This window comes from Sagittula sp. (genome assembly GCF_052825245.1).
This window is the reverse complement of the sequence record NZ_JBRBWD010000046.1, coordinates 1-56,029: the sequence shown is the minus strand read 5'-3', so window position 1 is coordinate 56,029 and position 56,029 is coordinate 1. Positions and strand designations below refer to the sequence as shown.

The window sequence follows — 56,029 nt, the reverse complement described above, 5'->3', positions numbered from 1 at the left end:
TGTCCAATGCCGGCCATCTCAGAACCCGATGTGGAAGCCACCGTTCACGCTCAGGTGCTGGCCGGTGATATAGGATGCCGCGTTGGACAACAGGAAACAGACGGGCTGCGCGACTTCTTCAGGGGTGCTCATCCGTCCCATCGGAATCTGCGCCATATACCTGTCGGCGAATTTTTCAGAGCGGATGGTCTCAGTCATTGGTGTCTCGACCATTCCGAAACAGACTGAATTGACGTTGATGCGGTAACGGCCCCATTCACGCGCGGCGCTCATTGTCAGGCCCAGAACCCCGGATTTTGCCGCGCCATAATTGATCTGACCGATGGTGCCGCGACGCCCGGCATCGGATGAGATATTCACGATGGCACGGCGCGCGGCGCTTTCGGGGTCTTTTTCGACCCGGTCCTTGTAATAGGTCCCCACGGCCTGAAGGCAGGCGAAGACACCGGTGAGGTTCACGTCGATGACCTGTTGCCAGGTGGCCCGGTCCATCTTGTGGATCATCGCGGCGCGCACGATCCCGGCGTTGTTCACAAGCCCGTTGATGTCGCCGAATTCGTCGAAGGCGAATTTCACGAGCTTCCCGGGAAAGTCCGGGTCGGCCACATTCCCCACGATGGCGCGGGCATTGCCACCGATCTGTTCGGCGGTTTCCTTGACGCCGTCCTCGTTCAGATCGTTCACCACGACCTTGGCGCCCAGCTCTGCCGACAGCGCCGCCACACCGCGGCCGATACCCTGTCCGGCGCCTGTGACGATAACCACTTGATTGTCCAATGCCATCGGGTTGATCATTTCTGTCTCCTTTTGTCCTTCGTTTGTTTGGTCTCGCTCACCATCGGTTCACTCAGGTGGTCACGACGGTGGTGCGAGCCGCTTGATCACGGCATCGCCATGGGCCAGATGGTGCCCGTCCTGATTGAAGATCTCGCCCTGTACAAAAACCAGTTTGCGTCCGCCCCCGACAATGCGCGCGCGGGCCGTCAGCGTGTCTCCTTCGGTCGCCGGGGCGACGAAACTGGTGGTAAGCGAAAGCGTAAGGCAGCGATGACCTGGGCGGCCATCCCCCGCGTAGGCCGCGCAAAAGGTGACCGCGTTGTCCAGCATGGTCGCGTAGACACCGCCATGCACCGAAAAAGCGCCGTTCAGGTGATCGCGTCCGATGGCCAACCGCAGCTCGGCTTTGCCATCGGACCACGAGACGAAGCGCACGCCGAGCAATGCGTTGAACGGGGCGGGGATGTCCGGTCTGCCGTCTTGTGCGCTCATATTACGCTGTCTCCTGCTTGGCCGAGACCATCACCAAAGCGACAGCCACTGCCGCCATAGCGGCACCTGCGCCCACCGCGCCGAGGATCGGAACCGCCAGACCCGCGTTCGAGGGAAAGGCGAAGGCCAGACCGGCAATACCAAGAAGGACGCGGGCGATTGTTCCTGGCAGTCCGGTTTCGATCCGCCCGACGCCAAACAGATACCCCTGAATACCGGCGCAGATCAGCAGAATGCCGAGACCGGCGCGCAGAACCGTAAGCAGGCTTTCGAGTGGACCGGCTTGCAGGATGAACGCCGGATCAAGGACGAAGAAGAAGGGAATTATATAGACGATGCTTCCAAGCTTCATCGCTTCGAAGGCCGTCGCAAAGGGTTTGGCCTGGGCGATGGCCGCCGCGGCGAAAGCCGCGAGCGCGACGGGGGGGGTGATATAGCTCAGCATGCTCCAGTAAAGGATAAATAAATGGACGCCGATCGGATCGAGCCCGCCGGCGACCAGGGCGGGTGCCAGCGACACCGCCAGAATCACATAGGCGGCGGTCACGGTCATGCCCATTCCAAGAATGAAACTGGTCAAAGCCCCCAGCAGCAGAAGCAGAAAGATGTTGCCGCCCGCGATGAACAGCAGATCGTTCGAGATCGTCCCGGACATCCCGGTCACCGCCAGTCCGCCGACGATCAGCCCGACCGCCGCAAGAATGGCAACAAGTTCGACGAACAACTGTCCCGTGGCGATCAGAAAATTCATCAGCTCCTTTCGCCCCCAGCGTGATTTTGAGAGCAGCTGGTTCAGGACAAGAAGCAGCGCGGTCGCATAGAATGGAGCGATCGCCTCGCGCTTGAGGTAGAGCAACATCCAGATCAGCAGCCCGAAGACGGCGAGAAAGTACCAGCCTTCGCGCAGCACCTTGCCGATCCTGGGAAGGTCGGCGCGCGGAACGCCTTTCAGTCCGTTGCGCGCCGAGTATGCGTCGATTTGTGCGAACAGGCCGAAAAAGTAGAACAGCGAAGGAAGCACCGCCGCCACAACGATGTTGGTGTAGTCGGTCGCCAGGAATGTCGCCATGACAAAGGCCGTGGCGCCCATGATAGGGGGCATCAGCACCGCCCCCGTCGACGCCGCCGCTTCGATCCCCGCCGCATAAGTGGGCCTGAACCCCACCTTTTTCATCGCTGGAATGGTAATTGATCCGGTCGTCAGCACATTGGTGATCACGCTGCCGCTCATCGAACCGGTCAGCCCGCTGGTCAGAACTCCTACCTTGGCCGGCCCGCCCCGGACATTTCCGAGCGCGGCAAAGGCGATGTCGATAAAAAACGGACCTGCGCCGGTATGTTGCATCGCAACGCCGAAGATCATGAACCCCACGACAAGATTGACAAAGCTGCGCATCGGTATGCCCAGCACACTTTCGCCGCTCATCGCGTGGAAGATCGCCGTTTCGACGGGCGAGCGCTGGAAGCCCTGGATCGGGCCGGGCGCATAGTTGGCGATCATGGGGTAGATGGAAAATACCAGGATTACCGCGAACAGCGTCCAGCCGCCGGTGCGGCGCGCGGCCACGAGCAGCAGGAACCAGAAGGCGAAGCTGGCGATCACGGCATTAAGAGGAGCGGCGAAATCCCACCCTTTGTTCACCACGCTGCGCCCGTAGTAGGCAAAGAAGGCGCAGGTGATCAGGGCCAGCAGGGCCAGAAAGTAATCCCACCATCGCGTCGATCCGTAAGGATCTGACTTTGAACAGGGAAAGACAAGGAACACCAGTGGCAGCGTCAGCAGAAGCATCACGTAGAGGTAGTGAATTTCAAGCAACCGGACGTTCATGAAGAAGCCCAGATTGAACAGATGGTTGACCGACGCCGCGGTCAAAAGCAGCGCCGAGACGACGAGCGACCAGCGAACAAACGCGGGCAGGGTGCCCATACCGGTCGGTTGCGCCGGCGCTTCCTGTGTTTCCTGTGCCATGCCCGTATTCCAGTTTTGTGCTGCGTTGCTTTGTGCAAGGCGCCTGTGGGGCGCCGCGCTGTGTCGCATCAGCGGAAAAAGACTTCGTGGCCGGCCGCTTCCAGTGCGTCGGCACGGGCTTTCATCCATGCAGCGGCAAATTCTTCTTCACCCTCTGGAGCGTCCCCGACAAATGTGCCCCAGGCCCGCAAGAGCACCTCTTGCCGTTCCACCAATTTGTCCTGGTTTGCCTGGGCTTCCGGTGTCCACAGACCCTTTTCCTTGAAGTAGGCAACGCTGCCATCGCTCCATGGCATCACCCAAGACAGGATCTGGCGATCAATCGCATACGCATTGGCACCGGGGGCGGCATCCTTGTAATCGTCGAACCCTGCGTCAAGCGCGGCTACGATGTTGCGCACCTCGGTGGAATCCTGATCGGAGTTAGTGACCAGGATCGGATAGGGGTACTGCGCCATGGGCAGTGGGGAGGCAGGGTCGATGCCCGGCCCCACAGACACCATATGCGGTGTCACGAAGGGCGTTACGCTGGTGTAGCGTTCCCATGCTTCTGTCTGGTCCGCGGGTGTTTCAAGCCATTTCAGGCCGCGCGGGCTTGACTCGATCTGGTAGTTTACGGTGGTCGTCGTCAGTGCAAAGGCGGCATCCACACGGTCTTCGAGAATGCCCTGGAGCGTGTTCACATAGCCCGAGAATTCCACTGCCTCCACGTCGTCCCATGTCAGGTCCGCAAAGGCCAGCAGCCCCTCCATGTTGACATCGATCGCCGGCGAACTGACGGCGCGACCGACCCGTTTGCCCTTGAGGTCCGTAATCGTCTCGATGCCGGCATCGGCCGCGACGGCGACACCCAGACCGTAGTCGCCGACAGCCTGAAGCACCGCGCGGATCGGCTGCGGGCCCCATTCAGGCGCAGCAAAAAGGAAAACCCCTTCGGCAGCGAAATAGGAGGCGATGCCGCACAGGCAATAATCGACCGTCCCGTTTTTGAGCGGCGTCATCCGCGAGACGTCGTTTCGCCCCGGAAGCACGCGGACCGTCGATCCGTATTTGCTGCGCATCATGTTGCCGATGGCTATGGAATGCGCATGACCGGCCGATCCCGTGTCATAGGCCGACCAAGCGATCACGTCAGGCAGATCGATGTCTTGCGCGCCAGCCGAGGTGGCCATTGCCAGGCATGCGGCAGCGATCCCGGTTATCTTGAACTTCATGATATTCTCCTCCTTGTTGGTCGTTGGTCCCGGGTGGCGCCCATTCAGATCAAAGCTCTGAAAACGCGACATCCTTGTCGACGCGTATTTCAGGCGGCAGCCCGAGAATGCGTTCGCCAATGATCGTGCGCTGGATCTCGTCCGATCCCCCCGCGATCCGGTTGCCCGGCGCGGTCAGGTATTCGTTTCGCCAGCGCGCCACGTCATCCCCGACCTTGGCTGATATGCCCGCCGAAGTTCCCGCCAGATCCATCCCGAAAGCGCCCATTTCCTGCCGCAGCTTGCCCAGCAACAGCTTGCCGATCGAGCCCTCTTCACCCGGTGCCTGGCCGCGCGAAAGCGACGTCATGACCCGGTAAGAGGTGAATTCCAGTCCGCGTTGACGCGCGATGAAATCGGCAATGCGCGCGCGCACCTCGTCGTCCTCGATGGCCGGGCGACCGTTCCGTTCGACACGGGTAGCCAGATCAATCAATTCCTCGGCCCGCGCACCGCCACTGGCCCGGCCGACGGAAATACTGAACCGTTCGTTCATGAGTGTGGTCAGCGCCACTTTCCACCCTTCGGATACACCGCCCAAGCGGGCGCTGTCTGGCACGCGCAGGTTGTCGATGAACACTTCGTTGAAACTGGAGCTGCCCGAAATCTGGCGAATAGGACGGGTTTCGATGGCCGGGTCGGACATGTCCACAAGGAACATGGTCATTCCCTTGTGCTTGGGCACCTGTGGATCGGTGCGCGCCAGCAGGATGCCGTGAGTGGAATAATGCGCCCCCGAGGTCCAAACCTTCTGACCGGAGATCACCCATTCGTCGTCTTCGCGGCGTGCACGGGTGCGGATACCGGCCAAATCGGACCCGGCGGCGGGTTCGGAAAAAAGTTGGCACCAGATGTCTTCGCCCGTGAGAGCCCGGGGCAGGAATCTTGTTTTCTGGTCTTCGGTGCCGTGGATCATGACCGTAGGCCCGACCAGCCCGATCCCGATCAGAAAGACGTTGGGCGGGACGGCGTAGCGCCCTTCCTCTTGATTCCAGATCACTTGCTCGATCGGAGTGGCGTCACGCCCACCGAAAGCACGGGGCCATGTCAGCCCCGCCCAGCCTGCGTCGGCCTTTCGTGCCTGCCAGTCGCGCGCACGGGCAACTTCGTCGGCGTCGCGGGCCATGAAATGGTCCTGGGCCTTTTCGCTTCCATTGCGGCGGGTCGCGGTGGCATCAAGCCAGTCGCGCGCCTTGGCGCGGAACGCGGCTTCTTCCGGGCTGTCGCTGAAATCCATCTGCACTTTGTCCTTGTCAGTTCGCGGCCCTTTGGCCGTCCGCCAGATTGCAAAGCAGCCGCTCGCGCCACAAATCGGCCAGGCCGAGTTCGGCCTTCAACTGCCATCCTCGCCGCAGAAACAAATGCGGGTCGGCCGCCCAGGTGAACCCGATCCCACCGTGAAGCTGCACCGATTCCTCAGTGGTGAATTGCACTGCATCGAGAGCCGCGAGGCGTGCTACCGCCGCCGCTTCGGACAGCCGTTCATCCCCGCTCGCCAGCGCCCAGGCGCCGAAAAAAGCATTGGACCGTGCCAGCTCGATCTTGGCGAACATGTCCGCGAGCCGGTGCTTGACCGCCTGAAAACTGCCGATCTGGCGTCCGAACGCCTGCCGCTCGCAGGCATAGTCTCTGGTCAGGAAAAGCGCCCGCTCGGCCAGGCCGATCTGTTCGAAGGCGGCCAACACTGCGGCGCCGTCCAGAAGAGTCCGGATCGCTGCGGGATCGGACCCGGGAAGCAGTTCAACCGGCGTGTCGTGAAAGACGATCTCGGACGTCGGACGGGTGCGGTCGATCGCATCCAGCGCGCTGATCGACACCGAGGGGTCCGAAAGATCCGCCAGATAAAGGCGCGCGGTGCCGCCTTCGTCCAGGGCGGCGACGATCGCGAATGACGCATCGGATGCGAACGAAACTGGCGATTTCCGTCCCGAAAGGCGATCCTGCAGCACTTTTGCCGAGACCCGTTCCGGTGCAGACCCTCCATCCTCGGCAAGCGCGACGGTAACGATCATGCGGCCTTCGGCGATCCGGGGAAGCAGATTTTCCCTTTGGCTTTGCGTGCCCAAGTCCTGAATCGCGGGGATCGCCAGGCCAAGAACCGGGCCAAAAGGTATGGCGGCCAGGCTACGGCCGATCTCTTCGGCGACAATGGCCAGTTCGATCGCCCCCATCGCCGCCCCCCCGTAGTCTTCGGCAATTGCAAGGCCCAGCCATCCGCCGTCCGCCAAGGCGGTCCAGGTTGCGGAATCGAACCCGTCGGCAGCCTCAAGACAGTCATGCGCCACCGCGAGAGTGGCGTGATCGCTCAGCATTCGTGCCAGCGTGTCGCGTATGGCATCGTGTTCGTCGGAAAAGCCGAAATTCATGCTGGTCCTCTTCGGGTCATGGCATTTGGCGCCTGTTCACAAAAAGGTAAGGTACGCGTTCGGTATGTCCCAAACGCTATCCGGCACCAGCCGCGTAAAACCACATATGTGCTGTGGCGTGGAAAAAGGGGCCACTGGAGCGAAGAATGCGATTCATCAAGAATGTGCTCAATCGACGTGAAAGCCGCAAAAACGAGGCAGTCGATTGATTGCTGCGGAGCTTGCCGCCTAACGTGAAGGAACCGGGGCGTGTTCCGGGCGCAGGACAGATGTGGCCGAACCCTCTCAGAAAATGGAACTGATCAAGGGAATTGTGCGAAATGGAAACTGTAGGACTCGGGTTTTGTTATGAAGATTTGCCAGTGGGGCGCAGGTTTCGGACCATTGGCCGCACCGTCACCGAAACCGATATCACGAATTTTGTAAGTGTTACCGGCATGCTTGAGGTCTTGTTCATCAATCGTGACTTCCGAGAGAAGGAATCCAATATCCCCGGTTTCGCCGCGCCCGGTGCGCTGGTCTATACCTTTATGGAAGGGCTCTTGACCCAATCCACAATGCAACATACCGGCTTTGCCTTTCTGGACATGGAACTGAAGGTCATGGGGCCCACATTTGCCGGGGACACCATCCATTGTGAGGTCGAGGTAACAGAATCGCGCCGGTCGAAGAGCCGTCCGAACCGCGGATTGGTGCGGACGCGAAACAAGGTGTTCAAGCAAACCGGAGAACAGGTATTGGAGTATACGCCGTTGCGGATGATCAAGGCCCGCATGACGGATAAAGAGCCAGGAAAGGCATAGGCCTGTTCCGGATAGCGGCACTGGAGACATGACTATGAAAACCGCGCAATCTGGCCCAGCCGAAGCCGCCGGGCGCACATCGGAAGGGCCCCGGTCCTTGACGCGTATCCTTGCGTTGTTCGATCTTTTGGCGCGCTGCAAACGTCACATGTCTCTTTCGGAACTCAGCATCGCGATTGATTGCCCCAAGAGCAGTTTGCTGGTGCTGCTTCGGCCCCTCACCGAGAAGGGGTATCTGATGCGCGAGGAAGACAATTACTTTCTGGGTCCGAGGATTTTTCAGTTCGCCCAGTCAATTCTGACCAACCACCCGTTCGAATCGGTCCTGCGCGGGGTGATGAATGATGTGGTTAACCAGACCGGTGAAACCATCCTGTTTGCTGTCCGGGACGGCGAGAAAGTCATTTATTCGTCGGTCATCGAAAGCCCCCAGCCCGTTCGGTATGTCGCCCAACAGGGGATCAACCGGCCATTGTTCTGTTCGGCATCGGGGCTGGTCATGCTGGCCTTTGACACGCAGCAGGAACTGGACGATTATTTTCGGCGCACTGAATTAAAGCCGCTGACGCCTAATTCGATCACCGATGAAAATGAACTGCGCGGGTTAATTTCGGAGATTCGCAAAACCGGGTATTCCAGTACAGCTGGAACCGCGCATGTAGATGCAGCGGGGTTCGGGGTTCCGGTCTTTCGCGCCGACGGACACTTGGCAGGAGCATTGGTGATTGGTGCTCCTCTGGAGCGCGCCAAGCGTAACAAGAAGCGATATGTTGCCGCTGCCAAAACGGCCGCTGAACAGCTCTCCCGAGCACTCGGCTATCGTTCGGAGGTTGGGGAAACCGGCCGGCACTAGACGTGTGCCGCCCGCCGTTGTTGTCATTCCGCAGGCGGGATCATCTCAGTCCGAGTCCCCGCGCAATGATACCGCGAAGAATTTCGCGTGTGCCGCCGCGCAACGAAAACGACGGAACGGCGAGTTCGGTATACGCCAGAACAGCCGCATAGCTATCGCTCCCGCCAGGCACCGCCGGGCGCGACACAAGACTTCGGGCCAGGCGCGGAATGTCCTGTTCGAAAAGCGCTCCCAGATCCTTGACAATGGCAGCCTGAAGTGACGGGTTCTCTCCTTCGTTCAACATTCCGGCCACCGATCGTGACATCTGCCGCAGCACCATCAGATGCGCGGACAAACGGCCAATCTCGGCCTGCTGCGCTTCGGTTGCGTCGTCGCGCAGCAATCGGATCAGTTCCTCGATCAGGGCAAACGACGACAGGAACCGCTCGGGGCCGCTGCGCTCGAACGCCAGTTCGCTCATGACCTGCGACCAGCCCTCGCCCTTTTCGCCCAGCAGCGCATCGGAGGGCAAAAAGGTATCGTCGAATACCACCTGGTTGAAATGATGCTCACCGCCCAAGTCGATGATCGGGGTGATCTGAATGTTGTCGGTGGCCTTGAGATCGACCAGAAATTGGCTCATCCCGCCGTGGCGGTCGTCGCTCTTGCCGGTGCGGCAGAACAGGATCATGTAATCGGCGACATGCGCATAGGTCGTCCAGACCTTCGTGCCGTTGATCCGGAACCCCCCGTCGACCTCGGTGGCCATCGTGCGCGTCGCCGCCAGGTCCGAGCCGGAATCCGGCTCGCTCATCCCGATGCAGAAACACAGTTCGCCCGCGGCGATGCGCGGCACGATCCGGCGTTTCTGATCGTCGGTGCCCTTGGCAAGTATGAGCGGACCGCTCTGCCGATCTGCGATCCAGTGCGAAATCACCGGGGCACCGGCGGCCAGTAGCTCTTCGGACACGACATACCGCTCAAGCGCGCTGCGCGCGTGGCCGCCGTATTCCTTTGGGAAGGTCATGCCGACCCAGCCGCGCTGCGCCAGCTTTCGTGAAAAATCACGGCTGAACCCATTCCACGACTGCGCGCGTTTTATGGGCGGGAAATCGGCCAGTTCGTCGGCCAGGAACGCGCGGACCTCTTGCCGGAGGTCGTCATAGTCGGCGCCGGGCGGGGGGGGAGAAAAAGCGGTGAGGGTCATGCCTGGGTCCCTTTTGCAGCGCTGTCTGTGATGAAATGCCAGAAGGTGTCGTGGGGGCTCGACAGGGCGGCCCGCCCAAGTTCCCTGGTCCAGTCAAGCTCGGTGCCGAACTCGTCACGCCAGCCCCAAATCCGTTTGGTGAAATGGTGAAGCGCGTGTTCCTGGGTATAACCGATGGCCCCGTGAATCTGGTGGGCCAGGGCCCCGACCTTCTCGGCCGCTTCTCCGGCGCGGGCCTTGGCGGCGGCAACGGCCAGCGCAAAGGCCGGTGTGTCATAGCTGCCGGCCGCCATCTCGGCGGCCGTGCGCGAGGCTGCGGTTTCTCCGGCCATTGTCGCAAGATTGTGCTGGATCGCCTGGAACCTGCCGATTGGCCGTCCGAACTGCACCCGGTCGTTGGCGTATTGAACGCTCATCTTCAGGATGGTCTCCATCGCCCCGGTGGTGGCAAGACTGCGGATAAGTGCACCAAGCCCGCGCATCCCTCCCACGGGTCGTGGCAAGGGGGTGACATCGGTCTCTGTCAGGGTATAATCGAGTTCGATGTCGTCGCGTGGCATCCCGGCAAAATCCTGCGCCGGGTCAACGATCAGATCCTTCACCGGCAGGGACAGGACGTGATCGACACCGTCCAGGACGCCAATGGTCACGATCCGGTTCGCCCAGCGGGCAAAGGGCACCAGTGTCAGATGCCCGCTCGCATGGATCTTCTTGCCGCGCCGTTCCAACCGCAGCGCTTCGCCTTCGGCGATGGTCAGCCTGCCACCGGGAAGGGCCATATTCGCGGCCGCCAGAACGGCGTTTGCGATCAGGGTTTCAGCCAGAGGCAAGGGCAGGCCATGCGCCCCGACAATACGCACAAGACCGAGCGCCTCGGCCGGTGGCACGCCGAAACCGCCTGCGTCCTCTGGCACCAGCGCCATGGTTAACCCTGCCTCCTCGATCTGCGTCCAGAGCGCCTCGGGGCATTGTCCCGAGGCGGCGTCTTCGCGCATGCGGTGGGTGACATGGTCGCGGAACAGTCGCTCTGCCATGTCATGAATCATCGATTCCATCAGACGGTCCTTTCAGACGGTGTTTGATCGGCGCTGGACATTTCCTTCACGGGCTTGTCCTGCCGCGCATGGTTTTTTTGCCCGTCGGGGGCCGACGCCTCTCGCAGTGGCGGCAGATGCAGCCGCGTGCGCAGATCCCGGCGGAACGCACTGGCAGAGGGCGCCGCGCCCCCGTCCCTGCGATATTTTCCGAGGCAATCGGCGATTTTGTCGCCGATCGCGGCAGGGGTTGCCGGATCCGAGGGAGAGCCGGGGTGCGCCGCGACCGAGGTTTCGGCCAGGGTTACGTTCCCTTTGCGCAGGCGGACATGGACCGTCCCATGGTCCACGCCAGCGTGATCCCGCCCCGCTTCCGGCATGGTTTGGATATGCACCATGTCCATAAGCCGGCGCACCGCGGGGCGATGGGGGCTGTCCCCTTCGAAATCCACCAGCCCGACCTGGCCCTGCTGCAGGGCCACGGCGAGCGTATAGGCGGCACAGAACTTGGCCTGCATTCCATCTTTGGGGTCGGTGACATGCAACGGGACCATGACGCTTTCGGGCACTGTCATTTCAATCACCGATCCTTCGGGCACCGCCTCGCCGCCGCGTTCGGCGTGAAGGTGCCGCCCGGCGGCGATCATCCTGTGGGTGAGGTAGCAGCAGGGATACAGCTTGCGGGACACCGTGCCCAGATCGATCCGCGGTTCCACCGCTGCGGGGTCGGCCGCAATCCCGTCCGGGCCGGCATAAAGGTCGAAGAAGCCGCGCGCCGCGAAGATGTCCGGGGCGCCCGTGATGCCGGCCTCGGCCATCCGGGTGGCCCGCAATCCGACAAGGGCGGCGTTTCCGGCCTGGATCGGTTTCGCCATGGCGCCGAAATTGATCTGCATTCCCCCGGCCAGCGACGCGGCCAGGGACAGGGCGTTGCGGACTGCGTCGTCGTCGAGCCCAAGCTGATGCGCGACCGCTGCCGCCGATGCCAGAACCCCGATGGTCGACGTTGCGTGCCAGCCCTTGTTGTAGTGGCCAAAACCCAGGATCTGACCGAGCGCGACATTGACGGCTGTTCCGACCGCAAGCGCGGGGGCAATGCGGCCGGCCGTGTCCGGCCGGACATCCACGGTGGCCAGCAGCGCCGACACGATTACAACACTGGGATGGGTGACGCTGACCGTATGGACATCGTCGAAATCGAGCGCATGACCGGCAACCGCGTTCAGGAACGCGGCCTGTTCGGGACTGCCACCTTCAGCAGCTCCTGCCGGGACTGCCGGTCCGCCCGCGTCAAGCGCCGCCAGCCGGCGAACCACCGGTTCATGCCACCCGCCATAGATGGCGGCTATGGTATCCTCAACGCAAAGCGCGGCCTGCTCGGCGTCTGCAACGCTCAGCCGGTGCGGCGCGGCGACGAACCGCGACAAACGGATGGTGAAATCGCTGATCATCCACTTCTTTCTCTGACACTGCATATTGCCTCATCAAGGCGGGCGCTATCAACTCTCGGCCCCACTCTTTCGCACATATGTGTTGGAGCGGGATGCTTGCGTTGTGATCCTTGCTGCCGTTGGATATTCTGGGTGCTCATCCTTCCTCTGTTTCCGTGCAGGATCGGGCGTTGGACGTGACCGTAGAACTTCGGAAAGAAGAACAGACGTGGTTGAGGGTATCGGCGTGAAAAGTCGGGCAGACAAGCACGCATGTGCGGAGAGACATTTCGAGGCATCGTTGTGTCATTGACCGCCAGACGATGTATCCTCGGAGGCCCGGAACCAAGGCGGTCAGTGCCACCACAAATCCGGGCTAGTCCGCCCTGCGCCGACAAGATGAGCACCTTGTGTGTCCTTGCCTGTGAATGGGAAATTGTCGGCATCGCATTTCCGCCGTCGTGCCATGAAAGACCGCATCTGCCGTTGCGTCACAGACACAACGAGCGCCTTCGGAAAAGGGGGGGCAGATGTCGCCTGTCGAGCGCCTGAAACGTTCCGGCAAGCGCAACAGGTTTACGGCCATTTGTCTGCTGATTTGTCTTGGCGCTGCCATCATTCAGGGTGTCTTGCCCTCCGCCGTCGCGTCCATCGCTGCCGCGCCGTTTTTCTGCATCTATCTTGCCATTTCGTCCCGCTACATCGCCCGTGTCGGATGGGTGCTGCTTTTCTTCTCGCTCGCGATCGCCCTTCTGGCGCTGGCCAATGGAATCGACCCCGGCATCTTCGTCCAGGCGGCGGGGCGCGTCGTGTTCCTGTCCGCTCTGCTGACGGCTGTCGCCTTCCTGCGCATCGCGGCCACCCAAGACCCGATTGTCGAGGTTGCCGGTGAATTCCTGACACTGCAGCCGCCGACCCGTCGCTACGCCTCTCTGGGTGCGGGCGGGCATCTGTTCGGGGTGCTTCTAAATCTCGGCGGGCTTGGGGTGATGCTGGAGATCATAATGAAAGGGCTGGCGGCGCATCGGCACGAGATGGACGAATTCGTGTTCCAGGCTCGCAAGCGCAGGATGGTGAGCGCCTGTATGCGGGGGTTTTCCTCGATCGCGTTCTGGACGCCGTTCGGAATCGCTCTCAATCTGATGATTCTCACAATACCGGGGCTCGAATGGACGACCCTGGCGCCTTACGGGATTGCTCTGGCCGGGATTCTGTTTCTTCTGGGATGGCTGTTCGACACGGTGGAATGGTGGCGCCCGCCCTCGGCGCGCGGCCGGGCACCGGCCCTGAGCGGTGACTTGCCGGACTGGAGCCCCTGGGCCGTCCTGATCGTGTCCGGGCATGTGCTTTTTTTGGGCGCCGCCGTGGTCACGCTGGACCGGTTGACCCAGTACAGTTTCCAGACCGTCCTGATCACCATCGTGCCGATCTATGCGCTGCTCTGGTCGGTTATGCGCAGCGGCAGTGGCAGCCTTGCCGGTATATCGCGCCGGTTTGTGACCCAGGCACCGGGTTTCGCGACCGAAATGAGCGTCATCGCGTCGGCGGGGTTCATCGGCCTCGTCGCGCTGGAGGTCGTTCCGGTCGAATGGATTGCCGACCATCTTGGCTGGATCGCAACGCGGCCTGTGCTGACCGTCGTGCTGTTGATCATGACGGTGTTTCTGACGGGGCTGCTGGGCGTGCATCCGATGATCTCGGTGGTCCTGCTGGCAGAGGTGGTCAACCGCGTCGGCGTGGAAGGTTTGTCGCCGCTTGCTCTGGGCCTTGCACTGGCTGGTGGCTGGAGCAGCATCATCTGCATGGGACCGGCCATCACGGCGGTGGTCTACGCCTCCTCCATCGTGGGCGAGCGGCCGCTGACCATCGGCTTGCGGTGGAACGGGATCTTCGGTGTTGCGAGCATCCTCCTCATCACGCTCATCGTTGGCGGCGGTGTCGCGGCAGGGTGGTTCTGACCGGTCTCAATTGCCTGTCAGGAACCGGGCGCAAGCATTTCCACATATGTGTTCGATCAGGCTTTGCGCTAGTCGGAAGGTGATGGACCCCATAGCGTCAACTAGGATGGGTCAGCGCAATCACTATCGGAGTGGCACGCCCAACGATGGAAGGCCAAGCGAAACCCACACGTCGCAGCAAGGTCACAGGCCTGCAAGACGCAGCCCGGCTGGCACGAGGCGCTTTGGAAGAACGCCCCGAGCTTTGTCTCGGTGGTCTGTTCAAGCAAAGCCGCCCTGTCGCACTGGTGCGCGCGTTGCTGGCCGCGGGCGCAGATGGTCTGCATGTGTATTCCTCGCCGGGCGCGGGGTATGATGTCGACCTGATGATTGCGGCAGGCGCGGTCGCACAGGTCTTTATTCCCGGCGTTACGCTGGAAAACCGGCTTTGCCCCAATTTCCGCCGCGCGGTCGAGGCAGGGCAGGTGACCGCGCACGCGCTGGATGCGCTGACCGTGGTGGGCGGGCTGATGGCGTCGGCTCATGGCGTGCCGTTCCAGCCAATCGACGCGCTGCGCGGATCGGACGTTCTGAAGCACAACCCGCTTTTGCACGAAATCGACTGCCCGTTCTCCGGCCGCCGTATTCACGCCGTCGGGCCGATCCGCCCCAGAGTGACGTTCTTGCACGCGCAGGAAGCCGACCGTTGGGGAAACCTGCGCCATCTCAGCACGATGGTCTACGCCGATCAGCTGATGGCACGCGCGTCTGACATGGTCATTGCCAGCGTGGACCGGATCGTGCCGGACGAGGTCGTTCTGGACGATCCCTCGCGGGTTACCGTGCCGTCTTATTATGTCGATGCCGTGGTCGAGGTGCCCTATGGCGCGCACCCAACCGCGAGCTTTCCCAACTATGCGATGGACGAGGACCATATCGACGCCTACGCCGATCTGGGGGATGCCGCCCGGACCGGCGACAGCACGGGGCTGGACACCTATATCGCCCGCCATGTGACCGGACCGAAAAACCAGAGCGACTACATCGAAGCGGTCGGGGGAGCCGGGTATTTCGCCGTGCTCGAAGCCGAGGCACGGAACGAATGAGTGCAGCGGTTTCCCCAATTGAACAGATGGTCGTCGTGTTGGCCCGCGATCTGGCCGACGGAGAACTGGGTGCGGCGGGTGCAGCCGCGTTGGTGCCGATGGCGGCCATTGCGCTAGCCCGCGAGCTGCATGCACCGAACCTGACGGTCGGCGGCGAGATGTTCTTCAACCCCGAGCCGGGGCGTTTGTATCCGTCGATGCTGGACGATCGTGCGCTCGGCCGCTGCGAGGCCGCCGAGACCTTTATCGAGTTGTTCGGCCACAGCCATCACGGGCTGGATTTTTTCTTTCACAGTGGCTTGCAGCACGATGTGTACGGCAACATCAACCTGCACCACGTCGGCGGCACGCTGCACGCACCAAAGATGCGCGGGCCGGGGGCAGCAAACCTGTCATACTGCCACACCTCGTCGCGGTATTACATTTGCCCCACCGTGCATACGGCGCGAAACTTTGTGGAAACGGTCGATTTCATCACAATACCCGGACATCTGTCCGGGCCTGCCGCGAAACGCGACGCCGGGCTGGTCAATGAAGGACCGCGCCTGGTGGTGACACCGCGAGCGGTTATGGATTTCGACAAGACGACGCTGCGAATGCGACTGAAATCGGTGCATGCGGGAAATACGCCCGAAGAGGTCCAGCGTCATACGGGGTTCGATCTGGCGATCAGAGGCGAGGTGCCGCAAACGCGGCCACCAACGGAGGAAGAATTGCGCGTTCTGAGAGAGCGGATCGATACATCGGGGGCCCTGCGTGCTTAAGCGACCGGGCTGACGTTACTTTAAAGGCAAAAACGGGAGGATAAAATGATCCAACGCAAGTTGACCGGATACCGGGCGGCGGTGGGTGCTATCGCGGCCATGGGCGCGATAGCCCTTGGCGGCGCGGCATCTGCCAAGGATCTCACGATGGGCACGACCAGCCCGACGTCGAGCCATTTCACCATTTCGGTTGCGATGAGCAAGGCGATCGAGACCGGCATGGAAGGCACCAATGTCAGCGTGATCGAAACCGGGGCCAGCGTGGACAATGTGCTGCGGCTGGCGCGCGACGAGATCGACCTTGGGCTTGCCACCACCGACATTCTGATCTCCGCCAGAAACGGGACCGGCAAGTTCGAAGGTAACGCAATCCCAGATACGGTTGCGCTTTATCCTTACAGCGCCTCGATCCTGCTGATCGCGGTCACCGAAGAGTCTGGTGTGACGACGCTGGACGAACTGGACGGAAAGAAGTTCAATCCCGGCATCCGCGGATCGGCGGCCGAGACGTTGACGACCGGTGTCCTGTCCATGTTCGATATCAACGCGGACCTGGTGCATGGCGCCGTTGGCGACGCGGTGGAAGGCATCAAGAACCGCCAGATCATCGGTTATAGCAAATACGGGGCCGCAAACTCTGTCGATGCAACCCTGCAAGAGTTGATGACAAGCACCAAGATGCGGTTGATCGGCTTCACCGAAGAGCAGGAGAAAGCGGCGACAGAAGCCATGGAGGGCGTCGGTTTCACGACTCTTCCCGCAGGGCTTATTCCGGGATCCGAGGAAATGCGGGTACCCAAGCTCAACGTCTTCTTCCTGACCCGCACCGGCGTCATGGATGACCAGAGCGCCTATGACATCGCTCGCAGCATCCACCAGAACATGGACCTGCTGGTCGAAGCCTGGCCGCAGCTTGCGGATTACGACATCGCCGCCGATGCCGTCGCCACAATCGAGACCGGTATACCCTATCATCCAGGTGCGGAACGTTACTGGAGAGAGGCGGCCGGAAGCTGACCGGAATCGCGGGCCGTCACGACGGCGGCCATAGGCTGATCCAGACGGGGTGCTGCGGGCACCCCGCCGTTACCGCTCTCGGAGAGAACATGACGCAGACATCGACCGCAATACCCAATTGGGAACGGCGCGGAGGGCAGGCGCTTGGAGTATTGTTGGCGGCATTCGTCGCTCTGCATTTCTACAATGCCTTATTCGGGCAGTTCGAACCGCTGGTTCAGCGGCCGATCTTTATCGGTTTCGGTATCGGCGGCGCGTTCTTTCTTTATGCGGCACGCGCCTCGCGGACCGGTGCGCGAAGCGGGATTGAACGGGCTGTGGACATCATGCTGGGACTACTGGCGTTCGCGGTTTGCCTCTACGTGATCCTGAACCGGGATCGCTTTTCGGATATCATGGTGCGCTATGGGCCGATCGACAAGGCGGCAGGTCTGATAGCTGTTCTGCTGACCCTCGAGGCCGCGCGCCGGGTGATCGGATGGTTCCTGCCGCTGCTGGCCCTTTGCACCGTGATCTATTTCTATTTCGGCTATGACCTGATCGACGGCGCCTGGCGCCCGCCGCGCGTTTCGGCACGTACCGCTGTCGAGACATTTTACAGCTCGACCACCGGCCTGTTCGGCTACCTTGCGGATATCGGGGCACGGGTCATCGTGATCTATGTGCTTCTGGGGGCGCTCCTGCTGTCGACCGGGGCAACGGATGCTTTCATGAAAATGGCAACGTGGATCGCCGGTCGAACGTATGGCGGCCCGGCAAAGGTCTGTGCCCTGTCTTCGGCGATGTTCGGGACGGTGACCGGTTCGGCAGTGGCCAACGTCATGGCGACCGGCTCGATCACCATTCCCACGATGAAGCGGCTGCGCTATCCACCGGCCTTTGCCGGGGCGGTCGAGGCCGTTGCCTCCTCCGCCGGCCAGCTTACGCCGCCGGTGATGGGGGCAGCGGCCTTCATCATGGCTGAGTTCCTGAACATTCCCTATACCGACATTGTCGTTGCGGCGATCGGTCCGGCATTTCTCTACTACCTGGCGGTATGGCTCGGGGTGGATCTCTATGCGCGTCGCACAGGGTTGCAACCGACACCGAGGAGCGAAATGCCCGAACCGGCGGAATTCCTCGCACCGGACAAGTCAATTCCCTTGTTTCTTCCCATCGCGGCGATGGTCTACTTCCTGTTCAACGGCTACACGCCGAGCTTTGCAGGTGCCGGTGCTGTTATCATACTGGTTTTGGCCTGTGTGGTGGTGCGCCCGTTCGCGCGTGACGGAAGAGAGCAGGGCGTGCTGGCCTCTTGGGCCAAGCTGGCGCGCGACCTCTATGAGGGGATGATCGAAGCAGGGCGGGCGTTGGTGATGATCGCCGCGCTGCTAGCCTGCGCCGCCATCGTCGTCAAGGTTCTGACGGCGACGGGTGCCGGGGTCAAAGTCTCGAACCTGTTGTTCTCTGTGTCCGGTCAGGGGTTGATCGTGGCCCTGTTGCTGGCGGCGGTGCTGGCGATCTTGCTGGGTATGGACGTGCCGACGACGGCCTCCTATGTGCTGGCGGCGGCAATCGCCGCGCCCAGTCTCGTGCGGCTTGGCCTACCCGAACTGACGGCTCATCTTTTTGTCTTCTACTATGCGATCCTGTCGGCCATCACGCCACCGGTCTGCGCCAGTGTCTATGCCGCCGCCGCCCTGGCAGGGGCCAATTTCTGGCGGGTGGCGGGTCGCGCGCTGATGTTGGCCGGAGCGATCTATGTGGTGCCGTTTCTCTTTGTGTTCCGGCCGGGCATACTGGCCCAGGGCGGCACGGTGCAAATCCTACTGGATATGGGCGTGGCCTGCGCCGCGGTTTTTGCCGTCAGCGTCGGCACAAGCGGCTGGTTTCGTGGAAAGGTGCCGGTCATCGGCCGGTTGCTGTTCCTGTCGGCTGCCGGCTTGCTGTTTTACGCCGCGCCTGCGGCCGACATCGTTGGTGGGCTGGCGCTGGCCGGGCTCTTGGCGTGGCGGTTTTTGCGCGGAGCACCGCAGCCCGGCCGCGCCGGGTGACCTCCGAAAAGCGAAGAGCCACCGCAGACAACCTCTGCGACGGCTCTTCCACATTCGGCCCCGAAGTGGCGGTGCCTCTGGCCTCAGGTCATTTTGAAGTAGGGAAAAGTCACTTCGTCGGTTGCCTTGACGAACGTCACTTCCACCTTGGCCCCGATATGAACCTTCTCGGGGTCGCCGGTCTGGATCCGGCTCATCATCCGGGGGCCTTCCTCCAGCTCGATCAATGCCACGACATATGGCACGTCATCCGCGAAAGTCGGCCCTGCCGGACGGCGCGCGATGGTGAAGGTATGCACCTTGCCGCGTCCGCTCACGGTGTTGAAGCGCAGATTGTCGGAATGGCAATACGGGCAAATAGAGCGGGGATAGAAATGATGTTTGCCGCAATCGCCGCAAAGCGGGATGTCGAGGCGGCCCTCGCGCGTGGCCTCCCAATAGGGGGCACTGTCATGGTCGATCACCGGAAGCGGTTTTTCAATGCTCATCGTCTTAGCCCTTCTGCAAAATCACGGTCGCACCTGAGGAAAGCGTACCCCCGGTACCATGCACCAGAGCGGTCTCGGCGCCCTTGACCTGGCGCTCGCCGCCTTCGCCGCGAAGCTGCCGGACGGCCTCGATCAGCAGGAACATTCCGAACATGCCCGGATGCAGCGCCGAGAGGCCGCCGCCGCTGGTGTTCATTGGGAACGCCCCGCCTGGTGCCGTGCGCTGGCCCGACACGAAATCCCCGCCTTCGCCGATCTTGCAGAAGCCGAGAGCCTCGAGCGAGAGCAGCACGGTGATGGTAAAGCTGTCATAGATCTCGACCAGGTCGATATCCGAATGGCTCACCCCGGCCATTTTTATTGCGCGTTCCCCGGCCTTTTGCGCGGGAAGCAGGCGGGCGAGGTCCGGCATTTCGCCGATGGCCCAGTGGGTATGCGCCTCGCCATAGCCCTTGACCGCGACGGGACGGGTGTTGAGGTCCTTGGCCCGCTCGGCGGTGGTCATGACGAGGGCGCCGGCCCCGTCGGTGACGAGACAGCAATCGAGCAGATGCAGCGGCTCCGAGATCATCGTGCTGGACAGCACGTCGTCAATGGACAGCGGATCGCGACGCGTCGCCTCGGGGTTCAACTGTGCCCATTTCCGCGTCGCGACGGCGATTTCGGCCAGATTCTCGGACGTGGTGCCAAATTCATGCATATGGCGCTGTGCGGCCATCGCATAGCCGCCCACAGGCGTGGGCATTCCGTAAGGCGTTTCATGCTGCATGGACAGGACTGAAGGCCGACCCCCTAGATTGCGGCTGCGCAGGGATTTCTGGTCCGAGCTGTAGACAATCAGCGCAACCTCGCAATAGCCTTCGCGAAGAGCCATGGCGGCATGTGCGATATGGGCCTCGAATGCCGAACCGCCAATATTCGTGCCATCGACGAATGTCGGCATGATGCCCAGATATTCGCCCAGCGTCACCGTGGCCAGTTGGCCGGGGCCGGGGACCCCCCACATGCCGGCCGTCAGAAGACCGTCGACATCGCTCAACTTCAGTCCTGCTTCTTCGACGGCGGCTTTTGCCACAAATGCGGCATGACCAAGGACCGAAGCCTTGGTGACGAACTTGCCGTCCTTCAGCGGCGCGTCGGCGATGCCGACGACCACCGGTTCTCGTCCGTTCTTCATATGCTCTTTCTCCTTCTTGTCGGGCTGTCCCGGTGCGCCCCGAACTGTTAGCCCGGGCGCATGGTCTTGGCGATGAGCGTACGCTGAATCTGCGAGGTTCCGCCGCCGATGGTGCTTTGCATCCCTTCGCGGAAATACCGCTCCATATCTGCTTCGGGCAGCATCGAGTGGCCACCCAGGATCTGCATTCCGTTGCGCGTCACCGTCTGCAGCGTCTCGGAGGCATAGAGCTTTGCCATCGAGACCTCTCGCGTGCAGGGCGTCTTGGCTGCGGCCAGGCTGGCGGCGCGATAAACCAACAGCCGGGCGGCATCGACCTGGGTCTGCATGTCGGCCAGCATGTGGCGGATCACCTGAAAGTCGAAGATCGGCTTGTCGAACTGAATCCGTTCGTGGGCGTAGCGCAGAGCATCGTCTACGGCTGTCTGGGCATTGCCCACATAGGCGGCGGCCACGGCCACGCGTTCCAGTTCCAGATGGTCGGTGATGATCTTCCAGCCATCGTTTTCCGTGCCCAGCAGCGCATCGGCCGGCAGTTTCACGTCGTCCACGAAAATCTCGGTGGTGCCGGTTGCGCGGCGCGCCATGGTCGGCAGCTTGCGGATGTCCAGACCTTCGGTGTCATTGGGGATCAGGAAAACCGACAGCCCCTTGTGTTTGGGCGCGTCGGGGTCGGTCCGGGTCAGCATTGCAAGGATTGCGTTATCGGCCGCAGCGCCCGAGCACCACAGTTTCTGCCCGTTGACGACCCAGCCGTTGCCGTCGCGCCGCGCGCGGGTCTTTGTCGATGCCGCATCCGACCCCGCGCCCGGTTCGGAAATCGAGATCGAAAAGCGGATGTCGCCATTGAGGAAGGGCTGGATGTACCGCTCTTTTTGCTCGGGCGTGCCGAATTTCTCGACATTCATCGCGGTGAACGTCGCCACCATCAACCCGGTCGAGAAGTCAAAGCCGTATTTGGCCAACCCTTCGCACATCAGGGCATAATCCATGATGTCACCGCCAAGACCGCCGCTCTCTTCTGAAAACAGGATGCCGAGCCAGCCCTGCTTGGCCACTTTTTCATAGGCTTCGTAGGGGTATTTGCGCTCGCGGTCGCAATTGCGGATATAATCGCGGCCGATCTCTTCGTCGACGAAACGCTCGACGGTGGCGCGCCACATCTCTTGCTCGGGTGTCAGAAAGTTCATGCGCTCTGTCCTTGTGTCTTGTCGTGCGCCGCACGGATTTTGGCCGGTTCTCCGGGGCGATCCAGACGCGACTTGCGGATCAGCAGGCTGAACTCGCAGCGCAGGACCGTTTCGTCCCGCTGGTTGATGCCTTCCAGTTTGCTGGTCACGACGCCGTGCCTTTCGTCATGGTCCTTCAGGTCGATGATTTCGGTGCGGGCCCAAAGGGTGTCGTTGATAAAAGTGGGCCGCAAAAAGCGTAGCTTGTCACAGCCATAGAAAGCGGCCAGCACGGAACTGTCGAAGGGGATCATCGCATTGACGATCGAGAACACGAGGCTGCCCTGCACGAGGCGCTGGCCATACAGAGACGATTTGGCGTGCTCGACGTTGGAGTGAAGTTCCAGCCAGTTCCCGGTCAACATGCAGAAATTGACGACATCGGTTTCGGTCATCGTCCGACCGCTCGAAATGCCGGTCTGGCCAAGTGACAACTCTCCAAAAGGGTGACGTATCACGTTGATTTCTCCTGTCCGTCCGCCTTTGATGACAAAACGATCAAGGCATCGGCGGCGACCAATCCCTTCCCGTCGGCCCGAACCATCACAGGGTTGATTTCAATTTCCGAGATCAGATCGGCGTTCTCGGCAAAGAAAACAGATATGCGTGAAATCAGGTCTGCCAGGGCATCTTTGTCGGCCGGTTCTGCGCCGCGTAGTCCAGTCAGCAACCGCGCCCCCGGACCCGATCGCAGCATGGCCGCGGCAGTTTGCGGGGTGGCGGGCGCAAGCCTGATTTCGGCGGCATCAATCAGTTCTACAAGGATGCCGCCAGGACCGGCCAGAACGATCGGACCAAAGGTGTCGTCGCGTTTGCAGCCGATAATCCATTCGGCCACGGACCCTTCTTCCATTTCCTCGATCAGCGCCGTGCCGCCCGCAAAACGTTCCGCCATTTCCGCGGCGGCCTGTTTCGCCTCGTCGGGGGAAAGACCCAAACGGACGAGCCCGTGATCGGACTTATGCGGATAGTCATCGTGACACAGCTTGGCGACACAGCGCCCGTGGTCGGGGTCACGTCGGGGCACCGGGATTCCAATCCGTTGCAGCAGATCCTTCGCATCGGCCTCGTGGATAACCGTGCGCCCGGCACGCTGCCAGTTTTCCAGCGTTTCTCTTTGGGTCATGCCACTTCTCCTGTCGCGACCGCGAGTGCGGCGAGGCCCGATGCCGCCCGAGCGGGCGAATCATAGACAGGAACGGCTCGTTCGCGCAGCGCCTCGCCCGAGGCATTGCTGCGTGCCGAACCGGTCCAGACGATCAGAATCGGCTTGTCTGTGCTGTCGAACGCCTCGGCCAAGGCCTCGATGAACTGCTGATCTGGCACAAATGTGATAATTGCGATGGCAATATCCACGCCCGGATCGGCGGCAACGGCCTCCAGACAGCGTCCGACATATGTGGGATTCGCCAAAACCACACCGGTCAGATCGACCGGGTTTGTCACCGACCCATAAAAGGGCACATAGCGCGACAGCGCCGTCTGCGTCGTTTCATCCAGCACCGGAACCTCGAAGCCGGCGCTTTCGGCCAAGTCGGTCATTTCGACGCCAAGCCCGCCGGTGACAGAAATGATCCCGACCCTGTTTCCGGCAGGTCGTCGACCCGCGGCGAGCGCCGTCACGGCATCGACGGCGGCGACGGATTCACGGGCGCGGATGACACCGGTTTCGCGAAAGACCGCGCTGATCACCCGGTCGTCCCCGGCCATGGCGCCGGTATGCGACTGGACCGCGCGTGACCCGGCGCGGCTGCGCCCACCCTTGACCGCGACAATATGCTTCCCCGCCTGTGTCAGCCGCTGGGCCGCTTCGGAAAAACGGCGTCCGTCGCGCAGTTCCTCGACGTAGCAAAGAACCACCCGCGTCTGGGGGTCGTTGCCCAGATAATCCAGCAGGTCCGCTGCGGTCAGGTCGGTTTCGTTGCCGCTGGAAACGATGGCGTTGATGCCCACGCCGCGTTCGCCCAGGCGCAACGCCATAAGGCCCGCAAGCGCGCCGGACTGGGAAATCATGGCCACGGGACCAGGCCGAAGATCGTTGAACATCGGGCTGAAGGTCAGTTGCAGGTCCGCCGCGGGGCGCACCACGCCTTCGCAGTTCGGTCCGACCAGTCTGAAGGGCGCGTCTTGCATGATCCGGCGCAAGCGCTCTTCGTTGTCATGCCCTTCTTCCCCGGCTTCGGAAAAGCCCGAGGTGACCCCGACCACGACCTTTACATCGAGCCTGGTGCAGGTCTCCAGAGCGTCCAGCGCGACCCCGACCGGCGTTGCCAGCACAACCACGTCGATCGGGCTGTCAATCTCGTCCAGACTGCGCACAGCCGGAAGGCCTTCGATCTCGCCGCCCGAAGGGTTCACGGGGATAATCGTGCCGCTGTAACCGTTGCTCTTCAGCAGGGCCATGACGGCCTGCCCCAACTTGCCCTTGGTGCGGGACGCGCCGACCACCGCAATGGTGCGAGGGTCGAACAACCCGTCCAGTGCGTCGGCTACCGTGGGCCGGCATGCCGTCATTCGATTCGTGTTTGGCTCTGCCATTCTTTCCTCCGTCAAGTGAAAAAACATCGGCTCGTTTCGGCGATCTAACGGTTGTTCGATTGTTCTCGCAATGGATTCTAGTTCCGAGCAGAATGAGGCTTTCAGAGCCGCAAACTAGGGCTTGACGTCGGAAAATTCGCAGAACGAGGCAGACACGTGAAAATGGAAAATGGGCCACTGAGCGATGTCAGGGTGATTGAACTGGGGCATGTGATCGCAGCACCGATGTGCGGCGCATTGCTGTCCGATTTTGGCGCCGACGTGGTCAAGATCGAGCGTCCGGGGCAGGGTGACATGCTGCGGGTACTGAGCGCGCGGGCCAGTGATGGCGTTGGCGCCTGGTGGAAGACCCTGGCACGAAACAAGCGTCTGATGGCGCTGGATTGGAAGAGTGAAGACGGCCGCGCCATTCTGCGCCGGCTGGTCGAAAACGCCCATGTGCTTATCGAGAACTTTCGACCCGGTGTTCTGGAACGGGCAGGGTTGGCCCCAGAGGTCCTGCATGAGTGGAACCCCGATCTGGTGATCGTGCGGATCTCGGGCTATGGCCAGACGGGGCCGCGCGCCTCGTGGCCGGGTTTCGGTCGGGCCGGCGAGGCCATGAGCGGACTGGCGCACATCACCGGCTTTGCCGACAACGCGCCGATGCACCCCGGCTTTCCCGCTGCGGATTCGACCACAGGCCTGATGGCGGCCTACGGCGCGATGATGGCGCTGCATGCGGTGCAGAACGGCCGCGCCCGGGGGCAAGTGGTGGACCTGGCTATTTTCGAGCCGCTGTTGCGCCTGATCGACTATCACGTTCCGACGCGAACCGGCGCGGGGCTGCCGGTTGACCGAAACGGGCTCCAGGCGCCCAATTCCTACGCCCCGGCGGGGGTGTTTCGCGCCCGCGACGGGAAATGGGTCACAATCAGCGCAGGCAGTGCCGCGACCGGGCGGCGGCTTCTGGAAGCCGCGGGCGGAAAGGAATGGGCGGAACAGCCGCAATTCCAAAGCCTCGATGGCTTCGCGGAGCACATGGACGAGATTGTGGACCGTCTCGGCGCATTTGTGGCACAGCATGACGCGCAGAAGGCGATTGACATCTTCCAGGCCCACGATGCCGTGGCTGCGATGGTCTATGACGTCGATGACATCCTGGCCGATCCGCAGATCGCCGCGCGAAGGGACATTGTTGGGGTGGAGGGCGACGACACCAAGGTCGTCGGACCCGTGCCAAAGCTGGACAAGACGCCGGGACGGCTGCGCTGGCTTGGGCGCCGCGAACTGGGTGCTGACACCCGGGCGATTTTACAAGAGCTCGCGTACGACACCGGGCAAATCGACACCCTAATCGAACAAGGCACTGTGGCCGAACCGGGCCGCTGAGCCGGGTCTGCAAGACGTGAGGAGAAAATCATGACCTATCAGATGACATCCGAACAGCAGGGAATCCGCGATGCGATCCTGCGGATCTGCGAAGAATTCGACGACGAATTCTGGCTGACACGCGATCGCGTAGGCGGTTTCCCGCGAGAGCTGCATCAAAAGCTGGCCCGCGATGGCTGGCTGGGGATTGCAATCCCCGAAGAGTACGGAGGTGCCGGTCTTGGCATCGTCGATGCCGCGATCATGATGCAGGCCATTGCGGAATCCGGCGGCGGCAACAGCGCCGCATCGGCGATTCACATGAATATCTTCGGTCTGAACCCAGTCGTGAAATTCGGCACCGATGACCAGAAAAAGAAATACCTTCCGCCTTTGGTGGCAGGCGATGAACGTGCGTGTTTCGGGGTGACCGAGCCGACAACCGGTCTGGACACCACCAAACTGAAAACACGCGCCGTGCGACAGGGTGACCGATATGTGGTGCACGGCCAGAAGGTCTGGATTTCAACCGCCCAGGAGGCCGACAAGATCCTGTTGCTGGCGCGCACGACCCCGCTTGAGGACGTCAAGAAACCGACAGAAGGATTAAGCCTTTTTTACACCGATCTGGACCGATCTTTCGTCACCGTGCGCGAGATCGAAAAGATGGGCCGCAAATGTGTCGACTCGAACGAACTGTTCATCGACGGGCTTCCGATCCCCGCCGGGGATCTGATCGGCGAAGAAGGCCAGGGCTTTCGTCAGATCCTGCACGGGCTGAACCCCGAACGGGTTCTAATTGCCGCTGAAGCAGTCGGAATCGGGCGGAATGCGCTTCGGCGCGCCGCGGATTACGCCAATGAGCGCGTCGTTTTTGGCAGACCAATCGGTCAGAATCAGGGTGTACAGCACCCCCTGGCCGCCAGCTGGGCGGAACTGGAGGCGGCCAACCTGATGGCGATGCACGCCGGCGCGCTCTACGACGCGGGCAAGCCCTGCGGAAATGAAGCCAACGCAGGAAAATATCTGGCCGCCGAAGCGGCGGTGAAGGCGACACAGACCGCGCAGCTGACCTTCGGGGGGTTCGGATACGCCAAGGAATACCATGTCGAGCGTCTTGTTCGCGAGGCCATCCTGTTCCGCATCGCGCCGGTCACCCCGCAGCTGGTGCTTTCGTTTATCGCGGAACATGCCCTCGGCCTGCCAAAATCCTACTAGTTACGAACATCAAAGGAAGTCCCATGCGAATTCATGGAATGGATGCCATTTTCAACCCTCGCTCGGTAGCGGTGATTGGCGCCTCAAGCGATCCCAAGCGCATCGGCGGAAGGCCGGTGGATTTTCTCAAGCGGCACGGTTTCGACGGCCCGATCCTGCCTATCAACCCGAAATCGCCAGAGGTGCAGGGCCTGACGGCGTATCCGTCGATCTCGGAGGCACCCACGACACCGGACCTGGCCGTGATCGCGCTGCCCGCGCCGCTGGCCGTTCAGGCGGTCGAACAGTGCGCGGCCCAAGGTGTGCGGGGGGCGGTGATCTTCAGTTCGGGGTTCTCGGAGGTCGATGCCGACGGGGCCGCCCTTCAGGCGCGCATGGTCGACATCGCGCGCGAGGGCGGCATGCGGCTTGTGGGGCCGAACTGCCTTGGCATCGCGAATGTGCGCCACAACCTCTATGCGACATTCACGCCCGGGGTCGAAAAACACCTGCCAAAACCCGGCGGCGTGTCGATCGTCAGTCAAAGCGGCGCGTTCGGCTCGTATTGCATGACGCTCGTTCGAATGCGCGGACTTGGGGTCAATATCTGGGCGACGACGGGCAATTCCTGCGATGTCGATTTTGCCGATGCCGTGGCCTATTGCGCGCAGGATGACGATACCCGCGTCATCATGGGATATCTCGAAGGGGCAACCGATCGCGACAGGCTGGTCGAGGCACTTGAGCTGGCGCGGGCCCGGGGAAAGCCGGTGGTCATGATGAAGGTCGGGCGCAGCGCGGTCGGAGCAGAGGCCGCGCAGTCGCATACCGCCTCATTGGCTGGGGCAGACGCGGTTTATGACGCGGCGTTCCGGCAGTACGGCGTTTACCGGGCGCAATCGGTCGATGAAATGTTCGATGTGACTTATGCCTGTGCCGAATCCGCGTCGATGATGCAGGGCGACCGGCTGGGCCTTGTGACAGTCTCGGGCGGGGTCGGGGTGCTGATGGCCGACGAAGCCGAAAAGCTGAAACTGGACGTGCCTGCGCTTCCCGATCATGCACAGAAAAAGCTGAAAGAGGTGCTGCCATTTGCCGGTGTCCGAAACCCGGTCGATGTGACGGCGCAGCTGGTCAACCAGATCGATCTTCTGGAAACCAACATGGATGTGTTGTTTGGTGACGGCGAGATCGATGGGGCCATCATCTTCATGTCGACGGTCGGACTTGTCGCCGACCTGAACGAAGCCATTCGGCGCGGACTGGAGCGCATTCGCGAGAAATATCCCGATCGGCCAATGCTGTTCTGTTCGCTGACAGAGCCAGAGGGGCGCGCCGCGTACGAAAAGTCGGGGTTCATCGTGTTCGAGGAACCGACCCGTGCAGTCCGGGCGATGGCCGCATTGCGCTATTTTGCCCGTTCCTTCGCGCGGGCAGGCGAAAAGGACCCGATACCCGAACTCTCCAACCTGTCGCCGTTGCCGGACGGAATTGTGAACGAGATCGAGGCCAAGGCCCTGCTTGCAGAGGCCGGAATCGGGATCGTGCGCGAAACCCTGGCCACCACCCCCGAAGCGGCAGCTCAGGCAGCGCAAGAAATGGGATTCCCGGTCGTGCTGAAGATTGCCTCGCCCGACATCTTGCACAAATCCGACATCGGGGGCGTCGCGCTTGATCTGCGTTCGGCCGAAGATGTCCGCTCTGCCGGGGCACGAATCTTGGAATTGGCGTCCGAGAAGATGCCCGGTGCGCGGATCGACGGGCTGGTCGTGGCGGAACAGGCAGCACCTGGACTGGAGGCTATACTCGGCGTGACCCAGGACCCGGCTTTCGGCCCGGTGGTCATGTTCGGTCTGGGCGGGGTGTTTGTCGAGGCCCTCGAAGACGTGTCTTTCCGCGTCGCACCATTCGGACCTGTCGAAGCGCGCCGTATGATTGACGAAATCCGCAGCCGCAAACTGCTGGACGCATTCCGGGGCGCGCCCGAACGCGACATCGACGCCCTCGCCGGCGCCCTTGCCCGACTGTCTGCTTTTGCCGCCCATCACGGGGCCGCGCTTGAGACCATTGATGTCAATCCATTGATCGTCGGAGCAAGCGGGCAGGGAGCCGTCGCCGCTGACGGTGTGATCATACCCGCCAATCGAGGAGGCCACTGACAACCGAACCCGAAATCTTTCCTGATCCCCAAGCCGCTTGCGGCGTGCCCCCGGCAGTTTTCTAACAGTTGACAGAATTTACAAGCGCGGCCATCCTTCCGTATGGAACGCTGTGCATATAACTGCACACGAAGGGAGGAGATCATGGAAACCGCGCATCAGACTTCAGCAAGAACAGGCGGCGATCAAATTGTGAAATCGGTGGCGCGCACCTGTCAGACTTTGGTGTATTTCGATGAAGTTCAGCGACCGCTTTCGGTCGTGGAAGTGTCCAAGGAACTGGGGTACCCGCAGTCAAGTACCTCGGCGCTGCTCAAAAGCTTGGTGAAGCTTGGATTTCTGACCCACGATGCCCGAAAGAAGAGTTATTTTCCCACCGAGCGCGTTCCGCTTTTAGGGTCGTGGATGAATCCAGATCTGTTCGGCGAAGGCACCATCCACCGGCTGCTCAAGGCAATTTCGGAACGCACACGGCATGTGGTGGTTCTGGCAACCAAGAATGGGGACGAAGCCGAGTACGTGCAAGTTGTCCGCCCGAAAGATTCGCCGATCCACCACATATCGCTCGGGACACGTCGTCCGCTGGGTAACTCAGGTGTCGGGCGCGTTCTGATGAGTCGTTTCAGTGACGACGAAGTGCGCAGTCTGTTCCGCAGGATCAACGCCTATCGCGCGCCCGACAAACCGGCAGTGGATGTGAAAGCTTTCGTGGCCTCGTTGGCAGAAACCCGTGCCAAGGGCTATTACCTCTCAACCGATCAGGTGGTTCAAGGGAGCGGCTTGATTTCCATGCCGTTTCCTAACCATCTGAACTCGCGGCTTTTCGCTGTCGGGGTTGGCGCTCCAACTGATGTTATCTTGAGATCCGAAAAAGAGATCGTAGGGATCATGCACGAAGAAATCGTTCGAAATCTGAAGAAGATGGGTCAACAGTCCCTGACCGCCTGACCGCCTGGATCAGCCAGCGCCGTAAAAAATGGCCCGGCTTGACGAAGACGGGACTTGGGGGGCGCGGACGAAACGCGCCACTTGCCAATGTCAGGGTCCGTTTTCAGGCGGCGGAAATAGCCTCTTCGCGTCAGGCTCAAGGTTGAGCCTGACCGGCGGGGCGTCGTTAGCACCGGCATCCCCGAAGGCCGGGCGGTGTAGGATGCGCTGCCCAGAGCAGTGCGACCACGGTTTCGGCCCGCCCCAAGAATACCGGCTTGAAGAGAGGCGCCGCGAAAGAGGCCGACCATCATCGTGTTGATCGTAAGCGGCGTCTACGCCCCACCGGAGTTCAGCTCGACGGCTTGAAGTTCCAGGGTAGCAACTCGTCGATCCGGTTCGCGGGATGCCCTGCCGCGATCGCCTCGAGCGTCGCCTTGAGATAGACAAAGGGTACGATTTCGTTGATCTTTGCTGTGGCGATGAGCGAGGCGATGCGGCCCCAGGTCCGACCACCTTCGTCGTGGCCGGCGAAGAGTGCGTTCTTCCGCGTCAGGGCGATCGGCCTGATGAGATTCTCCACGGCATTGGAGTCGATCTCGACGCGTCCGTCCTGCAGGAAGGTCTGTAGCCCGTCCCACTGCCGGTGGATATAGGCGAGTTTCTCTCCGAGGCGGGACTTGGCGGAGATCCGGCGGCGCTGGCTCTGCAACCATTCGCCGAACTGGGCCACCAGCGGCGCGGTGCGTGTCTGTCTCGCCGACAGGCGCTGTCCCGGTCCCATGCCGCGGATCTCGGTTTCGATCCGGTAGAACTCGGCGATCCGGCGCAGCCCCTCGGCGGCGATCTCCGATCCATCACGGTCGAAGACTTCCTTCAGCTTCCGGCGGGCATGTGCCCAGCAGTGCGCAACCGTGATCGGCGCGCCGCCCTTGCGCGAGGGGCGCGTCAGCCGATCGTAGCCGGGATAGCCGTCCAGCTGCAGGATGCCGTCGAAGCCCTGCAGGATCTGCTCCGCGTTCACGCCGGCGCGGCTCGGGCGGTAAGTGAAGACCACGCCGGGCGGGTCATCGCCGCCCCAGCCCCGATCATCTCGGGCCAGCGCCCAGAGGAAGCCAGTCTTCGTCCTGCCTCGCCCGGGCTCCAGAACCGGCGCCGTCGTTTCGTCCATGAAGAGTTTGCCCGAGCCCTTCAGGTGCTCGGCGAGCCGGTCGACCACCGGGGCAAGGTGGAAGGCCGCGGTGCCGACCCAATCGGCGGGCGTGCTGCGCCGAAGGTCGATCCCGGAACGCGCGAGGATCTGGCTCTGGCGATAGAGAGGCAAATGGTCGGCGAACTTGGCGACGAGCACATACGCAATGGCGCCCTCGGTCGGCAGCCCGCCCTCGATCAGGAAGGCAGGGGCTGGCGCCTGGGTGACCCCTTCGGCGTAGGCACGGCAGGCATACTTGGGTCGAACCGTCACGATGACGCGGAGCTGGGCCGGCACGATGTCCAGCCGCTCGCTGCGGTCCTCGCCGATCCGGTGCATCGTGCCGCAGCCGCAGGGACACTCCAGGCTGGCCGGCTCGATCATCTGCTCGATCCGGGGGAGGCTCTCAGGCAGATTGCCCCGATTGCGGCGGGCGACCTTGGATCGCCGCGGACCGGACGAGGCCGTGGCGTCTTCATCCTGCTGGGCCTCTGCCTCGACGACGGCAGTTTCCAGATCTTCGAAGGCCAGCTGCCGCTCGTCCTCACTCAGTTTCTCGGACCTTTTGCCATGCACGACCTGGTTCAGTTCGGCGACGAGGTGCTCGAGGCGCTTGTTGGCTTCCCTGAGTGCATCACGCTCGCGCAGGACGGCCAGAACAGCGTCACGCTGGTCTTCCGGAATGGCCGACAGGTCGAGGGATAGGGCGCTGGACTTGGCGGCATCATATCCCGCTCCTGCGTTTGTCAGGCCGGCTTTCCCCGCCCTGAGTCACTCTGCCACAGCGGGGGCGCGCGTCTCCAGAGACCGCACCCGCCGCCAGTCCAGCCCGGCGAACAGCGCCTCGAACTGGGCGCGATTCAGGGTCATCGCACCATCCCGGATCGCGGGCCAGGTGAAGGTGCTCTCCTCCAGCCGTTTGTAGGCCATGACGAGACCGCTGCCGTCCCAGAACAGGATCTTCATCCGGTCTGCGCGCTTCGCCCGAAAGATAAAGACCGTCCCGGTGAACGGATCTTCGGTCAAGGTCGACTGCACCAAGGCTGCCAGTCCATCATGCCCCTTGCGGAAGTCTACCGGCTTCGTCGCCACCAGGATGCGGACCCCTTGAGACGGCATCAGCATGCAGGCGCTTCCAGAGTGCGCACGATCGCGGCGATCTGACCTGCCGACGTGTCAGAAGACAGCTCGATCCGGGTTGTTCCCTTGACGATCCGGATCACCTGCTGGGGCTTCGCGTCGGAAAGCTCGGGCGTCTCAGTCGGATCGCAAATGACCAGAGGCGCGAAGACCGGCTCTCCGAGTTCCGCCGGAGGAAGAACCAGCTGGCCCTGCTTTGCCAGACGCCGCCAAGCCGAGAGCTGGTTTGGGCGGATGTCATATCGCTCGGCAATCGCATTCACGGTCGCTCCCGGCTCCAAAGTCTCTGCCACAGCGCGAGCCTTCACGTCGTCCGGCCAGCGCCGATGACCTGACCCGTAGATCTCGACGCCCAGAGATCTGAGAAACGAATTTGTCGCGCACATTGCGAAACACACTCCCCATCATGAGATGGATATCACCTCGCAGTGCCGGAGCTCATCTACAACGTGGGGCGCAGCCGCCGCTTACTGTTGATCGGCAGGCCACGGAATCCTTTCTTTCGGCCGTGAAAGCGCTGGAGATTCCCACCCACGATTGGCGTTCGATCTTCTCTGTTGCGTCGCCGCGGATTCAGTTCGCGTATTCGCATATATGTGTGATCTCGCGACAGTTGCGCTCCCGGCCACCCATAAACATTGACCGGTTCACCGCACCATGGTGCGCTGATCGACAACGCCACAGGGAGGAAGACTGCCATGACAAGAAACACAAAACTCGATCGGTTTGCCGCAGGGGCGGCGCTGGTGATCGCGGTCGGAACGATGCCGCAAATTGCGGCGGCCGAAGTGACACTCAAGGTTGCAGATACCTTTCCGCCCGGCCACTACATCGTCGAGACCGGCACCACCTACTGGATGGACCGCGTAACCGAGCTGACCGATGGCGAGGTCAAGTTTCAGTATTTCGGTGCCGGTCAGTTGGGTTCGCTGCGCGATATGTTCTCGATGGTGCAGACAGGCGTGGTGGACATCGGCTATGTTCCGCCGGCCTATAACGGGGGCACGATGCCGCTGGCGGGCGTGCACACGCTTCCTGGCCTTTTCTCGCAGAGCGTTGTCGGGACGCCCGCTTTTTTTGAAACGGTGACGTCGGATCCGATCCTGCAAAACGACTTCCTGGCCAACGGGATGCGCCCAGTCTGGGGTGTAATGACCTCGACCTACAACCTGTTCACCCGCGACCAGGATGTTAGCGGCATTGATGACATCAAAGGGCTGAAACTGAAAACCATTGCCGGGAACATGGCGGAGTCGGTCAAGGCCCTAGGGGGCGCGCCGGTTGATATTCCCAGCCCGGAAACCTATCAGGCCATCCGCACCGGCACCGTCGACGGCACGATCTTTCCCACCACCAGCATCTATTCCTACAAGCTGGACGAGGTAATCGATACCGCCGTTCTGGGTCTGGATGTTTTTGTGTATTGGGCGCCCTACGCGATCCGCGAGGAGGTCTGGCAGGATCTGTCGCCAGAGCATCAACAGGCCATTCAACAGGCGTCGCAGGAGGCGATGCAGCGAGTTGCCGAAGAAACCGACCGATCGGCCGCCGAGCTTGAGGACAAGATGCGGGACAGCGGTATCGAGGTCATCGTTCTGGATGAAGCGCAGCGCGAAAAGGTCAAATCGGCCACAGCGCCGGTGTTCGATGCCTGGGTCTCTGGTCTGCAAGAGCGCGGACTGCCTGCGGGCGAAGTGCTGGAGATGTTTCGTGCGAACATCGAAAAGCACCAGACGCAGTAAGGCGCGCAACCGTGTCCCGTCACGATCTTGATCCCCGAGAGGACGCCGTGCCGTCGCCGAGAGTTGGATTGCACGGTCCTCTGGGCCGAGCGATGGACCGGGTGGATACCGGGATGAACTGGCTGTCGCGCGCTGCGATGATGGTCATGCTGGTGCTGATCCTCATACAGGTCTTTACGCGCTATATCCTGAATGACCCGATCGAAGGGGTCATTGGCGCTACAGAGCTATATCTGATGCCCATCATCGTGTTCGGAAGCCTGAGCTATCTGGAAATGTATGATGGCCACGTGCGAGTGGGGATAGTGTTTGATGCTCTGCCCGAAGGGCTGCGGGCCGGTTTCAATGTCGTCTTGCGATTGGCAGCGGCCGCGTTTTTTGCGCTGATCTGTTACGGTGCCTCGCGCGAGGCGCTTAAGGCGTGGGACTTCGGATATCGCACATCCGGCGACATCGACGCGCCTCTCGTCACCACGCTTGTGATTGCGCCGATTGGCTGCGTGCTGATCGTTCTGCGCCTTCTCGTAAATGCGGCGGGTGACGTTCAGCACCTTCGCGGCGCTTCGGATCGGATTGGCTGAGTATGGAATTTCTTGCACCTGTGTCGCTATTGCTGGCGGGGCTTCTCGTCGTCGGGATGCCGATAGGCTTCGCGATGGGCATCGCCGGCACCGTCGGCCTGTATCTGATCGGCGGGCTCAATCTGGCGCTCGGCATCCTGTCGGTGGCCCCGTATCGCAACACCGCCTCTTGGCTGTTGACCGCCATTCCCTTGTTCATCTTGATGGCCGAGATCCTGTCGGCCAGTCGGATTTCGTCGGACATGTTCCGCGCCGCCAACAGGTGGGTGGGCCATTTGCCCGGCGGACTGGCCGTGGCCACGGTCTTTACCAGCGCAGGCTTCGGGGCGGTTTCGGGCTCGTCCACCGCGGCGACGGCCACGATGGCGCGCACCGTCGCGCCCGAGGCTGAGAAATATGGCTATGACCGCGGCATGATCGTAGGCACGGTTGCGGCCGCCGGGACGTTGTCGATCATGATCCCGCCTTCGGTTGTGCTGATGGTTTACGGTATCATCACCGAAACCTCGATCGGCGGGCTGTTCATTGCCGGCATTCTGCCGGGTCTCATTACCGCGCTCAGCTTTGCCGGGATCACGATGGTCTGGGCGACGCTGAACCGCGATCTGGCGCCACCAGTGCAAAGCCATGGGTGGCGTGAGCGCTTCGCGTCACTGCGCGACATCTGGCCGGTGGTTCTGCTGTTCGTCTTTGTCGTGGCCGGGATTTATTCTGGCGCTGTCACCGTGACCGAAGCCGCCGCGGTCGGCTGCTTTGGCGCGATCATGATTGCCGCCGTGTTGCTCAGACGTATGGGCTGGCGCGAATTCATGGGGGCGCTCGAACGTACAACGCGCCCGACTGCAATGATCTTCACCATTATTATCGGGGCGCACATTTTCGGCTATTTTGTCACCCTGACCATGGCACCGCAGGCGCTGGTTTCGTACGTGCAAGGGCTTGAGATCGGGCCGGGCGTGGTGATTTTAATCCTGATCCTGATCTACATCCTGCTGGGCTGCGTGATGGATCAGCTGGCGATCCTGATCCTGACCATGCCGATCGTCTTTCCAATGGTCATGGAGCTTGGCTATTCGCCGATCTGGTTCGGCATCCTGGTGACCAAAACGGTCGAAATCGGGCTGATTACCCCCCCAATCGGAATGAACGTTTTCGTCGCCAGCTCGATCACCGGCGTACCTCTTAAACGGGTCTTTGTCGGGGTGCTGCCTTTCGTGCTGGCCGAGTTCGCGGTCTTGGCCCTGATCGCATTCTTTCCCGAGATCGTAACCGTGTTCTCGGGCGAATACTGACAACCTGAAGGAGCGTAACTTGGAACTGGGACTAAAGGACAAGGTGGCTATCGTCACCGGATCGGGTCGCGGGATCGGCGCAGTGACCGCCCGCGCGCTGGCCGAAGAGGGGGCGAAGGTGGTGATCACCGATATCGACCCCGAAACCACAGAAGCCACCCGCGCCGCTCTTGAGGCCGACGGATACGACGCGATCGGCGTGGTCTGCGATGTCACGAACGAGGCACAGGTCGAAGCCCTCGTCTCGCGCACGATCGAAGCATTTGGCGCCGTCCACATCCTGGTCAACAATGCCGGATTTCCGCGCGACAACTACATCACCAAGATGCCCGAACAGGACTGGGACGCTGTTGTGGGCGTGATCCTGAAGGGTGCCTATACCTGCTCGCGCGCCGTGGTGCCGTACTTCATGGAACAGAAGTGGGGCCGGGTGATCAACATCTCCTCTCGCGCCTATCTCGGCAATCCGGGACAGACCAACTATGCCGCCGCCAAGGCCGGCATCATCGGCTTCACCCGGGCGCTGGGGATGGAACAGGGGCGCTTCAATGTCACCGTAAATGCCATCGCGCCGGGGTTCATCGCCACCGAGATGATCGAGGCGCTTCCAAACTACGACCGGATAAAGTCGCGCGCTCTGGCAATGAATACCGTGCAGCGCCTTGGCAACGAACGCGACATCGCCAACGGCGTGGTGTTCCTCGCCTCGGATGCGGCGGAATACATCTCGGGCGAGACGCTTCACATCACCGGGGGGCGATATGGCTAAACATGTCCCGGCCTCCGCCTGTGTCGAGGATCAAGAGACGCGGATGCTGCGAGACAGCATCCGGGGCTTCATGGCGCGCGAGCTGACCGAAGAGCGCATCTCGCAATGCGAGGCGACGGGCGATCTGCCCTGGGCGATAATGGGCGAGCTACGCCAGTTCGGCTATCTTGGCGGGCTTCTCTCGGAAGAGGCCGGTGGCTACGGCCTCAGCTATCGCACCTGGGCGATGATGATGGAGGAAGCAGGATACCGCTGGCTTTCACTCCGGGTTCTGCTCAACACCGTGAACATCGTGATCGCACTGTTCCACCACCTGGGCGATGCGCGCCAGAAGGAAAAGTGGCTGAAACCCGTCATGGCTGGCCAGATGCCGGTCTGGGTGGGGATCACCGAACCCGACCACGGCTCTGATGTTGCCTCGGTGCAGACCCGCGCCGAGGACAAGGGCGACCACTGGCTGATCAATGGCGGCAAGCTGTGGACGACGAACGGCGTCAACGGCCGGGTCGGAATCCTGGTGGCACGGACATTCACGGAAGGCTGTGATGGCGATCTGAGTCTGTTCATCGTGGACCTCGAGGAGACCGATTTCGAAGCTTCGCGGGTGGGCACGATGTTCATCAAGGCCACCGCGACATCGCAGCTGGCCTTTCAAGACGCAAAGGTGCCAAAGGAAAACCTGTTGGGTCCTGCGGGAAAGGGCCTCAAGGCGATCCTTACGGGGTTGAATTATGGCCGGCTCAACGTGGCGGCGGGCGCGGTGGGCGCGGCGCAGCGGTCGTTGGACCTGTCCACCGATTACGTCAAGACGCGCAAGCAGTTCGGCAACGTGATCGGAAGCTATCAGCTGGTGCAGAAGCTGATCGTCGACATGACCATCCGCACCGAAGCGGCGCGCGCGTTGACTGACCGTGCCGCCCAAGCGCTGGACGCGGGTCTGCCTGGGCGCAAGGAATGCTCGATTGCCAAGCTCTATGCCAGCGAGGCGGCGCATGAGGTGGCCTCGATGGCGCTGCAGGCGCACGGCGGGCTGGGCTATTCGACCGACTACCCCGTCGAACGGTTGTTCCGCGACACGCGCGGCGGGCTGATCCCCGAAGGCACATCGGAAATCCAGACATTGATCATAGGGCGCGAGGTTCTCGGGATCTCGGCCTTCACCTGAGGAGGCGGCCATGCCGATGACCTTTCTCCAGGCCCTGAGGTTGAACGCGCGGCGGTTCCCCACGAAACCCTCGGTGGTGTTCGAGGGGAGGAGCCAGACCTATACGGATTTCCTTGACCGGGTGGAACGGATGATGACGGTGCTGGCGCGGCGCGGCATCGGACCGGGCGACAAGGTGGCGGTGATCTCGGAAAATCATCCCGATTTCCTTGCCGCCTATGTGGCGGTGACGGGGCTAGGCGCAATTCCCGCACCGATCAACTATCGCATCGCGCCCGAAGTCATGGCCGATGTGGTTGCCCGCTCGGACAGCAAAACCCTGCTGCTGGGCGATGCGGCGCTGGATCATGCCGATCTGTTCCGGACCGTGGTGGACGACATCGTCACCATCGGCGACGGGGCCCCGCAAGGACTGCCGCGCCTGTCGGACCTTCTGGCAGACACACCGCCCGATCCGCCGCAAGGGCAGGACGGCACCACGATCATGCTGCACACGTCGGGGACCACCGGCAAGCCCAAGGGCGCGCTGCGCAGTCTCTTCGGCATGGAGGAACGCGCCATCGAGCAGCGTTTCCGCCCCGACGACCGGGCGCTGTCGGCGCTGCCGATCTGCCTGTCGGCCGGCTGCACCTATACGCTGCTGCCGCTTTATCTGGGTGCCAGCGTCTATCTGATGCGCCGCTTCGACGGGGCCGCCGCGCTACGGCTGATCGAAGACGAGCGGCTGACCGCCACCATGCTGCTGCCCGCCATGCTCCAGCGGATGGTCGAGGCCGAGGGGTTCGCGAGCGCCGATCTGTCGTCGCTGGGGACTTTGCAATCTGGCGGCGGCGAGATGTATCTCGACCTCAAGCGTGCCGCGCTCGACAAGTTCGGCGATGCGCTGATGATCTATGCCGCCTCCAGCGAAGCAGGACCCTATGCCAACCTGACCGCTCGGGATCTGCGCCGCAACCTTGCGGGCAACTGCGTCGGCCGCCCCTTCTTCGGGGTGGAACTCAAACTGCTGGACGACGATGGAAACGAGGTGCCGCAGGGCGAGGTCGGCGAGATCTGCACCCGCAGCGAAAGCCGCTACGACGGGTATTACAAGGATGAGGCGCTGACCGCTGAAACCCGGCGCGGCGACTATCTGACCGTGGGCGATCTGGGCCGGATCGACGACGAAGGGCTGCTCTGGTTCACGGGTCGCAAGCGCGACATCATCAAGAGCGGCGGCATCAATGTCTACGCCCCCGAGATCGAGGAGGCGCTGGCCGGCCACCCGGCGATTGCCGAGGCGCATTGCATCGGCCTGCCCGATCCGCACTGGACCGAGGCGATCTGCGCAGTGATCGTGCCCGCGCCGGGCGCGCAGCTGACAGCGGCCGATGTGATCGCCCATGCCGAAACCCGGCTTGACCGATACAAGCGCCCGCGGCGCGTGGTCTTTATGACGGCGGTGCCGCGCAACCTGACCGGCCGCGTTCTCAAGGCTGAACTGAAAGAGGCAGTGCTAGCGCTGCCAGAGGAGGAAACCCAATGACACGGCCCGATCTTTCGGCCCTCAAGGGCCAGCAACTCTACTGGGAGGACCTGAACGAAGGCGACCAGTTCGATAGCCCCACCCGTACCATCACCGAGGCCGACGTGGCTAATTTCGCCTGCCTGTCAGGCGACTTCAACCGGCTGCACGTCGATGCCGAATATGCCGCCGATTCGGCCTTTGGCCAGCGTATCGCGCACGGGCTTCTGGTGGTGTCGGTGATGTCCGGGCTGACCACGCGGATGCTGATGAACACGTTCCTGGAACCCTCGCTTCTGGGGTTGCTCGACATGCAGTGCAGCTTTCCCAACCCCACCTTCATCGGCGACACGATTGGCGTGCGCGTTACCGTAGCCGAGAAGCGCGAGACTTCGAAACCCGAACGCGGCATCCTGTCGTTCCGGCGCGAGGTCATCAACCAGCGTGGCGAAACCGTGGTGGAAGGGGTCTGGAAACTGCTCGTCCGGCGGGCGCCGCAAGGTGGCTGAGCCGGTGGTCGCCCGCGACTTTCCCGATCTTTCGCGGCTCTTGTCGCCACGCAGCGTGGCGATCCTGGGCGCCAGTGAAAGGCCCCGTAGCGTGGGCAGCGACACCTTGCTGAACCTTGCCGAGCATTCCGACTTCGATGGGCAGATCTTTCCGGTCAACCCCGGGCGTGAAAGGGTGCATGGTTTGCGCGCCTATTCTGCAATGTCGGCCTTGCCTGGCCCCGTCGATGTGGCGGTGGTGTGCCTTCCAGCCGATGCGGTGGTGGGTGCCTTGCGCGATTGCGCGGCAGCAGGAACGGGGTTTGCGGTGGTCTTCACCTCTGGCTTTGGCGAAACCGGGGATGAGGGCCGTGCCGTCGAAGCCGAGATGGCTGAAATCGCCCGGCAAAGCGGGATGCGCATCTACGGGCCGAACTCGCCAGGGCTGAGCAACATCAACCGCCGCCTTGGGCTGACCTTTTCACCGGTATTCAAGAACGACACGCTGGGCGGCGGCATTGGGCTTGTCACCCAGGGCGGCGGACTTGGCCGCGCCTTCATCCAGGCAAGCGAACGGGGTATCGGCGTTGGCCTGTGGTGCTCTACCGGCAACGAAGCCGACCTGACCATGGCCGATGTCGTGTACCACATGGTGGGCGATCCCGACATAAAGGTAATCGCCCTTCTCGCCGAAGGCTTCCGCGACGGGCCGCGCTTTCTGGCAGCTGCCCGCGCCGCTGCTCGCGCCGGCAAGCCGGTGGTGGCGATGAAGGTGGGCAAGTCGGACTATGGCGTTGCTGCCACCCGTTCGCACACCGCCGCGCTTGCCGGATCGGCGGCGGTCACCTCGGCACTGTTTCGCCAGCATGGCATCGTCGAGGTGGAGGATCTGGACGAATTGATCGATACGGTGGCGCTGTTCGAGCGCGTCGGCATCGCCCCGCGGCGGGGGATCTGCGTCTATTCCTTCTCGGGTGGCACAGCGGCGCTGGCCGCCGATATGGTGGGCAGCGCCGGGCTGATCCTGTCCGAACTGGCCCCCGGCACCCGCGCGGGGTTGCGTGCGCTGGCCCCGTCTTATGCGGCGGTCGATAACCCGGTGGACCTGACCACCCAGGTCTTCACCCAAGACAAGCTCAACCGCGATTGCCTGTCGCTGGTGGCGCGGGACCCGGCCACCGATGTTGTGCTTCTGCCGATTCCCGCCGACTACGGCCCGATCACCGACCGGTCCGCCGACGACATGGTCGCGCTGGCGCCGGACAGCCCGGCTCTGCTCCTGCCGGTCTGGATGAGCGGGCATCGCGCCGCTGGCTATGCCACGCTGAACGCGGCAGGGCTGGCGCCTTTTCGCAGCCTCGGCAAGGCAGTGACGGCGTTGAAGCGGCTGATCTGGCGCGGCGACTGGAGCCCCTCGGGGACCTCCACGCTTGCTCTACCCGCATTTCCGCCCGGCGAGCTTGACGAGGCTGCCGCCAAGGCGGTGCTGGCCGACCTGGGTCTGACCGTGCCCGAAGGACGGGTCGTGACCAGTGCCAGACAGGCAGGCGAGGCGGCGCGCGGGATCGGCTTTCCGGTGGTGCTCAAGGCGCTGGTGCCCGGTCTTCTGCACAAGACCGAAGCCGGGGCCGTGGCCGTCGGGCTGATGGATGAGCAGGCGCTGGCGGCGGCCTGGGGCGCGATGATGACATCGCTTTCAGCACAGGGGCACAGGCTGGAGCGCGCTCTGGTTGAGCGCATGGAACAGGGGCCGGGCGTCGAGGTGATGGCGGGACTGCACCGCGATCCGGTGTTCGGCCCGGTGGTGAGCTTCGGCCTCGGCGGCGTGATGGTCGAGGCGCTTTCTGACGTCACGCACCGCGCCGCGCCCTTTGGGCGGGACGAGGCGCTGGCGATGATCGACGAGATCCGCGGACGCGCACTGCTGGGTCCGCTGCGCGGCCGCCCCGGCGCCGATCTGGGCGCGCTGGCCGATCTTCTCGTGATCCTGGCCGCCCTGGGTGCGCGCGGCGACATCGCGGAGATGGATCTCAATCCGGTGCGCGCCGGTCCGGCGGGTGCGACGGTGCTTGACGCGGTGATCCTGCGCGCTCCGACCGAGATAGAAGGAAAGGCAAGGCAATGACGGTAAAGACGGACATCGGTTTCACCACCCGCGACCGCATCTATGTGCGCGGGCGCGATCTGGCCGATGAGATCCTGGGCAAGATGGATTTCGTCGACATGATCTATTTCACCGCCACGGGGAAAGAGCCGGATGCCCGCACCCGCGCGATGACCAACGCGATCATCGTCACCGCCACCGATCACGGCCTTACCCCCAGCGCCATCGCCGCGCGGATGACCATTCTCGGCGCGCCGGAATCGCTTCAGGGTGCGGTGGCCGCGGGCTTGCTGGGCGCGGGGAACCATTTTCTCGGCACCATGCAGAACGCCGCGGCCTTTACCCGCGACGAGATCGGCGAGCTGTCCGACAGCGACGACGACGCAGCCTATGCCGCCCGCGCGCAAGAGGCCGTGCGCGCCTTTCGCGCGGCGCGCCGGATCGTGCCAGGCCTCGGTCATCCGATCCATGTCGACGGCGACCCCCGCACGCCGGTCCTGCGCCGGATCGCCGGCGAGAATGGGTTCGACGGGCGGCACTGGCGCTTCATGGCGGCCGTCGAGGCCGCCGCCCGCGAGGAATATGGACGTCTGCTGCCCATCAACGCCGCCGGCGCGGTCGGGGCCACCGTTTCGGACATGGGGCTTGCCCCGATCTGGGCGCGGGCCTTCGCCCTGATTGGCCGATCCGCCGGGCTTCTGGCGCATCTGATGGAAGAGCTCGAAAATCCGCAGGGTCAGAAGATCTGGGACATGATCCTGGAACAGGACGACTCGGCGGAATGCGCCGGGATTGCCGACCCGGACCGCGCAGACAGCACAGGAGAGCAAAAATGACCGGCACTGCACCGCTTTCGGGGCTTCGCGTTCTCGATCTGACCGAGCTTCTGCCTGGGCCCTATGCAACGCAGCAACTGGCCGAGATGGGGGCCGAGGTCATCAAGGTCGAACGTCCTGCGGGCGACGCCGCGCGCGCCATGTTCCCCGGCCTCTTTGCCGCCGTGAACCGCGGCAAGAAAAGCATCGCCCTGAACCTAAAGGATGACACAGACCGCGCGGCTTTCCTGCGGCTGGCCAAACGGGCGGACGTCGTGATCGAGGGTTATCGCCCGGGCGTGACCGCGCGGCTGGGCATCGACTATGAGACGCTTTCGGCGCTCAATCCCGGCCTCGTCTACTGTTCGGTCAGCGGCTATGGTCAGACCGGGCCGGCGCGCGACTGGCCGGGGCATGATCTGAACTACGCGGCGATGGCGGGCGCGGTGGCGATCTCGGGCGCGCCCGACGGACCGCCTGAATACACGACGGGCGTGCCGATCGGGGATCTCTCGGCAGCCATGTATGCCATCATCACCATTCTTGCTGCGTTGCACGGACGCGACGCCACGGGGCGGGGCCAGTATCTGGACGTGGCGATCACCGACGCGCTGGCCAGCTGGGTCGCCCCGCGCTACGGTGTGTGGGACGCCGGACGCCAGGCCGGGCGCGAGATCACAAAGGCCGATATCCTGCGCCGCGCCGCCTATGGTATCTTCGCGACCGCCGACGGTAAATACATCACCATCGGCGCGATCGAGACGCATTTCTTCCGCCGCCTGATCCGTGCCACCGGGATGACGGGCTTCGACGATCCTGCGCTTGACGACTTCGCCGCACGCACCGACCGCACGGATGATATCCGCGCCGCCCTGACCCCGCTGATCGCCGCGCGTCCCTATGCGCATTGGGCGGAGATCTTCGAGGCCGAGGATGTTCCCTTCGCCCCGGTCAACGGGCTGGAGGATCTGGCCCGGGACCCGCAGCTCAAGGCGCGCGGGATGGTGCGCTCAGCCGGCGCGGCCCAGGTGATGGCCTTCCCGGTGCCGATGGCTGGGATGAGTGATCCGGCGGGCCACGTCCCGGCAGTGGGCGAGCATCAGGCCGAAATTCTGGACCAAGCCGAAAAGCTGGAGTGAGGACCGATGCAGTTTGAGCTGGACGACTGGCAGGAAACGGCGCGGCGCAGCTTCCGCAAATACCTTGACGCCGAGGTGGCGCCCCTGGTCGAGGCGCACGAGGATGCCCACCGTCCGCCGCCGCCCGAAGTGTTGCAGAAGATGGGCGAGTTCGGCCTGCTGGGCGGTCTTTTGCCAGAGGCGCAAGGCGGTGCCGGGCTTGATTATCTGACATATTGCGCGCTGCTGTGCGAGCTGTCTCAGGTATGGCCGTCGCTGCGCAGCATCGTCAGCACGTCGAACCTTGTCCTGATGATCGTCGCGCAGCATGGAACGCCGGAGCAACAGGCAAGGTGGCTGGGCGATCTGGTTTCGGGTCGCAAGACAGCCTTTTTTGCGCTGACCGAGCCGAACGTCGGCTCGGACGCCAGCAACGTGGAAACACGGGCCCGGCGCGACGGTGATGGCTGGCGGCTGAACGGACGCAAACTGTATATCTCCAACGGGACCGGGGCCGATCTCGGGGTGGTTTTCGCGCGGTCGGGCGACGGCGAACGCGCGGAGGTATCGGCCTTCGTGGTCGAGGCGGGAACAGCAGGGTTTTCAACCCGAGAGGTCCGCAGCATGGGCATGAATTCATGCCCGCTAGGCGAGCTGCTGTTTGAGGACGTATTGCTGCCCGCAGACCACCTGATCGGCGCCGAGGGCGAGGCGTTCGCCATCGCCAAGCATTATCTGAACGTGGGGCGCTGTTTCGTTTCTTTCACCTGCCTGGGCCTGTCAATTGCCGCCTATGAGGCGGCGCTGCGATATGCGGGCGCGCGAGAACAGTTCGGACGCAAGATCGGCGGGTTTCAACTGGTCCAGCAGATGATCGCAGATATGTTGACTGGCGTGGAAACCTCGCGGTTGCTGGCGTGCCGGGCCGCTGACGCGCTGGATCGCGGGGCACCGGATCGCGGCCGGGCCTGTTCCATGGCCAAGCGTCACAACTCCGATACGGCTCTGCGGGTTTGCGAGACTGCCCTGCAAGTGCACGGCGGGGCCGGATACACCCGTGATTTCCCCGTCGAGCGCTATTATCGCGATGTGCGACATCTCACGATCGCTGAAGGCACCAACCAGCTTCAGGCGCTGCTTCTGGCACAGGGGGCCCTGGGCATCTCGGCGCTACGGGGCTGATCGGTCCGCAGTTTGCGCACGGTCTGTCGCCGCTGCCGGTCTGAATGGCAGGCGGAATGCGGGCACAGGGCGGGTCAGATTCCCAAATACGAACGGCGCACGTGATCGTCGTGGCGCAAGACGTCAGAGGCTGCGGCGAGGGCGATTGTCCCGTTTTCCAGAACATAGGCGCGGCTGGCGAAATCCAGCGCCATGTAGACATCCTGTTCCACCAGAAGAATGCTCAGGCCGGTGCGGCGCCGACCGTCGAGGGCCTCGTACATCTGCTCGACCATCAGAGGCGCGGGGCCGAGCGACGGCTCGTCGAGCATGATCATGCTGGGCCGGGCCATAAGCGCGCCCGATCGCCAGCATCTGCTGCTGACCGCCTGAGAGCCCTCCGGCAAGTTCGCGGGCCTTCTGGCTCAGCATCGGAAAGGGCGTCCTTTCGGTCTTTCGCGTCGAGTGCGGCGCTCGCACCCACGATCAGATTTTGCTCGACCGTGAGTGACCCGAAGACGTGCCGCGCCTCAGGAACATGGACGAGGCCGAGGCGCGGAATCTCGCTGGCGGCAAAACCGCCGATTTCCTTGCCATCGTGGCGGATCGCTCTGGAACGGGCGGCCACAAGGCCCGAAATCGTGCGCAGAAGGGTGGATTTGCCCGCGCCGTTCGGTCCGATCACAGCCACGACCTCGCCCTCGGCCGATCTCGATGCTGACGCCGTGGAGCGCGTCGAGCAGACCGTAACCGGAGACGAGAGACTCGATCGACAGCTTCATCTTGGGCCCCGGTTATAGTTTTCGCATCAGTTCAGAGGATTGGGCTCTTCCACAGCCACCTCTGGCGGCCAGATCGTGACCTTTTTCGTGCCGCCGTTCTTCCATTGCGCGATCAGGTTCTGCGATCCGACGTTCCTGCCGTGTTCGTCGAATTTGATCCGCGAGAACGGCGAGATCAGCTGATCGCCGGGGATGTCGATCTTAAGGATGGCGGCGCGAAGGTTCTCGGTCGTCAGTTTCTGGCCGGACTCAAGCGTCTTCTCCAGCACGGCCTTCAGCGTGTAGACACCGCGGTTGCACATCGACGCATAGCTTGACGGCACGATGCCGTGCCGTTACTCGTAAGCCTTCACAAAACGCTGGGCGCGGTCCATGTCGGGATTTAAGTAGTCCACCGTGCTGAGATTGACGTCCTCGACGAAGCCCCTGTCCACCAGTTGCGGGGTGCGCACATCAACCGGACCGCCACTGATTCCGACAATGTAGGGCTTGAAGTCATGCTGCTGCATTGCCTGGAGCTTGGTCACCACATCTTCGGTGTAGCCGGCCCAGATCACCATGTTGGCACTCGATGTCTGCACCCGCTTGACCGGCGGCAGAAGGTTGCGATCGCTGCGCGAATACGGCGCGCTGGCGGCGATCTCGATGCCCCGCTCCTCCAGCAGAACTTCGATCCGCTCGATGGTTCCGGCGCCGCGCGGGCTGTCTTCATAAAGCAACGCCGGGACGACGTCGCCTTGCGTCATCAGGTGTTCGAAGAATTCCACGACCGTGGCCGCCTCGGTATCGGCTGTGATCTGATCGGAGAAATACCATTTGTAACCGCGCTCGAGGAGCTCGGCCGACACCGCCGGCGAGTTCAGGTGAGGAACCCGCGCCTGCTCGGCGAACTGCGCCGCAGCCGATGTGCCTGCGCTGATCTCGCAGCCAAGGATGACCGGAGCCCGCTCGAGGCGGGTCAACCGCTCCATCACCTGGCGCACCACCCCGGGATTGCCCTGTGTGTCGTAAAGTTGGATCTTCAGCGGCCGACCGGCGACGCCGCCATCGGCGTTGATGTGCTCAAGGGCAACTGCGATCCCCTTTTGCGCATCCTGTCCGGTCACGGCGATCGCTCCCGACATGGCGACGATCGCCGGCATCACGATTTCTTCGGCTTAGGTGTTTGATCCCACGGTTTAATGGTGTGATCCTTTCGCAGGAATGGAAGGAGGCCCTATGGGACAAGTTCGTCACGGAAGCGCCACGACCACGCACGCCGTCAGAACAGCAATACAGCGATCGCAAGCTTCGCTCGCGGCGCTGCGCCCTTGGGTCGCGGGTCGACTGACCGCCAGACTACGGCGCGCATTGCTGACTCGAAGGGTGCGATACCGCAAAGGGAAAAGAAAATGGACAGTCAGCCGCAGCAGCCAGCCGAGGGGGACGGACCGCTTGCGGGTTACAGGGTGCTTGATCTTTCGGTCAACGTGCTTGGACCGGTGGCGATCCAGATCCTCGGCGACATGGGGGCCGACGTCATCAAGATCGAGTCACCCGACGGCAACTACACACGCCAGGTGGGACCGTCGCGCAACCCGAAGATGGGGGCACTGTTCCTCAATACAAACCGCAACAAACGCTCGGTCGTGCTCGACCTGAAGAAACCCGACGCGCGGGCCGCGCTCCTTGATCTGGTGCGTTCCGCGGACGTGCTGGTGCATTCGATACGCCCCGGCGCCGCCGAACGGCTGGGCGTCGACTACGAGGCGATCCGCGCGGTCAATTCCCGCATCATTCATGCCTCGTCTTCTGGCTTCCGGCTGGATGGTGAGCGCCGCGACTGGCTTGCTTTCGACGATGTGATCCAGGGCGCCAGCGGCGTAGCCGGGATGATGGCCCGGGCCACCGATGAGCCGCGCTATTACCCACGGTAATCGCCGACAACTATGCGGTTACATCCAGGCATCGTCCATCGCGATGGCCTTCGTCTGGCGCGAGCGCACCGGCCACGGGCAGCAGGTAAACGTGCCGATGATGGATGCGATGGTCAACTTCAATCTGATCGAGCATCTCTGGGGCGCAACGCTCGACCGGCCCGATCTGGGCATGGGTTACAGCCGGGTATTCTCGCCCCATCATCGGCCTTATCCAACGCAGGACGGGCACATCTGTGTGATGGCGGCGATGGACAACCAGTGGCTGCGTCTCTTCGACGCCATAGGCCGGCCCGAGCTGCGCGACGATCCACGATTTGCCACAGCAGAGTTGCGCACCGATCACATTGACTAGTTATATTGGTTCCTCGCCGAGGCAATCGCGGGGAATACAACCGCCGAGTGGCGCCGCCGGTTCGACGCGGCCGACGTGCCGAATGGACCGGCCAACAGCCTGGAGGATCTGCTGGTTGATCCCTATCTGGTTCAAACCGGGTATTTCGAGCGCCACGAGCACCCGACAGAGGGCGCCGTCGTGACGCTCCGGATACCGGTCCAGTTCTCGGACAGCCCCGGCCGGGTGCGCCGGCTGCCACCGCGGCTGGGCGAGCACACGGAGGAGGTTCTGTCCGAAATCCGCCTTCCGCGCGCCGACGCCTGACGGAACCAGGCCAGGCGGGCAGCCGGTGCCCGGCTGGCCAGGATCGGTTCGCGGCCAACCGGACCCGCCTGTCCCAAGCTTCCGGCTCCGCCCATTTTACTGCGCGGTATAGCCGCCATCGACCACCATTTCGGATCCGGTCATATAGGATGCCTCGTCGGACGCCAGAAACGGCACCGCCCCGGCTACTTCTTCCGGTTGGGCCGGGCGCTGCATGATCGTTGTCCCAAGTATATCCTTCTGACCGTCCGGGTCAGCCAGTCTGAAAGGAACCATCGCCGGAATCAAATGTGCGGAAGATCCTGTACGTTATCCATCCAGGATTTCTTTCGAGATGGTCATTCATGCGTCCTTTCGATGAAGCATGGACCGGATCAGTCATACACAAAAGGTCGGACACTCTCGCTGCCGCCCATCTGCGCCATATCGCCGAAACCCAATTCGCCCGCGCCGTTCGCGCATCAACTCGTCGCCGAGATCGGGACCGGCGAGGCGCATCTACGCCAGATCAATGTGGCCGAACGTATGCACGGCTCGCCCGGACTTCAGCTGCATAACGGACGACCAGGCTGAGTGTCGAAGGGCAGGATTCAGATGCACCCACCGGCTGACTTCTGCGCGTTTTTGGTGGCCTGGCCCGACACAGGAGCCGGGCCGACCACGATCTGGTATCAGTTCCTTTTCAGCGCGGACCGGAAGGCTTCCAGGATCTCGGTTCCGGGCTTGCCTTGGGCATCGAGTTGCTCGGCCCATTCGGACCCAACCGTCGACAGGATCTGGTTCAGCTTTTCGACATCTCCGGCGGGCAGGTCAACGAAGGTCACGCCCGCCTCGGCGATCTGCTGCTTGACTTCAAGGTTCTGGCGGTCGGCAGTTTCGCATCCTTCCCTAGTCAAATCTTCGCCGATCTCGGTGATCGCCTGCTGGACGTCTTCGGGCAGACTGTCCCACTTTTCCTGCCTGATCACGTAGGTCGCGACAAAGGAACCAAAGTTCATCCCCTGCGTACCCCAGTCAAGGAATGTTTCCATTCCGTAAGGGGTGACACTGGGATAGGGGAAGAGCCCGGCGTCGATCGTCCCGCGCGACAGCGCCTCGCGCACTTCGGGCGCCGGCATCTGCACCGGCACGCCGCCGATTTTCTGGACGGTCAGGTCAAGCGCGCCGCCAGTGCTGCGGATCTTCAGGCCGTCCATGCTGTCCAAACCGGTGATCTCACGGCTCGACGTCAGCAGGTTGTAGGGCGGCAGCACCATCGCCATCAGCAGGCGCACGCCGTTCGGCGCGAATTCGGCCTGGTCTAGCGCGCCGCCGGGCTTGGCGATCTCCCAATAGGCCATCGTGCCCTCACACGACGTCGAAAACGCCTCGGGCAACTGCCCGACCGCCGAAAGGGGCATCTTGTCGCTGACATAGGAGGGGCCGACATAGCCGATATCGGTCACGCCGGTCTGGGTCAGCGAGAGCAGGTCCTTGGCCTTGCCGAGTTGCTGAGCCGGGAAGTACGCGAACTCGGTTTTCCCGGTCCGCTCGCTCACCCGTTCCATGAAAGGTTCGATCAGGCTCTGGGCAATGTAATGGCCGGTGGGCAGGCTGTCGGCCGCGCGCAGTTCGATCTCCTGCGCTGCAACCGGCTGCACGGCGAGCGGTAGCAAGGCAACGCTCAGGGCCCAGCCCGCTGTCCGTAAGGGCGATGGGAATTTGGATATTCTGGTCATGATTTCATTCTCCTCCTGTCTTTTAGGGTTATGGACTGGCGCTATTGCGCAGGCCGACGTCGTCAGTTCATTGTCGAGGGCAGCCACAGCACCAGCACGGGAAATGCAGTGAGCAACGCGATCACCAGCAAATGCGCCAGAACATGCGGAAACGTCCCGCGAAAGATTTCGCCCAAGGGTCGCCGGGTATATCGGGCCACCACAAAGACATTCATGCCCAGCGGCGGAGTGACCATGCCGACCTCGGCCGTCACCACGACGATCACCCCGAACCAGATCGGGTCGAAGCCCAGCGACAGGACCAGCGGCAAAAGCACCGGCACCGTCAGGATGAGGATGGCGATCTGGTCCATGAAGGCACCCAGAAAGACGTAGATGATCAGGATCACCACCATCACCCCCATCGGCGAAATACCAAGGCCGCCGATCCATTGGGTCAAATCGTTGGTCACCCGCGTGAGGGTGAAGAAATAGCCAAAGATATGCGCGCCGAGGATCACGAAAAGGATCATGCAGGTGGTCTGCGCCGCCCGTCTCAGGCAACCCCAGGCTTGGCTGAATCCCAGTTTGCGCTCGTGCAGCGCCAGCAGCATCGCGCCGAAGGCGCCGATCCCCGATGCCTCGGTCGGCGTGGCAATGCCCGAGTAGATCGTGCCGGTGACGGCCAGGAACAGCAGCAGCATTGGCCCGACACGCGACAGCGACGCAAATTTATCGCGAAAGCTGTAAGGCTGGCCGGCAGGCGCGACCGAGGGATCAATCCGCACCAGAACCGCGACCGTGGCCATGATGGTCAGAGCGACCAGAATCCCCGGTATCACCCCCGCCACCAGCAGCTGTCCGACCGAGACATCGGCAATGATCCCATAGAGAATCAGCGCCACAGATGGCGGAATCAACATCGCCAGTGTGCCCGAAATCGCCACGACGCCGCTGGCCAGCTTGGGGTCGTAGCCTTCGTCGATCATCGCCGGGATCGAAGTGGATGCCAGCGTTGCCGCCGCTGCCGTGCTCGACCCCGAGATCGCGCCAAAGCCCGCCCCGGCTACCGCGGTAGCCATGGCCAGGCCGCCGCGGAGACGGCCGACCCAAATGGTTGCAGCGCGAAAGAGATCTTGCGCCACGCCCGAGATGATCACGAATTCGGCCATCAGGATGAACATCGGGATGGTGATGATTTCGTAGGAATTCGCGGTACTTAGGGGTGCAGTCTTCAGGATGCCGCCCAGTACCGCCATGCCGCCGAACAGATAGAGCCCTACAGACCCCGAAATCGCCATTGCCAAGGCCACCGGCAGCCCGATCACAAGCAGCCCGGCCAGAAGCGCAATTACCAGAGCCACCGTCACAGGACGTCCTCCCCTTGGAGCGCGGTGGTCTCGGGCGGGGGCGGCATTTCAACCAGATCGTGGCGCGAGAAGATGGAAAACGCGTGCCCGACCACCCGGTAGATCAGGCGCAGCGTCAGCAGCGCGGTGCCAATCAGGACGACCAGATAGGCCGGCCAGGTCAGCCATGGGACCAGCGCGGCGATCCGGTCCTGCCCGGCATAGGCGCTCTGGAAGCGGCCCCAGGCCTCGAACGCGATCAGCGCCATGACAACTGCCCCTGCAGCATAGCCCACCGCCTGCCCCAGATGGCGAACCCGTGGCGGAAGTATGTTTTGGAACAGATCGATTGCCACGTGCCCGTGATGATGGAGTGTGTCGGGCAGCATCAGGAAGAATACCGTGACCACAAGGTAGAGACCGATCAGGTCGTAGGACCAGCCCAGTGGCATCGAAAGCGCGTAGCGCATCGCAACATCCACGACCACGATCAGCATGATCACCGCCAGTGCGACACAGGCCAGCGCCGCAAACCCGGTCTCTAGCACGGCCAGCCCCCGCGAAACGGCCAACAGGCCGCGCGCGCCCCCCCTTTTCTTCGGCGGTTCCATTGCGGCCACCCCCCCCCTTTTTTTTGGCGCTATTTCGGGCCATTTCCATCGGCGATTTCCACGCCGGAAACGAGCCGCCTTAGCCTCATTGTGGCGCCAAACTTAGCAAGGCCCCCTTGCATGTCAACGCTCCCCGTGCAAAAAAACTAGCAATACAGTCTTTTAGTCTTTTGTAGCGTGCGGTCGGTGCAGCCGATCCGGTGCCGGGGGGGGGAATCATGTTTCAAATGCTCGACGGGGTGCGCGTGGTAGAGCTGGGCCATATTCTCCTGGCCCCCTACGCCACCCAGTTCCTGGGCGATTTCGGCGCTGATGTGATCAAGGTCGAAGCGCCGGAAGGCGACTATTATCGGCGCCTCGGCGCCTCGCGCGTGCCGGGTATGACCGCTCAGTGGATGGCGGTGAACCGGAACAAACGCAGCATTGCGCTTGATCTCAAATCCCCCGAAGGGCGTGCGGCGCTGCTGGAGATGCTGAGTCAGGCGGACATCGTGGTTCACAATATGCGAGTGCCTGCGATCGAGCGGCTGGGTCTTGGATATGACGCCGTGCGGGAGGTCAATCCGCGCATCGTCTACTGCGCCGCGATCGGGTTCGGGCAGGACGGGCCCTATGCCGACTTGCCCGCCTTCGATGACCTGATTCAGGCCCGGTCGGGTCTGGCCGAGGCCAACGGGCGCAACGCAGGTGCCCCCGCCTTTGTGCCGATGGTGGCCGCCGACAAGATCACCGGGCTGGCGCTGGGTCAGGCGATGCTGGCCGGCCTGTTCCGGCAGCGCACCACCGGCGAAGGGTGCTACATCGAAACGCCGATGTTCGAAACGATGATATCGGTGATGTTGAGCCAGCATTTCAACGGGGCGGCCTTCCGGCCTCCGGAAGGCGGGTTCGGCTATGCGCGGGTCATGAGTCCATTCCGCAAACCAGCGCAAACCAGCGACGGTTTCATCGCGCACGGGATCTACAAATTCGATCAATGGCAGCGGTTTCTGCGTGCTGTGGGTCGCGACGACGTGGCCGACGGCCCCATGATGACCGACGCGGCGACCGCACAGCGGCATTTTCCCGAACTCTATGAACTTGTTGTAACGCATATCCTGCCGCAGCGGACCACCGCAGAGTGGCAGGCGCTGTTCGATGCCCTCGATATTCCCAATGCCCCAGTGATGGCGATGGAGGACCTGCCCGACGATCCGCATGTCCGCGCCGTTGGCCTGATAGAAGATTATGACCATCCCCAGCAGGGGCCGATGCGCCGGGTCCGAAGCCCTTATACGATGCGCGGCGTCGAGATGGGCCCCGATCTTCCGGCACCTGCCCTTGGCGCACAGGGCACGGCGATCCTGGAAGAGTTCGGCTTCTCACCGGAAAGGGTTGCTCAACTGATAAAGGCCGGTGTCGTTGTGCAACCCGAGCAGGACTCGTCGGTAAACGACGGTCTGACAGGAGCGGTGCCTCGGTCCGGCGACCAGCCTTGAGCGGCACCCGGACCACCGGCGTCGGCCACTGTCCCCGCCCGGAGGAAGGCTCGGCCAGGGAACTGCTTCGGCAGCGTGACGGCATCCCCTTGTATCTCAAGCTCGCAAGCCTATTTCGCGAAAAGATTCGCTGCGGCGATTGGCCCATACACAGCCAGTTGCCAACCCTTCCGGCCCTGCGCGACGAATACGGCCTGGCGCGCGAAACCGTCCGCCAGGCTCTTGGGGTTCTGCGCAATGAGGGCATGATCGACAGCACGCGCGGACTGGGCACCTTCGTGACTGCGGCGGCCGAGGAGAGCGAGCCACGTGCGCCCGCCTACGATCCGCTGACGCTCGGGGCACAGGTGCGTATAGATATATTGTCGCGTGCGCCCTGTAAGGAGCTTCCCGATCTTGGCCGCGACCTGACGGGGATGGAAACGCCGCTGGTTCATGTGCGCAAGCGCCATCACGCCGGGCAGCAGCCGTATTCGCTGGTCGATCTGTGGCTGCCGCAACGCTATTTCGAGATGCTGCCCGAGGGCGCTGACGAAACGCAGCTATATTCGCAACTGCTGCGCGACCACACCGGCATGACGGATCTGTCGGGCGACCAGATCATCACCATCGTTCGGGCCGACATCGCCACCGCGCACCTGTTGGGCATCACCCTCAGCGAGCCGGTGGCCCATGTGGTCTCGCGCTTGTTCGATCCCGAAGGCCGCCCGGTCATGGCTCACCTCGTGCAGATCCGCAGCGACGTCTTTTCCGCCGAGCGCCAGTTCGGCAATCTCGCCACAGGAGATCCCGGCTCCTGGCGCCCGCATATGGCGGAACCCGCCCCGCCCGAGCATTCGGGCGAACCACACCCACGTCAGAAGAAGGAGTGATCGCATGGATTTCGATCTCACCGAAGAGCAACGGGCCATCCGCGACGCGGTGGCCAGGATCTGCTCGCGTTTCGACGATGCCTACTGGCTGGAACGCGAACGAACCGGGACCTTCCCCGAAGATTTTGCGGCCGAGATCGCAAAGGGCGGTTTCTATGGCGTCACGATGGAAGAGCAGTATGGCGGATCGGGCCTGGGTATCACAGAGGCATCGCTGGTCATGCAGGAGATCGGGCGTTACGGCGCGGCGGCCAGTTCCGCGGTGCATATCAATATCTTTGGGCTGCAACCGGTGGTCGGCTTCGGCACCGACGAACAGAAGGCTCGAATGCTGCCGCCTCTGATCCGCGGAGAGCACCGCTCCTGCTTCGGCGTAACCGAACCGGACGCCGGCCTTGATACCACGCATATCTCGACCTTTGCGCGCCGACGCGAAGACGGTGGGTATGTGGTCAACGGGCGCAAGGTCTGGACCTCGACCGCACAGCGCGCAGATCACATCCTGCTGGTGACCCGGACCACGCCCATCGAGGACTGCGAGCGACCGACCGACGGCATGTCAGTGTTCTACACCGATTTCGACCGCAGCAAGATCGACGTGCATGAAATTGCCAAGATGGGCCGCAAGGCGGTCGACTCCAACGCTATCTTCATTGATGGGCTGGAGGTGCCCGAAGAGGACCGCATCGGCGCGGAAGGTGAGGGTTTCAAGGTCCTGCTCCACGGGCTGAATGCCGAGCGGATCATTGTCGCCGCGGCTGCGGTCGGGTTTGGGATGTACGTACTGGAAAAGGCGGCCGCCTATGCGCGCGAACGCGTCGTCTTCGACCGTCCAATCGGCCAGAACCAGGCGATCCAGCATCCGCTGGCCTCGGTGTGGATGCGCCTTCAGGCGGCGGAACTGATGACCTACAAAGCCGCCACGCTTTACGATCAGGGCAAGCCCTGCGGGCTGGAGGCCAATACCGCGCGCAACCTCGCCGGCTCGGCGGCCTACGAAGCGGCATTCCGCGCGGTGCGCACCCACGGCGGCTTTGGCTTCGCGCAGGAATACCACGTCGAGCGTTACTTTCGCGAAAGCGTACTGAACTTCATCGCGCCGGTCAGCGAGGAGTTGATCCTCTCCTACGTGGCCGAGAAGGCATTGGGGATGCCCAAGTCCTACTGACTCTTCGCCCGTATCGCGATCACTCCGGGTCGTGCCCACCCTCGACGCTGACGAGCGCCGACGGTGGGGCGGCCAAGGCCCTTTTCAGAACGCGTTAAGCCCGGTCAGGTTGCGCCCGATGACCAGTTTTTGGATTTCGGTGGTGCCATCGGGAATCGGCATGACCTTTGCATTGCGGAAGTGCCGTTCAACGGGGAACTCTTTGGTGATGCCGTTGCCGCCGTGGATCTGCACCGCTTTGCCGGCGATTTCGACGGCCATTTCGGTTGCATACCATTTCGCCATCGAGGTCTGGGTGTCACAGCGCACGCCCAGGTCCAGAAGTTGCAGCCCGCG

54 protein-coding genes and 1 pseudogene (1 of these 55 cut by a window edge) are annotated in these 56,029 nt (G+C 62.6%); 27 read left to right on the top strand and 28 right to left on the bottom strand.

Annotated elements, in window-relative coordinates:
* From ACU0DV_RS20115 to ACU0DV_RS20085, 7 genes are all read right to left on the bottom strand, one after another.
* Positions 1-17 carry the 5' end (the start) of a Zn-ribbon domain-containing OB-fold protein gene (locus ACU0DV_RS20115; RefSeq protein WP_027264335.1) on the bottom strand. 379 nt of this gene lie to the left of the window's left edge, so only the first 17 of its 396 coding nucleotides appear in the window; its start codon is at positions 15-17; the stop codon falls past the left edge of the window.
* 1 nt (position 18) lies between these two features.
* Positions 19-795, bottom strand: coding sequence for an SDR family NAD(P)-dependent oxidoreductase (locus ACU0DV_RS20110; protein WP_027264336.1), 777 nt, complete (start codon positions 793-795; stop codon positions 19-21).
* A 60-nt stretch (positions 796-855) separates the two neighbouring features.
* On the bottom strand, positions 856-1,269 hold the full coding sequence (locus ACU0DV_RS20105; protein WP_036051569.1) for a PaaI family thioesterase: 414 nt from the start codon (positions 1,267-1,269) through the stop codon (positions 856-858).
* A gap of 1 nt (position 1,270) precedes the next feature.
* Positions 1,271-3,238, bottom strand: a complete 1,968-nt coding sequence (locus tag ACU0DV_RS20100) for a TRAP transporter permease (RefSeq protein ID WP_027264338.1) — start codon at positions 3,236-3,238, stop codon at positions 1,271-1,273.
* A gap of 68 nt (positions 3,239-3,306) precedes the next feature.
* Positions 3,307-4,452, bottom strand: a complete 1,146-nt coding sequence (locus ACU0DV_RS20095; protein WP_027264339.1) for a TAXI family TRAP transporter solute-binding subunit — start codon at positions 4,450-4,452, stop codon at positions 3,307-3,309.
* Positions 4,453-4,501: 49 nt separating this feature from the next.
* On the bottom strand, positions 4,502-5,728 hold the full coding sequence (locus ACU0DV_RS20090) for an acyl-CoA dehydrogenase family protein (protein WP_027264340.1): 1,227 nt from the start codon (positions 5,726-5,728) through the stop codon (positions 4,502-4,504).
* A 16-nt stretch (positions 5,729-5,744) separates the two neighbouring features.
* Positions 5,745-6,857 carry an acyl-CoA dehydrogenase family protein gene (locus tag ACU0DV_RS20085; RefSeq protein ID WP_027264341.1) on the bottom strand — a complete coding sequence of 371 codons (1,113 nt, stop codon included), beginning with the start codon at positions 6,855-6,857 and terminating at the stop codon, positions 5,745-5,747.
* Positions 6,858-7,177: 320 nt separating this feature from the next.
* On the opposite strand from ACU0DV_RS20085, the gene ACU0DV_RS20080 reads away from it, so the two are divergent.
* A complete protein-coding gene (locus tag ACU0DV_RS20080; RefSeq protein WP_036051571.1) occupies positions 7,178-7,660 on the top strand; it encodes a MaoC family dehydratase in 483 nt (160 codons plus the stop codon).
* A 34-nt stretch (positions 7,661-7,694) separates the two neighbouring features.
* Positions 7,695-8,513: an IclR family transcriptional regulator gene (locus ACU0DV_RS20075; protein WP_071974435.1), complete on the top strand. Its 819-nt coding sequence runs from the start codon at positions 7,695-7,697 to the stop codon at positions 8,511-8,513.
* 40 nt (positions 8,514-8,553) lie between these two features.
* Here the strand turns inward: ACU0DV_RS20075 and ACU0DV_RS20070 are convergent, their stop codons facing one another.
* From ACU0DV_RS20070 to ACU0DV_RS20060, 3 genes are read right to left on the bottom strand one after another with little or no spacing between them, the layout of a single operon-like run.
* Complete coding sequence (locus ACU0DV_RS20070) at positions 8,554-9,702, bottom strand: acyl-CoA dehydrogenase family protein (protein WP_027264344.1); 1,149 nt, start codon at positions 9,700-9,702, stop codon at positions 8,554-8,556.
* Entirely contained in the window at positions 9,699-10,697 is a 999-nt protein-coding gene (locus tag ACU0DV_RS20065) for an acyl-CoA dehydrogenase family protein (RefSeq protein ID WP_238367134.1), read from the bottom strand. The genes ACU0DV_RS20070 and ACU0DV_RS20065 overlap by 4 nt, the downstream gene beginning before the upstream one ends.
* 59 nt (positions 10,698-10,756) lie before the next feature.
* Positions 10,757-12,187, bottom strand: a complete 1,431-nt coding sequence (locus tag ACU0DV_RS20060) for an MmgE/PrpD family protein (RefSeq protein WP_027264346.1) — start codon at positions 12,185-12,187, stop codon at positions 10,757-10,759.
* Positions 12,188-12,696: 509 nt separating this feature from the next.
* Here ACU0DV_RS20060 and ACU0DV_RS20055 point away from each other — a divergent pair.
* From ACU0DV_RS20055 to ACU0DV_RS20035, 5 genes are all read left to right on the top strand, one after another.
* The gene (locus ACU0DV_RS20055) at positions 12,697-14,124 is read left to right on the top strand and encodes a hypothetical protein (RefSeq protein ID WP_027264347.1); all 1,428 of its coding nucleotides are present in this window, start codon (positions 12,697-12,699) and stop codon (positions 14,122-14,124) included.
* A gap of 224 nt (positions 14,125-14,348) precedes the next feature.
* Positions 14,349-15,209: a CoA transferase subunit A gene (locus tag ACU0DV_RS20050; RefSeq protein ID WP_036051647.1), complete on the top strand. Its 861-nt coding sequence runs from the start codon at positions 14,349-14,351 to the stop codon at positions 15,207-15,209.
* Positions 15,206-15,973, top strand: a complete 768-nt coding sequence (locus ACU0DV_RS20045; RefSeq protein ID WP_027264349.1) for a CoA-transferase — start codon at positions 15,206-15,208, stop codon at positions 15,971-15,973. The genes ACU0DV_RS20050 and ACU0DV_RS20045 overlap by 4 nt, the downstream gene beginning before the upstream one ends.
* 45 nt (positions 15,974-16,018) lie before the next feature.
* A complete protein-coding gene (locus ACU0DV_RS20040) occupies positions 16,019-16,990 on the top strand; it encodes a TAXI family TRAP transporter solute-binding subunit (protein WP_027264350.1) in 972 nt (323 codons plus the stop codon).
* Positions 16,991-17,079: 89 nt separating this feature from the next.
* Complete coding sequence (locus ACU0DV_RS20035; protein WP_223228103.1) at positions 17,080-19,023, top strand: TRAP transporter permease; 1,944 nt, start codon at positions 17,080-17,082, stop codon at positions 19,021-19,023.
* Between the two features lie 83 nt (positions 19,024-19,106).
* Here ACU0DV_RS20035 and ACU0DV_RS20030 read toward each other — a convergent pair whose 3' ends face one another.
* Genes ACU0DV_RS20030 through ACU0DV_RS20005 form a run of 6 tightly spaced genes read right to left on the bottom strand, consistent with a single transcriptional unit; the run spans position 19,107 to position 24,455 of the window.
* Positions 19,107-19,511, bottom strand: coding sequence for a Zn-ribbon domain-containing OB-fold protein (locus ACU0DV_RS20030; RefSeq protein WP_027264352.1), 405 nt, complete (start codon positions 19,509-19,511; stop codon positions 19,107-19,109).
* 4 nt (positions 19,512-19,515) lie between these two features.
* Positions 19,516-20,688 carry an acetyl-CoA acetyltransferase gene (locus ACU0DV_RS20025; protein WP_027264353.1) on the bottom strand — a complete coding sequence of 391 codons (1,173 nt, stop codon included), beginning with the start codon at positions 20,686-20,688 and terminating at the stop codon, positions 19,516-19,518.
* Between the two features lie 47 nt (positions 20,689-20,735).
* The gene (locus ACU0DV_RS20020; protein ID WP_027264354.1) at positions 20,736-21,878 is read right to left on the bottom strand and encodes an acyl-CoA dehydrogenase family protein; all 1,143 of its coding nucleotides are present in this window, start codon (positions 21,876-21,878) and stop codon (positions 20,736-20,738) included.
* Positions 21,875-22,312 carry a MaoC/PaaZ C-terminal domain-containing protein gene (locus ACU0DV_RS20015; protein WP_051372686.1) on the bottom strand — a complete coding sequence of 146 codons (438 nt, stop codon included), beginning with the start codon at positions 22,310-22,312 and terminating at the stop codon, positions 21,875-21,877. Before ACU0DV_RS20015 ends, ACU0DV_RS20020 begins: the two co-directional genes overlap by 4 nt.
* A gap of 59 nt (positions 22,313-22,371) precedes the next feature.
* Positions 22,372-23,043 carry an acetate--CoA ligase family protein gene (locus ACU0DV_RS20010; protein ID WP_027264356.1) on the bottom strand — a complete coding sequence of 224 codons (672 nt, stop codon included), beginning with the start codon at positions 23,041-23,043 and terminating at the stop codon, positions 22,372-22,374.
* The gene (locus ACU0DV_RS20005) at positions 23,040-24,455 is read right to left on the bottom strand and encodes an acetate--CoA ligase family protein (RefSeq protein WP_223228102.1); all 1,416 of its coding nucleotides are present in this window, start codon (positions 24,453-24,455) and stop codon (positions 23,040-23,042) included. The genes ACU0DV_RS20010 and ACU0DV_RS20005 overlap by 4 nt, the downstream gene beginning before the upstream one ends.
* A 162-nt stretch (positions 24,456-24,617) precedes the next feature.
* On the opposite strand from ACU0DV_RS20005, the gene ACU0DV_RS20000 reads away from it, so the two are divergent.
* From ACU0DV_RS20000 to ACU0DV_RS19985, 4 genes are all read left to right on the top strand, one after another.
* Entirely contained in the window at positions 24,618-25,826 is a 1,209-nt protein-coding gene (locus tag ACU0DV_RS20000) for a CaiB/BaiF CoA transferase family protein (RefSeq protein ID WP_027264358.1), read from the top strand.
* 30 nt (positions 25,827-25,856) lie between these two features.
* Entirely contained in the window at positions 25,857-27,023 is a 1,167-nt protein-coding gene (locus tag ACU0DV_RS19995; protein ID WP_027264359.1) for an acyl-CoA dehydrogenase family protein, read from the top strand.
* A 38-nt stretch (positions 27,024-27,061) separates the two neighbouring features.
* Positions 27,062-29,161 carry an acetate--CoA ligase family protein gene (locus ACU0DV_RS19990; protein ID WP_036051580.1) on the top strand — a complete coding sequence of 700 codons (2,100 nt, stop codon included), beginning with the start codon at positions 27,062-27,064 and terminating at the stop codon, positions 29,159-29,161.
* 144 nt (positions 29,162-29,305) lie between these two features.
* A complete protein-coding gene (locus ACU0DV_RS19985) occupies positions 29,306-30,109 on the top strand; it encodes an IclR family transcriptional regulator (RefSeq protein WP_027264361.1) in 804 nt (267 codons plus the stop codon).
* A 331-nt stretch (positions 30,110-30,440) separates the two neighbouring features.
* On the opposite strand, the gene tnpC is transcribed toward ACU0DV_RS19985, so the two are convergent.
* The 3 genes from tnpC to tnpA form a co-directional block, all read right to left on the bottom strand.
* On the bottom strand, positions 30,441-31,964 hold the full coding sequence (gene tnpC, locus ACU0DV_RS19980; protein WP_446273572.1) for an IS66 family transposase: 1,524 nt from the start codon (positions 31,962-31,964) through the stop codon (positions 30,441-30,443).
* Positions 31,965-32,051: 87 nt separating this feature from the next.
* Positions 32,052-32,405 (bottom strand): IS66 family insertion sequence element accessory protein TnpB, encoded by a 354-nt coding sequence (tnpB, locus tag ACU0DV_RS19975; RefSeq protein WP_027264363.1) that lies wholly within the window; start codon positions 32,403-32,405, stop codon positions 32,052-32,054.
* Entirely contained in the window at positions 32,399-32,806 is a 408-nt protein-coding gene (gene tnpA / locus ACU0DV_RS19970) for an IS66-like element accessory protein TnpA (RefSeq protein WP_027264364.1), read from the bottom strand. The genes tnpB and tnpA overlap by 7 nt, the downstream gene beginning before the upstream one ends.
* A gap of 312 nt (positions 32,807-33,118) precedes the next feature.
* Here tnpA and ACU0DV_RS19965 point away from each other — a divergent pair, with 312 nt between their 5' ends.
* The 11 genes from ACU0DV_RS19965 (at position 33,119) to ACU0DV_RS19915 (ending at position 45,180) form a co-directional block, all read left to right on the top strand.
* Complete coding sequence (locus tag ACU0DV_RS19965) at positions 33,119-34,162, top strand: TRAP transporter substrate-binding protein (RefSeq protein WP_027264365.1); 1,044 nt, start codon at positions 33,119-33,121, stop codon at positions 34,160-34,162.
* A 113-nt stretch (positions 34,163-34,275) separates the two neighbouring features.
* On the top strand, positions 34,276-34,743 hold the full coding sequence (locus tag ACU0DV_RS19960; protein WP_157815108.1) for a TRAP transporter small permease: 468 nt from the start codon (positions 34,276-34,278) through the stop codon (positions 34,741-34,743).
* Positions 34,744-34,745: 2 nt separating this feature from the next.
* Positions 34,746-36,035, top strand: a complete 1,290-nt coding sequence (locus ACU0DV_RS19955; RefSeq protein WP_027264367.1) for a TRAP transporter large permease — start codon at positions 34,746-34,748, stop codon at positions 36,033-36,035.
* A 19-nt stretch (positions 36,036-36,054) separates the two neighbouring features.
* Complete coding sequence (locus ACU0DV_RS19950) at positions 36,055-36,804, top strand: SDR family NAD(P)-dependent oxidoreductase (protein WP_027264368.1); 750 nt, start codon at positions 36,055-36,057, stop codon at positions 36,802-36,804.
* Entirely contained in the window at positions 36,797-37,969 is a 1,173-nt protein-coding gene (locus ACU0DV_RS19945; RefSeq protein WP_048534161.1) for an acyl-CoA dehydrogenase family protein, read from the top strand. Before ACU0DV_RS19950 ends, ACU0DV_RS19945 begins: the two co-directional genes overlap by 8 nt.
* 10 nt (positions 37,970-37,979) lie before the next feature.
* A complete protein-coding gene (locus tag ACU0DV_RS19940; protein WP_027264370.1) occupies positions 37,980-39,494 on the top strand; it encodes a class I adenylate-forming enzyme family protein in 1,515 nt (504 codons plus the stop codon).
* Positions 39,491-39,982, top strand: coding sequence for a MaoC family dehydratase (locus ACU0DV_RS19935; protein ID WP_027264371.1), 492 nt, complete (start codon positions 39,491-39,493; stop codon positions 39,980-39,982). Before ACU0DV_RS19940 ends, ACU0DV_RS19935 begins: the two co-directional genes overlap by 4 nt.
* Positions 39,975-42,086, top strand: a complete 2,112-nt coding sequence (locus ACU0DV_RS19930) for an acetate--CoA ligase family protein (protein ID WP_198952314.1) — start codon at positions 39,975-39,977, stop codon at positions 42,084-42,086. The genes ACU0DV_RS19935 and ACU0DV_RS19930 overlap by 8 nt, the downstream gene beginning before the upstream one ends.
* Positions 42,083-42,901 carry a citryl-CoA lyase gene (locus ACU0DV_RS19925; RefSeq protein WP_036051583.1) on the top strand — a complete coding sequence of 273 codons (819 nt, stop codon included), beginning with the start codon at positions 42,083-42,085 and terminating at the stop codon, positions 42,899-42,901. Before ACU0DV_RS19930 ends, ACU0DV_RS19925 begins: the two co-directional genes overlap by 4 nt.
* Entirely contained in the window at positions 42,898-44,019 is a 1,122-nt protein-coding gene (locus ACU0DV_RS19920) for a CaiB/BaiF CoA transferase family protein (protein WP_027264373.1), read from the top strand. Before ACU0DV_RS19925 ends, ACU0DV_RS19920 begins: the two co-directional genes overlap by 4 nt.
* Positions 44,020-44,025: 6 nt before the next feature.
* On the top strand, positions 44,026-45,180 hold the full coding sequence (locus ACU0DV_RS19915; RefSeq protein ID WP_027264374.1) for an acyl-CoA dehydrogenase family protein: 1,155 nt from the start codon (positions 44,026-44,028) through the stop codon (positions 45,178-45,180).
* Between the two features lie 74 nt (positions 45,181-45,254).
* Here the strand turns inward: ACU0DV_RS19915 and ACU0DV_RS19910 are convergent, their stop codons facing one another.
* The 4 genes from ACU0DV_RS19910 to ACU0DV_RS19895 form a co-directional block, all read right to left on the bottom strand.
* Positions 45,255-45,512, bottom strand: coding sequence for a hypothetical protein (locus tag ACU0DV_RS19910; protein WP_051372688.1), 258 nt, complete (start codon positions 45,510-45,512; stop codon positions 45,255-45,257).
* Positions 45,494-45,850: an ATP-binding cassette domain-containing protein gene (locus ACU0DV_RS19905; protein ID WP_198952313.1), complete on the bottom strand. Its 357-nt coding sequence runs from the start codon at positions 45,848-45,850 to the stop codon at positions 45,494-45,496. The genes ACU0DV_RS19910 and ACU0DV_RS19905 overlap by 19 nt, the downstream gene beginning before the upstream one ends.
* Before the next feature lie 117 nt (positions 45,851-45,967).
* Positions 45,968-46,264: a hypothetical protein gene (locus tag ACU0DV_RS19900; RefSeq protein WP_133119767.1), complete on the bottom strand. Its 297-nt coding sequence runs from the start codon at positions 46,262-46,264 to the stop codon at positions 45,968-45,970.
* 12 nt (positions 46,265-46,276) lie between these two features.
* Positions 46,277-47,083 carry an ABC transporter substrate-binding protein gene (locus ACU0DV_RS19895; RefSeq protein WP_071974356.1) on the bottom strand — a complete coding sequence of 269 codons (807 nt, stop codon included), beginning with the start codon at positions 47,081-47,083 and terminating at the stop codon, positions 46,277-46,279.
* A 249-nt stretch (positions 47,084-47,332) separates the two neighbouring features.
* Between ACU0DV_RS19895 and ACU0DV_RS19890 the strand changes: the two genes are divergently transcribed.
* Complete coding sequence (locus ACU0DV_RS19890; protein WP_250637868.1) at positions 47,333-47,857, top strand: CoA transferase; 525 nt, start codon at positions 47,333-47,335, stop codon at positions 47,855-47,857.
* Positions 47,832-48,518: pseudogene (locus tag ACU0DV_RS19885) on the top strand (CoA transferase). The gene ACU0DV_RS19890 and the pseudogene ACU0DV_RS19885 overlap by 26 nt, the downstream one beginning before the upstream one ends.
* A 96-nt stretch (positions 48,519-48,614) precedes the next feature.
* On the opposite strand, the gene ACU0DV_RS19880 reads toward ACU0DV_RS19885, so the two are convergent.
* From ACU0DV_RS19880 to ACU0DV_RS19865, 4 genes are all read right to left on the bottom strand, one after another.
* A complete protein-coding gene (locus tag ACU0DV_RS19880; protein ID WP_027264377.1) occupies positions 48,615-48,794 on the bottom strand; it encodes an SDR family oxidoreductase in 180 nt (59 codons plus the stop codon).
* A gap of 395 nt (positions 48,795-49,189) precedes the next feature.
* Positions 49,190-50,236 carry a TRAP transporter substrate-binding protein gene (locus ACU0DV_RS19875; protein WP_036051585.1) on the bottom strand — a complete coding sequence of 349 codons (1,047 nt, stop codon included), beginning with the start codon at positions 50,234-50,236 and terminating at the stop codon, positions 49,190-49,192.
* A gap of 62 nt (positions 50,237-50,298) precedes the next feature.
* Positions 50,299-51,585: a TRAP transporter large permease gene (locus ACU0DV_RS19870; protein WP_027264380.1), complete on the bottom strand. Its 1,287-nt coding sequence runs from the start codon at positions 51,583-51,585 to the stop codon at positions 50,299-50,301.
* Positions 51,582-52,112: a TRAP transporter small permease gene (locus ACU0DV_RS19865; protein ID WP_446273570.1), complete on the bottom strand. Its 531-nt coding sequence runs from the start codon at positions 52,110-52,112 to the stop codon at positions 51,582-51,584. The genes ACU0DV_RS19870 and ACU0DV_RS19865 overlap by 4 nt, the downstream gene beginning before the upstream one ends.
* Positions 52,113-52,393: 281 nt before the next feature.
* On the opposite strand from ACU0DV_RS19865, the gene ACU0DV_RS19860 reads away from it, so the two are divergent.
* Genes ACU0DV_RS19860 through ACU0DV_RS19850 form a run of 3 tightly spaced genes read left to right on the top strand, consistent with a single transcriptional unit; the run spans position 52,394 to position 55,693 of the window.
* On the top strand, positions 52,394-53,653 hold the full coding sequence (locus ACU0DV_RS19860; protein WP_071974357.1) for a CaiB/BaiF CoA transferase family protein: 1,260 nt from the start codon (positions 52,394-52,396) through the stop codon (positions 53,651-53,653).
* Complete coding sequence (locus ACU0DV_RS19855) at positions 53,650-54,525, top strand: GntR family transcriptional regulator (protein ID WP_027264381.1); 876 nt, start codon at positions 53,650-53,652, stop codon at positions 54,523-54,525. The genes ACU0DV_RS19860 and ACU0DV_RS19855 overlap by 4 nt, the downstream gene beginning before the upstream one ends.
* A 4-nt stretch (positions 54,526-54,529) precedes the next feature.
* Entirely contained in the window at positions 54,530-55,693 is a 1,164-nt protein-coding gene (locus ACU0DV_RS19850; RefSeq protein WP_027264382.1) for an acyl-CoA dehydrogenase family protein, read from the top strand.
* An 84-nt stretch (positions 55,694-55,777) separates the two neighbouring features.
* Here ACU0DV_RS19850 and ACU0DV_RS19845 read toward each other — a convergent pair.
* Positions 55,778-56,029, bottom strand: a 252-nt coding sequence (locus ACU0DV_RS19845) for an acyl-CoA dehydrogenase family protein (RefSeq protein ID WP_446263362.1), incomplete at its 5' end; no start/stop codon positions are given.

What these genes read in the sequence shown, in the direction of transcription:
- ACU0DV_RS20110 (WP_027264336.1), bottom strand. Translation starts at nt 795, where the DNA reads ATGATCAACCCGATGGCATTGGACAATCAAGTGGTTATCGTCACAGGC.
- ACU0DV_RS20105 (WP_036051569.1), bottom strand. Translation starts at nt 1,269, where the DNA reads ATGAGCGCACAAGACGGCAGACCGGACATCCCCGCCCCGTTCAACGCA.
- ACU0DV_RS20100 (WP_027264338.1), bottom strand. Translation starts at nt 3,238, where the DNA reads ATGGCACAGGAAACACAGGAAGCGCCGGCGCAACCGACCGGTATGGGC.
- ACU0DV_RS20095 (WP_027264339.1), bottom strand. Translation starts at nt 4,452, where the DNA reads ATGAAGTTCAAGATAACCGGGATCGCTGCCGCATGCCTGGCAATGGCC.
- ACU0DV_RS20090 (WP_027264340.1), bottom strand. Translation starts at nt 5,728, where the DNA reads ATGGATTTCAGCGACAGCCCGGAAGAAGCCGCGTTCCGCGCCAAGGCG.
- ACU0DV_RS20085 (WP_027264341.1), bottom strand. Translation starts at nt 6,857, where the DNA reads ATGAATTTCGGCTTTTCCGACGAACACGATGCCATACGCGACACGCTG.
- ACU0DV_RS20080 (WP_036051571.1), top strand. Translation starts at nt 7,178, where the DNA reads ATGGAAACTGTAGGACTCGGGTTTTGTTATGAAGATTTGCCAGTGGGG.
- ACU0DV_RS20075 (WP_071974435.1), top strand. Translation starts at nt 7,695, where the DNA reads ATGAAAACCGCGCAATCTGGCCCAGCCGAAGCCGCCGGGCGCACATCG.
- ACU0DV_RS20070 (WP_027264344.1), bottom strand. Translation starts at nt 9,702, where the DNA reads ATGACCCTCACCGCTTTTTCTCCCCCCCCGCCCGGCGCCGACTATGAC.
- ACU0DV_RS20065 (WP_238367134.1), bottom strand. Translation starts at nt 10,697, where the DNA reads ATGCGCGAAGACGCCGCCTCGGGACAATGCCCCGAGGCGCTCTGGACG.
- ACU0DV_RS20060 (WP_027264346.1), bottom strand. Translation starts at nt 12,187, where the DNA reads ATGATCAGCGATTTCACCATCCGTTTGTCGCGGTTCGTCGCCGCGCCG.
- ACU0DV_RS20055 (WP_027264347.1), top strand. Translation starts at nt 12,697, where the DNA reads ATGTCGCCTGTCGAGCGCCTGAAACGTTCCGGCAAGCGCAACAGGTTT.
- ACU0DV_RS20045 (WP_027264349.1), top strand. Translation starts at nt 15,206, where the DNA reads ATGAGTGCAGCGGTTTCCCCAATTGAACAGATGGTCGTCGTGTTGGCC.
- ACU0DV_RS20040 (WP_027264350.1), top strand. Translation starts at nt 16,019, where the DNA reads ATGATCCAACGCAAGTTGACCGGATACCGGGCGGCGGTGGGTGCTATC.
- ACU0DV_RS20035 (WP_223228103.1), top strand. Translation starts at nt 17,080, where the DNA reads ATGACGCAGACATCGACCGCAATACCCAATTGGGAACGGCGCGGAGGG.
- ACU0DV_RS20030 (WP_027264352.1), bottom strand. Translation starts at nt 19,511, where the DNA reads ATGAGCATTGAAAAACCGCTTCCGGTGATCGACCATGACAGTGCCCCC.
- ACU0DV_RS20025 (WP_027264353.1), bottom strand. Translation starts at nt 20,688, where the DNA reads ATGAAGAACGGACGAGAACCGGTGGTCGTCGGCATCGCCGACGCGCCG.
- ACU0DV_RS20020 (WP_027264354.1), bottom strand. Translation starts at nt 21,878, where the DNA reads ATGAACTTTCTGACACCCGAGCAAGAGATGTGGCGCGCCACCGTCGAG.
- ACU0DV_RS20015 (WP_051372686.1), bottom strand. Translation starts at nt 22,312, where the DNA reads ATGACCGAAACCGATGTCGTCAATTTCTGCATGTTGACCGGGAACTGG.
- ACU0DV_RS20010 (WP_027264356.1), bottom strand. Translation starts at nt 23,043, where the DNA reads ATGACCCAAAGAGAAACGCTGGAAAACTGGCAGCGTGCCGGGCGCACG.
- ACU0DV_RS20005 (WP_223228102.1), bottom strand. Translation starts at nt 24,455, where the DNA reads ATGGCAGAGCCAAACACGAATCGAATGACGGCATGCCGGCCCACGGTA.
- ACU0DV_RS20000 (WP_027264358.1), top strand. Translation starts at nt 24,618, where the DNA reads ATGGAAAATGGGCCACTGAGCGATGTCAGGGTGATTGAACTGGGGCAT.
- ACU0DV_RS19995 (WP_027264359.1), top strand. Translation starts at nt 25,857, where the DNA reads ATGACCTATCAGATGACATCCGAACAGCAGGGAATCCGCGATGCGATC.
- ACU0DV_RS19990 (WP_036051580.1), top strand. Translation starts at nt 27,062, where the DNA reads ATGGATGCCATTTTCAACCCTCGCTCGGTAGCGGTGATTGGCGCCTCA.
- ACU0DV_RS19985 (WP_027264361.1), top strand. Translation starts at nt 29,306, where the DNA reads ATGGAAACCGCGCATCAGACTTCAGCAAGAACAGGCGGCGATCAAATT.
- tnpB (WP_027264363.1), bottom strand. Translation starts at nt 32,405, where the DNA reads ATGCTGATGCCGTCTCAAGGGGTCCGCATCCTGGTGGCGACGAAGCCG.
- tnpA (WP_027264364.1), bottom strand. Translation starts at nt 32,806, where the DNA reads ATGTGCGCGACAAATTCGTTTCTCAGATCTCTGGGCGTCGAGATCTAC.
- ACU0DV_RS19965 (WP_027264365.1), top strand. Translation starts at nt 33,119, where the DNA reads ATGACAAGAAACACAAAACTCGATCGGTTTGCCGCAGGGGCGGCGCTG.
- ACU0DV_RS19960 (WP_157815108.1), top strand. Translation starts at nt 34,276, where the DNA reads ATGAACTGGCTGTCGCGCGCTGCGATGATGGTCATGCTGGTGCTGATC.
- ACU0DV_RS19955 (WP_027264367.1), top strand. Translation starts at nt 34,746, where the DNA reads ATGGAATTTCTTGCACCTGTGTCGCTATTGCTGGCGGGGCTTCTCGTC.
- ACU0DV_RS19945 (WP_048534161.1), top strand. Translation starts at nt 36,797, where the DNA reads ATGGCTAAACATGTCCCGGCCTCCGCCTGTGTCGAGGATCAAGAGACG.
- ACU0DV_RS19940 (WP_027264370.1), top strand. Translation starts at nt 37,980, where the DNA reads ATGCCGATGACCTTTCTCCAGGCCCTGAGGTTGAACGCGCGGCGGTTC.
- ACU0DV_RS19935 (WP_027264371.1), top strand. Translation starts at nt 39,491, where the DNA reads ATGACACGGCCCGATCTTTCGGCCCTCAAGGGCCAGCAACTCTACTGG.
- ACU0DV_RS19925 (WP_036051583.1), top strand. Translation starts at nt 42,083, where the DNA reads ATGACGGTAAAGACGGACATCGGTTTCACCACCCGCGACCGCATCTAT.
- ACU0DV_RS19920 (WP_027264373.1), top strand. Translation starts at nt 42,898, where the DNA reads ATGACCGGCACTGCACCGCTTTCGGGGCTTCGCGTTCTCGATCTGACC.
- ACU0DV_RS19915 (WP_027264374.1), top strand. Translation starts at nt 44,026, where the DNA reads ATGCAGTTTGAGCTGGACGACTGGCAGGAAACGGCGCGGCGCAGCTTC.
- ACU0DV_RS19910 (WP_051372688.1), bottom strand. Translation starts at nt 45,512, where the DNA reads ATGGCCCGGCCCAGCATGATCATGCTCGACGAGCCGTCGCTCGGCCCC.
- ACU0DV_RS19895 (WP_071974356.1), bottom strand. Translation starts at nt 47,083, where the DNA reads ATGCCGGCGATCGTCGCCATGTCGGGAGCGATCGCCGTGACCGGACAG.
- ACU0DV_RS19890 (WP_250637868.1), top strand. Translation starts at nt 47,333, where the DNA reads ATGGACAGTCAGCCGCAGCAGCCAGCCGAGGGGGACGGACCGCTTGCG.
- ACU0DV_RS19880 (WP_027264377.1), bottom strand. Translation starts at nt 48,794, where the DNA reads ATGGTTCCTTTCAGACTGGCTGACCCGGACGGTCAGAAGGATATACTT.
- ACU0DV_RS19875 (WP_036051585.1), bottom strand. Translation starts at nt 50,236, where the DNA reads ATGACCAGAATATCCAAATTCCCATCGCCCTTACGGACAGCGGGCTGG.
- ACU0DV_RS19860 (WP_071974357.1), top strand. Translation starts at nt 52,394, where the DNA reads ATGTTTCAAATGCTCGACGGGGTGCGCGTGGTAGAGCTGGGCCATATT.
- ACU0DV_RS19850 (WP_027264382.1), top strand. Translation starts at nt 54,530, where the DNA reads ATGGATTTCGATCTCACCGAAGAGCAACGGGCCATCCGCGACGCGGTG.